The 49,243-nt window shown below is 61.4% G+C and carries 58 protein-coding genes and 2 tRNA genes; 27 read left to right on the forward strand and 33 right to left on the reverse strand.

Annotated elements, in window-relative coordinates; all coding sequences use genetic code 11:
* Window positions 1-381: 381 nt before the first annotated feature.
* Window positions 382-981, reverse strand: coding sequence for a TetR/AcrR family transcriptional regulator (locus CIT25_RS32825; RefSeq protein WP_095489275.1), 600 nt, complete (start codon window positions 979-981; stop codon window positions 382-384).
* Window positions 982-1,094: 113 nt separating this feature from the next.
* Between CIT25_RS32825 and CIT25_RS32830 the strand changes: the two genes are divergently transcribed.
* Both CIT25_RS32830 and CIT25_RS32835 read left to right on the forward strand, forming a co-directional pair.
* Entirely contained in the window at window positions 1,095-1,538 is a 444-nt protein-coding gene (locus CIT25_RS32830) for an OsmC family protein (protein WP_095489276.1), read from the forward strand.
* Window positions 1,539-1,555: 17 nt separating this feature from the next.
* Window positions 1,556-1,942, forward strand: coding sequence for a nuclear transport factor 2 family protein (locus CIT25_RS32835; RefSeq protein WP_095489277.1), 387 nt, complete (start codon window positions 1,556-1,558; stop codon window positions 1,940-1,942).
* Window positions 1,943-2,160: 218 nt separating this feature from the next.
* Here CIT25_RS32835 and CIT25_RS32840 read toward each other — a convergent pair whose 3' ends face one another.
* Entirely contained in the window at window positions 2,161-2,772 is a 612-nt protein-coding gene (locus CIT25_RS32840; RefSeq protein WP_095489278.1) for a LysE family translocator, read from the reverse strand.
* A gap of 277 nt (window positions 2,773-3,049) precedes the next feature.
* Here CIT25_RS32840 and CIT25_RS32845 point away from each other — a divergent pair, with 277 nt between their 5' ends.
* Together CIT25_RS32845 and CIT25_RS32850 are read left to right on the forward strand one after the other, a co-directional pair.
* Window positions 3,050-3,895: a class I SAM-dependent methyltransferase gene (locus CIT25_RS32845; protein WP_095489279.1), complete on the forward strand. Its 846-nt coding sequence runs from the start codon at window positions 3,050-3,052 to the stop codon at window positions 3,893-3,895.
* Between the two features lie 474 nt (window positions 3,896-4,369).
* Window positions 4,370-5,668 (forward strand): metal-dependent hydrolase family protein, encoded by a 1,299-nt coding sequence (locus CIT25_RS32850; RefSeq protein WP_095489323.1) that lies wholly within the window; start codon window positions 4,370-4,372, stop codon window positions 5,666-5,668.
* 8 nt (window positions 5,669-5,676) lie between these two features.
* On the opposite strand, the gene CIT25_RS32855 is transcribed toward CIT25_RS32850, so the two are convergent.
* The 5 genes from CIT25_RS32855 to CIT25_RS32875 all read right to left on the reverse strand — a co-directional run bounded on the left by CIT25_RS32855 (window position 5,677) and on the right by CIT25_RS32875 (window position 7,382).
* The gene (locus CIT25_RS32855; protein WP_245330109.1) at window positions 5,677-5,982 is read right to left on the reverse strand and encodes a YkgJ family cysteine cluster protein; all 306 of its coding nucleotides are present in this window, start codon (window positions 5,980-5,982) and stop codon (window positions 5,677-5,679) included.
* 47 nt (window positions 5,983-6,029) lie between these two features.
* Window positions 6,030-6,194: a hypothetical protein gene (locus CIT25_RS32860; RefSeq protein WP_095489281.1), complete on the reverse strand. Its 165-nt coding sequence runs from the start codon at window positions 6,192-6,194 to the stop codon at window positions 6,030-6,032.
* Window position 6,195: 1 nt separating this feature from the next.
* Window positions 6,196-6,603, reverse strand: coding sequence for a hypothetical protein (locus tag CIT25_RS32865; protein ID WP_095489282.1), 408 nt, complete (start codon window positions 6,601-6,603; stop codon window positions 6,196-6,198).
* The gene (locus tag CIT25_RS32870; protein ID WP_095489283.1) at window positions 6,603-6,830 is read right to left on the reverse strand and encodes a hypothetical protein; all 228 of its coding nucleotides are present in this window, start codon (window positions 6,828-6,830) and stop codon (window positions 6,603-6,605) included. The genes CIT25_RS32865 and CIT25_RS32870 overlap by 1 nt, the downstream gene beginning before the upstream one ends.
* A gap of 342 nt (window positions 6,831-7,172) precedes the next feature.
* Window positions 7,173-7,382, reverse strand: coding sequence for a cold-shock protein (locus tag CIT25_RS32875; RefSeq protein WP_010915421.1), 210 nt, complete (start codon window positions 7,380-7,382; stop codon window positions 7,173-7,175).
* Between the two features lie 550 nt (window positions 7,383-7,932).
* On the opposite strand from CIT25_RS32875, the gene CIT25_RS32880 reads away from it, so the two are divergent.
* Entirely contained in the window at window positions 7,933-8,112 is a 180-nt protein-coding gene (locus tag CIT25_RS32880) for a CsbD family protein (protein ID WP_095489284.1), read from the forward strand.
* Between the two features lie 176 nt (window positions 8,113-8,288).
* On the opposite strand, the gene CIT25_RS32885 is transcribed toward CIT25_RS32880, so the two are convergent.
* Complete coding sequence (locus CIT25_RS32885; RefSeq protein ID WP_095489285.1) at window positions 8,289-9,419, reverse strand: metallophosphoesterase; 1,131 nt, start codon at window positions 9,417-9,419, stop codon at window positions 8,289-8,291.
* Between the two features lie 127 nt (window positions 9,420-9,546).
* Between CIT25_RS32885 and CIT25_RS32890 the strand changes: the two genes are divergently transcribed.
* Entirely contained in the window at window positions 9,547-10,134 is a 588-nt protein-coding gene (locus tag CIT25_RS32890; protein ID WP_095489286.1) for a hypothetical protein, read from the forward strand.
* A 32-nt stretch (window positions 10,135-10,166) separates the two neighbouring features.
* On the opposite strand, the gene CIT25_RS32895 is transcribed toward CIT25_RS32890, so the two are convergent.
* A complete protein-coding gene (locus CIT25_RS32895; RefSeq protein WP_167391119.1) occupies window positions 10,167-10,868 on the reverse strand; it encodes a TetR/AcrR family transcriptional regulator in 702 nt (233 codons plus the stop codon).
* Between the two features lie 82 nt (window positions 10,869-10,950).
* Between CIT25_RS32895 and CIT25_RS32900 the strand changes: the two genes are divergently transcribed.
* Complete coding sequence (locus tag CIT25_RS32900) at window positions 10,951-11,721, forward strand: NIPSNAP family protein (RefSeq protein WP_095489287.1); 771 nt, start codon at window positions 10,951-10,953, stop codon at window positions 11,719-11,721.
* 50 nt (window positions 11,722-11,771) lie between these two features.
* Here CIT25_RS32900 and CIT25_RS32905 read toward each other — a convergent pair whose 3' ends face one another.
* Window positions 11,772-12,734 carry a glycosyl transferase family 90 gene (locus CIT25_RS32905; protein WP_095489288.1) on the reverse strand — a complete coding sequence of 321 codons (963 nt, stop codon included), beginning with the start codon at window positions 12,732-12,734 and terminating at the stop codon, window positions 11,772-11,774.
* A gap of 27 nt (window positions 12,735-12,761) precedes the next feature.
* Between CIT25_RS32905 and CIT25_RS32910 the strand changes: the two genes are divergently transcribed.
* Window positions 12,762-13,904 carry a UDP-galactopyranose/dTDP-fucopyranose mutase family protein gene (locus CIT25_RS32910; RefSeq protein ID WP_095489289.1) on the forward strand — a complete coding sequence of 381 codons (1,143 nt, stop codon included), beginning with the start codon at window positions 12,762-12,764 and terminating at the stop codon, window positions 13,902-13,904.
* A 59-nt stretch (window positions 13,905-13,963) separates the two neighbouring features.
* Window positions 13,964-14,962, forward strand: coding sequence for a glycosyltransferase family 8 protein (locus CIT25_RS32915; RefSeq protein ID WP_095489290.1), 999 nt, complete (start codon window positions 13,964-13,966; stop codon window positions 14,960-14,962).
* A 56-nt stretch (window positions 14,963-15,018) separates the two neighbouring features.
* Here CIT25_RS32915 and CIT25_RS32920 read toward each other — a convergent pair whose 3' ends face one another.
* The gene (locus CIT25_RS32920; RefSeq protein ID WP_095489291.1) at window positions 15,019-15,951 is read right to left on the reverse strand and encodes a hypothetical protein; all 933 of its coding nucleotides are present in this window, start codon (window positions 15,949-15,951) and stop codon (window positions 15,019-15,021) included.
* Window positions 15,952-16,114: 163 nt separating this feature from the next.
* Window positions 16,115-17,122, reverse strand: coding sequence for an NAD-dependent epimerase/dehydratase family protein (locus tag CIT25_RS32925; protein ID WP_095489292.1), 1,008 nt, complete (start codon window positions 17,120-17,122; stop codon window positions 16,115-16,117).
* 345 nt (window positions 17,123-17,467) lie between these two features.
* Between CIT25_RS32925 and fumC the strand changes: the two genes are divergently transcribed.
* The 3 genes from fumC (at window position 17,468) to CIT25_RS32940 (ending at window position 20,028) form a co-directional block, all read left to right on the forward strand.
* Window positions 17,468-18,865, forward strand: a complete 1,398-nt coding sequence (gene fumC, locus CIT25_RS32930; protein WP_095489325.1) for a class II fumarate hydratase — start codon at window positions 17,468-17,470, stop codon at window positions 18,863-18,865.
* A 142-nt stretch (window positions 18,866-19,007) separates the two neighbouring features.
* Window positions 19,008-19,430, forward strand: coding sequence for a DoxX family protein (locus CIT25_RS32935; RefSeq protein WP_095489293.1), 423 nt, complete (start codon window positions 19,008-19,010; stop codon window positions 19,428-19,430).
* Window positions 19,431-19,605: 175 nt separating this feature from the next.
* A complete protein-coding gene (locus CIT25_RS32940; protein ID WP_095489294.1) occupies window positions 19,606-20,028 on the forward strand; it encodes a DoxX family protein in 423 nt (140 codons plus the stop codon).
* A 5-nt stretch (window positions 20,029-20,033) separates the two neighbouring features.
* Here CIT25_RS32940 and ppx read toward each other — a convergent pair whose 3' ends face one another.
* Entirely contained in the window at window positions 20,034-21,566 is a 1,533-nt protein-coding gene (ppx, locus tag CIT25_RS32945; protein ID WP_095489295.1) for an exopolyphosphatase, read from the reverse strand.
* Window positions 21,566-23,767: an RNA degradosome polyphosphate kinase gene (locus tag CIT25_RS32950; RefSeq protein ID WP_095489296.1), complete on the reverse strand. Its 2,202-nt coding sequence runs from the start codon at window positions 23,765-23,767 to the stop codon at window positions 21,566-21,568. Before CIT25_RS32950 ends, ppx begins: the two co-directional genes overlap by 1 nt.
* Window positions 23,768-24,086: 319 nt before the next feature.
* Between CIT25_RS32950 and CIT25_RS32955 the strand changes: the two genes are divergently transcribed.
* On the forward strand, window positions 24,087-24,332 hold the full coding sequence (locus CIT25_RS32955; protein WP_095489297.1) for a zinc-finger domain-containing protein: 246 nt from the start codon (window positions 24,087-24,089) through the stop codon (window positions 24,330-24,332).
* Between the two features lie 16 nt (window positions 24,333-24,348).
* Window positions 24,349-25,575 (forward strand): FAD-dependent monooxygenase, encoded by a 1,227-nt coding sequence (locus tag CIT25_RS32960; RefSeq protein ID WP_095489298.1) that lies wholly within the window; start codon window positions 24,349-24,351, stop codon window positions 25,573-25,575.
* A 9-nt stretch (window positions 25,576-25,584) separates the two neighbouring features.
* Here CIT25_RS32960 and CIT25_RS32965 read toward each other — a convergent pair whose 3' ends face one another.
* From CIT25_RS32965 to CIT25_RS36640, 6 genes are all read right to left on the reverse strand, one after another.
* Window positions 25,585-26,253: a TIGR02117 family protein gene (locus tag CIT25_RS32965; protein WP_095489326.1), complete on the reverse strand. Its 669-nt coding sequence runs from the start codon at window positions 26,251-26,253 to the stop codon at window positions 25,585-25,587.
* Window positions 26,254-26,374: 121 nt separating this feature from the next.
* Window positions 26,375-27,178, reverse strand: coding sequence for an amino acid ABC transporter ATP-binding protein (locus CIT25_RS32970; RefSeq protein WP_095489299.1), 804 nt, complete (start codon window positions 27,176-27,178; stop codon window positions 26,375-26,377).
* A gap of 21 nt (window positions 27,179-27,199) precedes the next feature.
* Entirely contained in the window at window positions 27,200-28,357 is a 1,158-nt protein-coding gene (locus CIT25_RS32975) for an amino acid ABC transporter permease (protein ID WP_095489300.1), read from the reverse strand.
* A 4-nt stretch (window positions 28,358-28,361) separates the two neighbouring features.
* A complete protein-coding gene (locus tag CIT25_RS32980) occupies window positions 28,362-29,549 on the reverse strand; it encodes an amino acid ABC transporter permease (protein ID WP_095489301.1) in 1,188 nt (395 codons plus the stop codon).
* A 63-nt stretch (window positions 29,550-29,612) separates the two neighbouring features.
* A complete protein-coding gene (locus CIT25_RS32985; protein ID WP_095489302.1) occupies window positions 29,613-30,641 on the reverse strand; it encodes an amino acid ABC transporter substrate-binding protein in 1,029 nt (342 codons plus the stop codon).
* Between the two features lie 26 nt (window positions 30,642-30,667).
* Window positions 30,668-30,988 (reverse strand): hypothetical protein, encoded by a 321-nt coding sequence (locus CIT25_RS36640; protein WP_158302708.1) that lies wholly within the window; start codon window positions 30,986-30,988, stop codon window positions 30,668-30,670.
* A 95-nt stretch (window positions 30,989-31,083) separates the two neighbouring features.
* Here CIT25_RS36640 and CIT25_RS32990 point away from each other — a divergent pair, with 95 nt between their 5' ends.
* The 5 genes from CIT25_RS32990 to CIT25_RS33010 all read left to right on the forward strand — a co-directional run bounded on the left by CIT25_RS32990 (window position 31,084) and on the right by CIT25_RS33010 (window position 35,272).
* Window positions 31,084-32,253, forward strand: coding sequence for a cystathionine beta-lyase (locus CIT25_RS32990; protein ID WP_095489303.1), 1,170 nt, complete (start codon window positions 31,084-31,086; stop codon window positions 32,251-32,253).
* Between the two features lie 188 nt (window positions 32,254-32,441).
* Window positions 32,442-33,530 (forward strand): HPP family protein, encoded by a 1,089-nt coding sequence (locus CIT25_RS32995; protein WP_095489304.1) that lies wholly within the window; start codon window positions 32,442-32,444, stop codon window positions 33,528-33,530.
* 121 nt (window positions 33,531-33,651) lie between these two features.
* The gene (locus CIT25_RS33000) at window positions 33,652-34,323 is read left to right on the forward strand and encodes an RNA polymerase sigma factor (protein WP_095489327.1); all 672 of its coding nucleotides are present in this window, start codon (window positions 33,652-33,654) and stop codon (window positions 34,321-34,323) included.
* 98 nt (window positions 34,324-34,421) lie between these two features.
* On the forward strand, window positions 34,422-34,946 hold the full coding sequence (locus CIT25_RS33005) for a DUF4142 domain-containing protein (protein ID WP_095489305.1): 525 nt from the start codon (window positions 34,422-34,424) through the stop codon (window positions 34,944-34,946).
* A complete protein-coding gene (locus CIT25_RS33010; RefSeq protein ID WP_095489306.1) occupies window positions 34,943-35,272 on the forward strand; it encodes a cupredoxin domain-containing protein in 330 nt (109 codons plus the stop codon). The genes CIT25_RS33005 and CIT25_RS33010 overlap by 4 nt, the downstream gene beginning before the upstream one ends.
* A 45-nt stretch (window positions 35,273-35,317) precedes the next feature.
* Here the strand turns inward: CIT25_RS33010 and CIT25_RS33015 are convergent, their stop codons facing one another.
* Entirely contained in the window at window positions 35,318-36,118 is an 801-nt protein-coding gene (locus tag CIT25_RS33015) for an SDR family NAD(P)-dependent oxidoreductase (protein WP_095489307.1), read from the reverse strand.
* A gap of 169 nt (window positions 36,119-36,287) precedes the next feature.
* On the opposite strand from CIT25_RS33015, the gene CIT25_RS33020 reads away from it, so the two are divergent.
* Both CIT25_RS33020 and CIT25_RS33025 read left to right on the forward strand, forming a co-directional pair.
* A complete protein-coding gene (locus CIT25_RS33020) occupies window positions 36,288-36,785 on the forward strand; it encodes a MarR family winged helix-turn-helix transcriptional regulator (protein WP_245330108.1) in 498 nt (165 codons plus the stop codon).
* Window positions 36,786-36,891: 106 nt separating this feature from the next.
* Entirely contained in the window at window positions 36,892-37,281 is a 390-nt protein-coding gene (locus CIT25_RS33025) for a YkvA family protein (protein WP_095489309.1), read from the forward strand.
* A gap of 76 nt (window positions 37,282-37,357) precedes the next feature.
* Here CIT25_RS33025 and CIT25_RS33030 read toward each other — a convergent pair whose 3' ends face one another.
* Window positions 37,358-38,173 (reverse strand): crotonase/enoyl-CoA hydratase family protein, encoded by an 816-nt coding sequence (locus CIT25_RS33030; protein ID WP_095489310.1) that lies wholly within the window; start codon window positions 38,171-38,173, stop codon window positions 37,358-37,360.
* 90 nt (window positions 38,174-38,263) lie between these two features.
* Here CIT25_RS33030 and CIT25_RS33035 point away from each other — a divergent pair, with 90 nt between their 5' ends.
* Window positions 38,264-38,848 carry a TetR/AcrR family transcriptional regulator gene (locus CIT25_RS33035; protein WP_095489311.1) on the forward strand — a complete coding sequence of 195 codons (585 nt, stop codon included), beginning with the start codon at window positions 38,264-38,266 and terminating at the stop codon, window positions 38,846-38,848.
* A gap of 32 nt (window positions 38,849-38,880) precedes the next feature.
* On the opposite strand, the gene CIT25_RS33040 is transcribed toward CIT25_RS33035, so the two are convergent.
* From CIT25_RS33040 to CIT25_RS33055, 3 genes are all read right to left on the reverse strand, one after another.
* Complete coding sequence (locus CIT25_RS33040; RefSeq protein WP_095489312.1) at window positions 38,881-40,107, reverse strand: anion transporter; 1,227 nt, start codon at window positions 40,105-40,107, stop codon at window positions 38,881-38,883.
* 433 nt (window positions 40,108-40,540) lie between these two features.
* Window positions 40,541-40,831, reverse strand: a complete 291-nt coding sequence (locus CIT25_RS33050) for a hypothetical protein (protein WP_095489313.1) — start codon at window positions 40,829-40,831, stop codon at window positions 40,541-40,543.
* Between the two features lie 156 nt (window positions 40,832-40,987).
* Window positions 40,988-41,293 (reverse strand): hypothetical protein, encoded by a 306-nt coding sequence (locus tag CIT25_RS33055; protein WP_095489314.1) that lies wholly within the window; start codon window positions 41,291-41,293, stop codon window positions 40,988-40,990.
* A 266-nt stretch (window positions 41,294-41,559) separates the two neighbouring features.
* Here CIT25_RS33055 and CIT25_RS36645 point away from each other — a divergent pair, with 266 nt between their 5' ends.
* Complete coding sequence (locus tag CIT25_RS36645; RefSeq protein ID WP_126107085.1) at window positions 41,560-41,796, forward strand: hypothetical protein; 237 nt, start codon at window positions 41,560-41,562, stop codon at window positions 41,794-41,796.
* 293 nt (window positions 41,797-42,089) lie between these two features.
* Here CIT25_RS36645 and CIT25_RS33060 read toward each other — a convergent pair whose 3' ends face one another.
* Window positions 42,090-42,299, reverse strand: a complete 210-nt coding sequence (locus CIT25_RS33060) for a hypothetical protein (protein WP_095489315.1) — start codon at window positions 42,297-42,299, stop codon at window positions 42,090-42,092.
* A gap of 431 nt (window positions 42,300-42,730) precedes the next feature.
* Here CIT25_RS33060 and CIT25_RS36650 point away from each other — a divergent pair, with 431 nt between their 5' ends.
* Complete coding sequence (locus CIT25_RS36650) at window positions 42,731-42,895, forward strand: hypothetical protein (protein WP_158302709.1); 165 nt, start codon at window positions 42,731-42,733, stop codon at window positions 42,893-42,895.
* Between the two features lie 58 nt (window positions 42,896-42,953).
* Here CIT25_RS36650 and CIT25_RS33070 read toward each other — a convergent pair whose 3' ends face one another.
* From CIT25_RS33070 to CIT25_RS33100, 7 genes are all read right to left on the reverse strand, one after another.
* Complete coding sequence (locus tag CIT25_RS33070) at window positions 42,954-43,154, reverse strand: hypothetical protein (RefSeq protein ID WP_095489328.1); 201 nt, start codon at window positions 43,152-43,154, stop codon at window positions 42,954-42,956.
* Between the two features lie 75 nt (window positions 43,155-43,229).
* The gene (locus tag CIT25_RS33075) at window positions 43,230-43,529 is read right to left on the reverse strand and encodes a DUF1236 domain-containing protein (RefSeq protein ID WP_095489317.1); all 300 of its coding nucleotides are present in this window, start codon (window positions 43,527-43,529) and stop codon (window positions 43,230-43,232) included.
* A 486-nt stretch (window positions 43,530-44,015) separates the two neighbouring features.
* Window positions 44,016-44,225, reverse strand: coding sequence for a hypothetical protein (locus tag CIT25_RS33080; protein WP_095489318.1), 210 nt, complete (start codon window positions 44,223-44,225; stop codon window positions 44,016-44,018).
* A gap of 130 nt (window positions 44,226-44,355) precedes the next feature.
* On the reverse strand, window positions 44,356-44,640 hold the full coding sequence (locus tag CIT25_RS33085) for a DUF982 domain-containing protein (protein ID WP_095489319.1): 285 nt from the start codon (window positions 44,638-44,640) through the stop codon (window positions 44,356-44,358).
* Window positions 44,641-45,011: 371 nt separating this feature from the next.
* On the reverse strand, window positions 45,012-45,551 hold the full coding sequence (locus tag CIT25_RS33090) for a YybH family protein (RefSeq protein WP_095489320.1): 540 nt from the start codon (window positions 45,549-45,551) through the stop codon (window positions 45,012-45,014).
* A gap of 371 nt (window positions 45,552-45,922) precedes the next feature.
* Window positions 45,923-45,999, reverse strand: a tRNA-Arg gene (locus tag CIT25_RS33095).
* A gap of 49 nt (window positions 46,000-46,048) precedes the next feature.
* A complete protein-coding gene (locus CIT25_RS33100) occupies window positions 46,049-46,354 on the reverse strand; it encodes an ETC complex I subunit (RefSeq protein WP_015318428.1) in 306 nt (101 codons plus the stop codon).
* 300 nt (window positions 46,355-46,654) lie between these two features.
* On the opposite strand from CIT25_RS33100, the gene CIT25_RS33105 reads away from it, so the two are divergent.
* The 3 genes from CIT25_RS33105 (at window position 46,655) to CIT25_RS33115 (ending at window position 49,211) form a co-directional block, all read left to right on the forward strand.
* Window positions 46,655-47,788: a multicopper oxidase domain-containing protein gene (locus tag CIT25_RS33105; RefSeq protein WP_095489321.1), complete on the forward strand. Its 1,134-nt coding sequence runs from the start codon at window positions 46,655-46,657 to the stop codon at window positions 47,786-47,788.
* Window positions 47,785-48,972 (forward strand): ZIP family metal transporter, encoded by a 1,188-nt coding sequence (locus CIT25_RS33110; protein ID WP_095489322.1) that lies wholly within the window; start codon window positions 47,785-47,787, stop codon window positions 48,970-48,972. Before CIT25_RS33105 ends, CIT25_RS33110 begins: the two co-directional genes overlap by 4 nt.
* 162 nt (window positions 48,973-49,134) lie before the next feature.
* Window positions 49,135-49,211: transfer RNA gene (locus CIT25_RS33115), tRNA-Pro, on the forward strand.
* The last annotated feature ends 32 nt before the right edge of the window (window positions 49,212-49,243 follow it).

The raw sequence follows: 49,243 nt of genomic DNA on the forward strand, positions 1-49,243 counted from the left end.
CGTGCGCACGGCTCTCCAGGATGCGGCCTCGGTCGCCGGCCTGCTGGTCACCACCGAAGCCATGATCGCGGAGGCTCCGAAGAAGGAGTCGGCTGGCGGCGGCATGCCAGGCGGCATGGGCGGCGGCGGCATGGGCGGCATGGGCGGCATGGATTTCTAATCCAACCCATCAGCCTTCAGATACGGAAAGGGCGCCGAAAGGCGCCCTTTTTCGTTGCTATCGGACGATCATGCTCTGAGGTGACCCGAGAGACGTGTCGGATTGAGGAGCTTGATCACAAGCAAGGGGCGCGCATTCTACACGGGCGCGGCGGCGCAGAATCGCCGAGCGGTATCGGCAGGGCTCCACGCCGGCTTCGATGCGATGAAGGCCATAAAATATCAGCGTGCGGCTACAGCGACCTCTTTGGCCGGCAAGGCACCTTCTATCAGCGCGGCGACTTCATCGGCCACCGCCAGCACCGGGGCGCGGTCGCGGGTGGCGCGCGCGATCACCATCAGCCCTTCCAGCGATGATTCGACAAGCAACGCCAGAGCGTGAGCGCGGCGCTCGGGCACCCCTGCCCTGACGAAGGCCGCCTGCAGCAAGCCTACCCATTGCTGGAAAGCCGACCGGCATAATTCGGCCAGCTCCGGCATGTCGGCCGGCGAGTCCAGCACTACAGGCGCGACCGGACAGCCAAGCGTGAACTGGTTGTCCTCCAGCATGCGTGCGACCGCCTGGTAGATGTGGTGGACGGCCACCGCCGGGTCCTGCTCGGCGGCGAGCGCCTCACCCATCCATTGCGTGACCTTTTCGACGCTGTCGCGCGTCACCTCGATGACCAGTTGGTCCTTGCCGCCCGGAAAATGAAAATAGAGCGATCCTCTTGGCGCACCGGAGGCGCTCAAAATGTCGTTGAGCGAGGTGCCGTGATAGCCGCGCTGCCTCAGCAGCAGCGCCGTCGCCTCGATCATGCGGGTGCGGGTATCGTTCGCCATGTCAACCTCTGTCAGGAGTGAGCACTATAGGCCTTGCGCCGAATATGACAATCGGTCTATATATTATGTAGATCGGTCTATATATTGGATTTCATCGAAGAGGAGAAAAGCGAATGACCATCCGTGAAGCAGAAGCCCAATGGCAAGGGTCGTTGAAAGAAGGTTCGGGCCGGCTTCGGCTCGGCAGCGGCGTCTTCGAAGGTGCATATTCCTTCCCGTCGCGCTTCGAGAACGGTCCCGGCACGAACCCCGAGGAACTGATCGCGGCGGCGCAAGCCGGCTGCTTTTCGATGGCGCTGAGCGCCATAGCCGGCAGCGGCGGCCATGTCCCCGCACGGATCCACACCGTCGCCAAGGTGCACCTCGGCACGAGCAAGGCGGGACCGACGATCATCCGCATCGATCTTGAAACGGAAGCCGAAATCCCGGGCCTGGCGCCCGAGGAATTCCAGCGCCTTGCCCAGTCTGCGAAAGCGACATGCCTGGTCTCACGCGCTTTGGCTGGTGTGGCTGACATCACGCTCAAGGCCGACTTGGTCACGGCCGCGGAGAAATGAAATCAGGAGATACTGAGATGAAACAGGATAGCATCATGGTTGTCCATCCAGACGACCAATCCAGACAGACGGCCGAGATCATGCGGCGCTACAACGACATGTTCCAGCTTCATGATCCATCGACACTCCCGGGCCTGGTCGCAGAGGACTGCGTCATCGAAAATACCGTGCCGGCGCCGGACGGCGCCCGCCATGCCGGCCGGGAGGCGTGCGTGCGCCTGTGGTCGGCGATAGCCAGCGAACCCGGCACCCGCTTCGACATCGAGGAGACCTTCGTCGCCGGTGAGCGGGCGACAATCCGCTGGCGTTACTGGCGTGCCGACGGCAACTCCATCCGTGGCGTCAATCTGATGCGCGTAGCGGACGGGCTGATCGTCGAGGCGATGGGTTATGTGAAGGGATAGGTTTGGCGCTGCCCCCTCATTGCCCTGCCGGGCATTTCTCCCCGTATAGTGACGGGGGAAAAAGCTGCCTTCGCGAAAGATTTCGCCAATCTCAAGCGTTAAAGGAAGGATGCCAGGTTGCGGCCAGCCCCCTTCTCCCCGTCCTAGACGGGGAGAAGATGCCGGCAGGCAGATGAGGGGCGGCGCCAGCTTCGACGACTGCCCGCGATCCTTACTGTCTACCGGTCCGTCAGCGCCAGTTTTGCGCCGAGCGCGACGAAGGCGCCGGCGAAGGTGCGGCGCATCCAGGTCAGCACCATCGGCCGCGATACGACATGGCTGCGGATCGAGGCGGCGAAGATGCCGTAGCCGACGAAGACGACGAAGGTCAGAAGCATGAAGACGGTGCTGAGCTCCAGCATCTTCGACAGCGCATGCGGTTCGGTGGTGCTGACGAACTGCGGCAGGAAGGCGAAGAAGAAGATCGACAGCTTCGGGTTGAGGATGTTGATGAGGATGCCCGAGGTGATCACCTTGCCTACCGAGCGCGGCGCGACATCCTGCCCGACGTTCAAGCCGCCGCTCTCCTTCAACGTGTTCCACGCCATGTAGAGCAGGTAGGCGACGCCCAGATATTTGATCGTCTCGAAGGCGAGTGCGCTGGTGTGCAGCAACGCCGCCAGCCCGGTGATGGCGGCCGCCATATGCGGAATGATGCCGAGCGTGCAACCAAAAGCAGCGACAATGCTGGCGCGCGCGCCACGCGAAAGCCCGGCGCTCAGCGTATAAAGAACGCCGGTGCCGGGCGAAGCCACGACAATCAGCGACGTCAACAAGAATTCGATGCTCACGGCTGGTCTCCCGGCGTTGTCCTGCCACCGGCAACGTAGCCAGCGAAACGCGCGGGCACAAGCCAGCCCGAGGGCCGTTAGGCCTCATTTCGAATTTCGGCTCACGACCCTTCTTTGCCCTTTGTTCGGAGGACTTCTAAGGCAAGCATTGACCCCTGAAGCGACATTCGCATTGAGGTCAACAGCGAGTCTGATTGACTGGCTGCCGCATCGGCGCATAGTCGTCGACTAACGCGATGTCCCCTTTGGGGAACAGTCGTATGAGGGGAGGCAAGCCATGGAAGTCGCAGGTGGCGCTCGTGCCGACGTCCACGTCCCGTATATTCTCGTCCATTCCGATCGCGAGATCAGGCGTCTCAGCCATCAGGCGGGCATCATTAACCCGATCACGCGAAGAATCTTGCTGTCTGCGGGCATAAGTCCCGGGATGCGCGTGCTCGACGTCGGCTGTGGCGCGGGCGACGTTACATTCCTGGTTTCCGAGATGGTAGGCAGCGAAGGTCAGGTCATCGGCGCTGATCGGGCTCCAGCGGCCCTTGCGGCGGCGGAGGGGCGCGCGGCGACGCATCCGATCCAGAATGTCAGCTTCCGTGAAGGCGATCCCGCGGCACTCTCGTTCGACCGACCGTTCGACGCCGTGATCGGCCGCTATGTTCTGATGTTTCAAGCCGATCCTGTGGCCATCCTGCGAGGCGTCGCTCGCCATCTCCGGCCTGGAGGGATCATCGTCTTCCATGAGCCGGATTGGGACGGCTGTCGATCCAGCCCGCCGGCGCCGACCTACGACGACTGCTGTCGATGGATCGTCGAGACGTTCCGGCGCAGCGGTATCGAGACCAACATGGGTATCAAGCTCGATGCGGCATTCCGCGCGGCTGGATTGACCGCGCCCTCAATGCACTTGGAGGCGGTCGTTGGAGGAACCAAGAGCGGTTTCGGATGGTCACACCAGACCGCTGAACTCATTGTCACGATGCTGCCGGAAATCCAGAGCCGGGGAGTTGCGACGGCCGCTGAGGTCGATATTGAAACCTTGGGACAGCGCATGCAGCGCGAAATCGAGGCGGGTAGCGTGATCGTGAGCCGCTCGGAAGTGGGCGCCTGGTCGCGTGCCCCGACCTAGCCATGACAAAACTGGAGCGACAGGGTAGCCCGTAACAATCCTTCTCCTGGGTTCTGGGCTGCTGCCTTGCAGGAAGACCAAGGCGAATGTCCCGCTCCTGGCAACGTGCTTGTTCTCGCAGATGAACCGAACAGCGACTTCCCACCCATCCCGGGCGCTCCCTCGTCTGATCGCTTCCTCAGGCGAACCATGCACTGCTTGCCCTGGTATCACCATGATCGGCCTGACCTTCGAACGACCCCTCGCTGCGAAAGAAACCAGTCTGGAACGCTTCTTGACGACGATGCCGTATAAGCTAGAACTTGTCCTTGCGCCGTGACCACCTCCTCCTGAAGCAGGATAACCGTCATGTGTCACAAATCCTTTGGATCGCAGGAGCTGACAAAAGGCGAGGTCGTGGCGCATGCCGTGTCCTTCGCCGCAGCCGTTTTCTCTGCCCGCACGGCTTTCATGATCCTTCGCTCAGGCAGAGAAATGCTTGCGGCAGCCCTCGTGCTCGGACTTTGCGCAACTGCGGCCGCTGACGACGTGCTTTTCGAAAACGTCCGCATCTTCGACGGAAAAGGCGCTGCACTTTCGGCCCCATCCAATGTGCTGGTCGAGGGCAATGTGATCGCGCGGATCTCGACAAGTCCCATCGCGGCCGAAGACGCGCGGCGCATTGCCGGCAACGGGCGAACGCTAATGCCGGGGCTGATCGATGCGCATTGGCACGCAATGCTGATTGCGTCCACGCCGGCAGAGGCGATGGGCGACGTCGGCTTCGCCAATCTTGCGGCCGGCGACGAGGCAACGGATACGCTGATGCGCGGCTTCACCACCGTTCGCGACGTGGGCGGGCCGGCGTTCGGCCTCAAGCGCGCGATAGATCAAGGCATCATAGCGGGACCACGCATCTATCCGTCCGGAGCCATGATCACCGTGACCAGCGGGCATGGGGATTTCCGCCAGCTCAGCGATTTGCCTCGGACGATCGGCGGCTTGTTCACTCCCATGGAGAGGAACGGCGGCAGCATAGTTGTGGACAGCCCCGACGAGGTGCGTTTGCGTGCCCGCGAGCAGTTCATGCAGGGGGCCGCGCTGCTGAAGTTGACAGCGGGCGGCGGAGTGTCGTCGCCCCACAGCCCGCTCGACGTCACCACCTTCACCGAGCCCGAACTGCGGGCCGCCGTTGAAATTGCCGAAAATTGGGGCACCTACGTCGCCGCGCACGCCTTCACCTCGGATGCGATCCGGAAGGCTATCGCGGCTGGCGTTAAGTGCATCGAACACGGCTTCCTCATGGACGAGACAACCGCCAAGCTGATCGCCGAAAAGGACATTTGGCTGAGCTTGCAGCCGCTTCCAGAATTGATGAGGACAGGCCTCCGGGAGGGTTCGGTCGAGCGAGCCAAGGCCGATGAAGTGTGGCCGGGCATTGGCAGGACCTACGAACTCGCCAAGAAATACAAGATCAAGACGGCATGGGGCACCGATGTCCTGTTCTCCCGCGCGTTGGCGAAGCAGCAGGGGGCAATCCTGGCGTCGCTCGTCCGTTGGTACACGCCTGCCGAAGCGCTCGTCATGGCGACCGGGACAAATGCCGAGCTGCTCGCGCTGTCGGGCCGTCGCAACCCCTATCCGGGGAAACTCGGCGTGATCGAAGAAGGCGCGCTCGCGGACCTCCTGCTCGTCGAAGGCAATCCGCTGGAGAACCTCGACGTGGTGGCCGATCCAGCCAACAACTTCAAAATCATCATGAAAGATGGCCTGATCTACAAAAACGCTATCTAGGCCCGTTACTACAGCGTCGACAGCCCATGCGCCTTGCGCGCCATCAGGCAATCGTCGCCACCGGGCATGCAGGCGCGGCAGACGTCCGGTCGGACCTCGTAGATGCCACAGGCGGTCGACTTGCCGACCTCGCCGGAAAGCGCCGAGCAGCGCACGCCGTCGCAGCGCATGCCGGCTTCGTCGGCAGCCACATAGTCTTGCGGGATCCGGTCGAGCTGAGCGTCATCCTCAGTCGAAAAGCGGGGCCATTCGGCCGAATAGGAACAGCAGGCGCCGCAGCTCTGGCAATCGAAGAGAGGGGCGGCGCTCGCCAGGGCAAGCGGCCCTGACGCAACGGGATCGGCGTTTCGCGGCAAGGGCGCTATTTCTTCTTCCTGGTCTTGCGCGATGCGACATCCGCCGGCGACTTGAACAGATCGGTCGCGGCCTCGGCGGTGACGTCGGCTTTCGGCGCGGCGGCCGGCTTGGCCGGCTTGGCGGCAGCGGTTGCTGCCGGCTGATCCTTGGCGGAAAATTTTATGGCCATATCAATCCTCGTCAGAGAAACGCGATGATGGCGCATTCGGGTTGCGAAGGCGGCCGATCAGCGCCGAGACCGCCGTGATGTTCATTTCCTCGGGCGACCAGTTCCTGGCCTCCTCGATGTGCCGGGGCGCCAGCTCGCGATGCGTGCTGCCGCTATAGGCGGCATCCTGATGGGTGACCCGCTCATGGGTCTTGGCATTTTCGCGGACATACTCGATCAGATAGTTCGGGCATTCGGAGCGGCCACGCACGCCGAGCCTGACCTGGGCATCGCCATGGGCGCGCCTGCAGCGCTCGAGCTTTTCGAGCACGCGGCGGACATATTCGACCGGCTTGTCGAGTTCTCCCACGACATCGGCGATGGTCGAATCGGCGGCGATCGCCTTTTGCGGGACGCGCTTGGTGGCCATCAGCGTTTGCCCACGCGCTTCGGCGAGGCGGGGAGCGCGGCGGCCGCAGCCATCTCGTCGGCTTCCTTTTCCAGGCGCAATTCGCGCAGCCGCGCGGTCTTGGCTTCCCGGGCCTGGCTGACAGCATCCTGTTCGGAAATGATGCGGTTGAGCGACATGGACTGGGTCTGGGTCTTGCTGAAGATGGATTCGGCCTGGTCGCGGGATTTCTTTGAAGTGGCGGTCAAGGTCTTTCTCCCGGTTCGGAGCGTAATGCCGAAAATGGCGAGACCGGTCTTTCGACCAGGACCACGCACAAAGCAATACGGCAGTCGGATTCAAATTGCTGGAGCACCCTTAACACGTTCAAGCGAACGCGCGGTGCTCTTTTCGAACTTTTGAAGCGCCCCAAACGCAAAAGGCCAGGCATTGCCTGACCTTCCGCTGGAGCGCCGCGCGTCCTTTTGGACGCGCTGACACTTTTTCATCTGCGCATGATCCTTCGGAAACGAAGTCTCCGGGGTCACGCTGGAATCCGCCATTCACCGGTGCCGGTACATCCGTGGTCACCGGCGAGGCTGAATTCCGTTTTAGGCCGCCTTCAACTGATCGGCGGACATCTTGCCCGACTTGTTGTCGCGGACCATCTCATAGCCGAGCTTCTGGCCCTCGACGATGTCGCGCATTCCGGCGCGCTCTACGGCCGAGATGTGGACAAAAACGTCGGCGGAGCCGTCGTCAGGTTGAATAAAACCAAAACCCTTGGTGGCGTTGAACCATTTAACTGTGCCTGTGCTCATAACGAACCCTTTCCGTGGCAAATATTCATTCGCCGTCATGCGAATGCACAACAACGTTTGTCTCGATTTTGATGGGGGAAGTTCGTCAAAGGCGCGCCTGAGCACGCGGATAACAAAAGTCAGTCAAACAAATATCGACGAATTTCTTATAGACTTCTTTTGACGCCGTGTCAATTTTTGCTTTCGCCGCCCGGCGGACCGATCGCCGCCAGCTTGGATTAAGCAAGGATTCGATGGCGGATTTGGCGCCGAAACCGGTCGAGCGTCAGCTGTCGAAAAAAATCGCACCATGCCGGGAACCATTTTGGCATCCATGCATTTTGGGTATCGTCAGCAGTTCACGAGAGCAATCTCAGGAAAGGCTGACACAAAGGACGCCTCCCGTGCAATAAAACGCGCGAGGGGCGTTCTTTTATGGCGAGCGGCAATCGCCGCTTAGCGCCGGCGAGCCGGACGGCTCCGGCCATCGCGGACCCGTGGCCTCGGAACCGAAAAACCAGCCGCCCGTTTGCCCAGGACAAAGGCAAATTAAACCCCAGGAGATGCGGCCATGGTGAACAAGGATCAGGTTGCGGGCCTAGCCAAGCAGATCAAAGGCTCCGTGAAGAAAGCCGCCGGCAAGGCCACCGGCAACAGGCGCGTCCAGGCTGAAGGCTCGGCCGACAAAATCGCCGGCAAATTGCAGAAGGCCTATGGCGACGTGAAGGACAGGGTCAGAAAGGCGCTCTGATCGCTGCGCTGCCGCTTTCAACAGCGATGAGGAAGCGGCTTAAGAGCGGTTCAGCTTTTGATAGAAGCGCCGAACCGCTCTAAGTGTTTGCTTTTACGCAATTCCGGACGGAAAACCGCTACGCACTTTTCCTGGAATTGCTTTAGGCGGTTTGCTGTCTGCTTCAGTTGCCGCCGTTAGAAGTTCAGGCTCTTCGAGAAAGCGTTGGTGAAGGCGACCTCGCCATGATCGCCGATGGCTTCACCAAGCACCACGTCCATGCTGTCGCTGGTCACCCGCGCCAGCGCGAAGCCGCCCATATAGGCGGCCTTCGGCTTGAACAGATCGACCCCGTCGCGGCGGTAGATCATCGGCACCTCGTGCTGGTGACCGTGCAAGATAGCGACGACATTGTAGCCCTTCAGCGCCGCCAGCAGCGCCTGCCGGTCCGCTTCGCTCCACCAATGCGGCGGGCCAGGACCGTCATCGTCGAAGGTTCCTTTGGCGGCATCCCATCGTTCGATCGAAAAAACATCCCAGCCATAGTGTTGGAAGAGGATGACGGGGCGGCCATCCGCCGCATAGGTCGCCAGATCCTGCTTCAGCCATGGCAGGCTGGAGAGCGCGCCATGGCCGGTGTCGCCGGCAAAACGGTGCGTCTGGATGAGATGCAGGCCACCCCAGTCCCAGGAATAGCAGTCGGTATCGACATCGTAGTCGGTCGCCGGCACCGGCGGCTTGAAGAACACGCCCGGGCGGTGGTTGACCTCGACATAGTCTCGCAATTCGCGCCTATACCAGTCGACATGAGGTGGCGGGCCATTCTGGTCGAGATCATGGTTGCCGAGCCCGACATAGACCGGCATGTGCACGCGATCCGGGCCGACGCCTTGCTGATAGCGCTGGCTGAACTGGAGAAGCTGCGTGCCCTCGCTGGGCTGGGTGATCTGGCCGCCGCCATCGTCGGTCATGTCGCCGCCGACGACGAGGCCGAGCGGCGTGGCGATGCGGCTGCCGGCCGAACGGAAGCCGGTGGCGACGCCGTTGATTTCGGCCGGCCATTCCTTGTCGTCGATGGCGTTCAAGGCGGCGATACTGCGCAGCAAGGCAGCGTCGGTCTTGCCTTCCTGCTGGCAATTGGGGCTCAGCCCGCTGGCCATGCGGCAGGCATGGACATCGGCGATAAACAGGAAGGTGGCGTCGACGGGCGGACTGCGCTGCCCGGTCTGACCGAGCGCCGGTCGCGCAACGGCGCCGGCCGCAGCAAACCCTACCGCCTGCGCCAGGAAGCTGCGCCGGGAGAGTGATCCTGCCGAGATGCGATTCATGGCGCGAAATTCAGCACAGCCGGCGCCTCTTCGTCTAGTTGCCTCGAACAGTATGTCGACACGGTGCCGCAGGTCTGGCATTCCTTCCCGGTGCTGCACTCAACTTACACGGGCAGAGGAGGACGCCATGAAGACTATATCCATCGGCACGACACTCACAATCCTGGCGAGCGCCGCTCATGGTGCCGAGTGCATCGACGCCAAAGCCGCCAAGGCCGGCTTCGTTCTCGAAAGGCCCGGCATCCATAGCGAGTTTCGACCGGCGGCGGGTGGAATGGTGTCGGTTGCCAACGAATACCAATCCCAATCGCCGCAGACGCAGTTTCTGTTCGGCGGCCTGATCGAGGTGTTTCGCGACAGCGAGACCGGTCAGCTTGCCATGATCCCGCTTTCCGATCTCAGAAAGCTGTTTCCGCTCAAGGCCGGGGCGAAAAGCAAGACCGTATTCGTTCGCCTCGCACCCGACAAACAGCCGAAGGGCACTGAGACGCTCGAGATCAACGTCAAGGGCAAAGAGACGTTCGGCCTGGGCGACTGCAAATACAACGTGCTCGCCGTCAGGCAGACGATCAAGAACGAGGCCGGCAAGACACAGGATGAATTCACCGCGCTCTACGCGCCCGACCTGCAAGCCGTTCTGGCCAGGCGCTATGACGAGGGCACCAACGCCGAAAGCGTGGTCGGCTACGAGATCATCAAACCGCTACCGAATTAGGCTCCGGCAGGGCAGAGGGCTGACGCCCGGCATCAAACGACCCTGTGCTGCCGCAGCAGCACCCTGCGACGTCGCTTCGCAATTGCTCCGCCCTTGGAGGACGAAGCTGGGGAAGCTCCCTGCTCCAGCGCGTTCAGGCAATCGCGCAGCACACCGGAATCCTGCGCCGTCTTGGCCATCGACATGGCGCCGGAATAGGTGGCGGCCGCGAGCGCGGCGAAGCGCTGCGGATCGGTGTCCTGCTCCCTGCCCGCTTGCTGGTCGGCCCTGATCTTGTCAGCGATCGCCTCGCGCCATGCCGAAAAAATGGCGGCAAGAGCAGCGCGAAAATCCGGATCGGCGAGCGACAGTTCATGCGCCAGATTGTTGAGCGGGCAGCCGCGCACGAAACCCTGCTGCTCCAGTTCCGTTGCCACGGCCTCGAACACGCTGCGCACGCCCTCGCGCGCCGAGCCAGCCGCCTGCAGCGGGGCGATCCATGTTTCTTCTACGGCTGCCGCCACTCGCTCCTCGATCACCGCCAGCGCAAGCGCCTTCTTGGTCGGGAAATGATGATGCAGCGCGCCGCCAGTGACACCCGCCGCTGCCATCAGGTCACCGAGGCTGGAAGCGTGGTAGCCGCGCGCCTGAAAGGAGGCTTCGGCGACATCGAGCACGCGTTTGCGCAGGCCTTCCGGGTCGTTGGTGCGTTTCCCGGGCCGCACCTTTGGGCGAGCGGTAATCTCTGCTGACATCTCCACACGATAGCAGATTGACAAAACAGGACAACCGGTCTGTTTTAGAACAGGATGATCACCCTGTTTTGGAGATTACGCGATGAGCCTGCCCCTGAATGCCCCGTCGAAATCCGGCCTCAACGCCTCGCCGGTCGTCGAGCTCAGGCAATACACGCTGAAACCTGGCCGGCGCGAGGCGCTGATCAGCATCTTCGACGGGCACCTGATCGAGGGTCAGGAAACGGCAGGGATGACCATCATCGGCCAGTTCCGCGATCTCGACCGGCCTGACATGTTCGTCTGGCTGCGCGGCTTCGACGGCATGGAAGCGCGCAAAAAAGCGCTGACCGCGTTCTACGAGGGACCGGTGTGGGCCGCTTGGCGCGATGCCGCCAACGCCACGATGATTGACTCCGACGACGTGCTGTTGCTGAAACCGGCATGGCCGGGCGCGGGCTTCGACCTGACGGACTCGCAACGGACAGCCTTGCCGGCTTACGAAAAGCCAAGCAGAGACAACCGCTTGTCGGATATTGTTGTCATTAAGATTCATCATCTGCGGCCCGGCGCCGAAGTCGATTTCGCCAGCCGCTTCGAAACTGATGCCGAGTCCGTGCTGGCGGCACCTGGCGCGCGGCCACTCGCTGCGTTTGTCACCGAGCATGCCGAAAACAGCTTTCCCCGCCTGCCGGTTCGATCAGGCGAAAACGTTTTTATCAGCGTCACGGGTTTCGACAGCGCCGACGCCCATGCCCGTCATGAAGCAGCGCTTGCCGCCGCGCCGGCCTGGCAGGCATTGCAGTCGGACCAGGTCAGACCGACGGAAACGCTGCGTCTTTCGCCCACCTCACAATCGCTGCTCGGACGGTGACCTGTCGTGAGGACGTCTCACGACCCGTATGAAACGTTGCCTTCGTTGGACTACCGTTTCGAACGCGTCAGTTTCCGAAGATTGGACTTCAAATTGCCGCCGGCAGCCACGTGGCCTTCAAGCAAGCGGGCCCATGTGGCCACCGCGGCCGAGCGCGTCAGGTTGGTTTGCGCGAATTGCTGCGCCTCCGCGGCTATTTCGGCCTCCATTTTCGGATTGGCACGCAACCATTCGATACGCTCGACCAGGTCGGACATGTTCCGTGCCACAGGGACGTAGTGACGAAACGGCTCGATGTTCCCGAAGAACCACTCATGCCATGGTCGTTCCTGCATCAGCACGACGCGCTTGGTGTGGAACAGCAATTTCAAGCGCCCGCTATAGCCCGCACCTTCGACGTCAATCATGTATCTGTATGTCGCTACCTGCTCCTCCATGGTCTTGAAAGCGCCAGAATATTGCACGGACGCGGAGTCGTAGTCAGGCGCGGTGTCATAAGCCTCCAGGAGATCGGGCCGGACCGTCGCAGCCTGGACCGTTGCCTTGCGCGCATCGTTCATGCAGCGCCCTGCCCAAAACGCACTGTTCTTGCGCGGCTGCCCTTCCGACGCGACTGCCATCGCCGACGTTTTTTGATCGTAGTCGTCGAATTTCGCCTCCGGCCAGCCATTGAAGATGAAATCAGGCGCGGCAATCTCGGCATAACCGTCTGCCGAAGAAAAGCCGAACCGCGTCCGGAAATACCTGGGTCTTTTTGCAAACGGCACATCGGCCAAGTTGACATAGAAAGATGGGATGCTACGAACGCCTAGCAATGCCAGCGCCTCGGCTATAAGGGTCAGCACTTGTATGTGCCTTTGAAGCCAGACGGCGCGGAAACTTGCCTGCAGCCTTCCCTTGCTGAACCGGCAGTACATTTCACCTCGATTAAGCCTATGCACCAAACCCCGCCCCTGTTCGGCGATGCGAACAGGAATGGGTAGGTTCGGGATCACTGCGTCGAGGCCTGCCATTTCAATGATGCTCTTCTGCGAGGTTATGTGCGGATTTTGATCGTAGGTGCCGGTGTGTCAGGCGCGACTTTGGCCAGATCGCTTGCTGACGCCGGCAATCCGGTTCGGGTTGTCGAGGCAAAGCCGCATCCCGGTGGGCACTGCCACACCGAGCGAGACGCGCGGACCGGCATCATGAAGCATGCGTTCGGACCGCATATCTTCCATTCCGACGATATGGATGTCTGGTCGTTCGTTTCACGATTTGCAGAATTCAGGCCTTTTGCGTTGGAGGTGAAGGCCAATGTGGCCGGGCGGCTGTTCTCGCTTCCAATCAATCTAAACACGTTGAACCAATTTTTCGGAAGGCAGTTCACCGCAGAGGACGCGCAGGCGCATATTCGGAATCTTTCGGTACCACTGGACCATGACCCTCGAAATTTCGAAGAGCAAGCAATCTCAAGTATAGGTGAGGCACTTTATAACGCGTTTTTCAAGGGCTATACGCAAAAGCAGTGGGGGCGTCCACCCGACCAGTTGCCAGCCGATATTTTCAAGCGGTTGCCATTACGCTTTACCAAGGACAACAATTACTTCCACCATTCTCGGATCGGAATTCCGCAGGAAGGCTATACCGCCTTGGTGGAAAAGATGCTTCGACATCCGCTCATCACGGTCGAGTATGATACCAAGTTCCGCCGTGACGGCGGCGATCATGAATTTGATCAGGTCTTTTACACGGGCGGACTGGACGCCTTCTTCAATTTCGAATTCGGACGACTTCCCTACAGGTCGCTGCGATTCGAGGATTTTATCGTGACGGGAGATTTTCAGGAAAGCGCAATCGTGACCTATCCCGATCCCGAGGTCCCATACACTCGGATTTCCGAACACAAAAAATTCGCGCCGTGGGAAACACACGAGAAGAGCCTGTGTTCCCGTGAATTCAGCTTCGAATGCGGCGAAAACGACGTTCCATTCTATCCCGTGAATCTGGCAGCCGGATCGGCGTTGCTGGATCGCTACCGGTATGAGGCCACGCAACTCCGCAACGTGAGTTTCGTAGGCCGCCTTGCGACGTTCAAATATCTCGATATGGACGTTGCCATTGGACAGGCGAGGCATGCTGCGGCAGTCACAATCGGCTGTCTTACCACCGATCTGCCGGTGCCGGCCTTCTTTCAGCCATAAGAAACCAAGAGAGCTACGCGTCAAAGCTTTCCGCCCTGCGGCAGCAAGACAAGTATTTGATGAGCATGCGCTCTGAGGTGAGTCTAGATATGTCGCAAAATCCGTGCTTCTTTTTCGCTGCCGATCAAAATTACTTCCCATACGCTTGCTTGGCCGCGCGCCGTGTGTTGGACGTATCCGGCCCAATCAAGGGCTTTCTTCTTCAGACTGGTGCCGGCGCAAAAGACCTGGAGGTCGGTGAGCGCTTGCTAGGGTCCGCGGTCAGCATCCTCGACGTGTCGAAGTTCATGGAGGCGACGAATTTTGATCCGGGCCATCTGACCTTGGCGACCTATATCAGGCTGTTCGCAGATCAATTGCCTGAGTTCGAGCCTTACGATCGTATCGTCTATGCCGACAGCGACGTGCTCTTCAATCGATCGATAGCCGACCTTACCCACACGCAACTGCACGCGCCGTTGCTGGCCGCTCACGACGAGCAGAGCTATTTCGACGCGAAGTACCGGAAGCACCTGCCGATGAAGCCGGGCGCACCAAAATTCAATGCGGGCGTGCTGGTGTTCAACATGCCGCTGGTGCGGCGAGAGGGGTTGTTGCAGAGAACTCGAGAACTCTCCTCGCAGCATACCTACGGGCTGGATCAAGGCGCGCTCAACGTTGCCTTTGAAGGCAGATGGCAGACTATGCACCCCAACTGGAACGTCATGACGAATTTCAGCAGTCAGATATCGTTCGGCAAGTCGTTCGCGCGTCATTTCACGCGGGGTAAACCCTGGTCGCAGCGTTCAATCGGCGTCGAGCCCGAAGCCTTGGCCATCTATCGCCAACTCGCAAAGGATACGCCTTGGGCCGGTCATTTCGCCCGGCAGCCGCGGTTCGCCCTCAAAAGCTTCACCCGAAAGCTCGATGCCATCACCGGCTTCCTCATCAATGACGAGAAGCGCAAACGAAGGTCCCGGTTTGACGCCGAACAGGTCAGCAGGATTTTTGCCGATCATGCGGACCGGTTCATGATGGCCGCGCAATATCCCGAGCGCGTTGCCGGGATCGCAAGGTAAGACCAAAAGCAGCCAGTCGGCCGGCTAGGCGCGTGTATCGCTCAGTTAGCCGAACATCAGTCGGCAATGCTTGGGGGAAGCGAAATCGTGTATTTCGGTGCCCGGCTCCTTTTGAGCTTGCGCCACGGCCTTAGCCGGTCTTTCAACGGGATCACAGGTGTTTTGTAAGACTGCGGGACAAGGCCGGCGAGCCTATAGTAGCTGTCAAGAATATTGGTTTGAAGCAGACGGCGTTCCTGGGTGAAGAAGCTGAAATGCGCTACGACCAGATCGCCGAGCACTTTGCCCGGGCGATCGAGCATCGCCGGCAGCGTTGCTGATAGCCACTCTTCCTCGCCGCCACTACCGCTCTTCGGCGGAATAAAAAGATCACCCAGTTCCACTATGTCGGATCCAAAGAAGCCGATCGCGTTGATCGAAAAGCGCGACAGCCGGATCTCCCGGTCCGGCACGCGGAAATCGCCGAGTCTGTTGGCTTTGACGGCTTCGATGAAGACCGGGTGAAGCGCCATCGGAAAACTAGCGTGGGCCCACGAGAATTCGCATGCCGCCTGACACGTAAGTGGCCCGTCGACCAAGACCCTGGAAAGATACTTGATCAGCGTGTTGCAGATTGCGTTGTTGATGATCAACGGCGCATACCACAGAGCCGACCCCCTTTCGCTTGCTACCCTCTCCATGAATCTAGGGAAGAAGCCATCTTCCAGAAAAACCACATCGTCGTCGAGGCGCAAATAGAAAGCGTCCGGATCGTCGCAGAAGCGAAAGAAGTCGCCGATCGCGTTGTTGCTGCCATCAGCATCAGGAAGCGTTTTTATCCTGCAACGCGTGTCTGTCGCAGCCAGCTGTTGGAGATAGGCACGATCGACCTCGTTGCGGCAATTGTCCCACAAATGCCATTCGTATACTTCAGGGCTCTTCAGTACATAATGGCTGAGCAGGCGGAGATATTTCTCGCGACCGGCCGGTGTCACAACAATCAATTTCACGAATAGGATGTCCTGTCATAGCCGCGCATCGGCTCGGCTGTTGCCTTGCCGTTTCTACTCCCGGCGAGATGATCGATATCGCCGCTTTGCTCAAACCACAGCGGTGGTCACAGTGCCAAGAGAATCGCCGGCATAAATGTCTCCCTGATCGTCGCGCAGGATTTCACGCACCGCTCACAGGGCGCATCGCAGGCACAGCCGAAGATTCCATGTTGGCCGAGCGCCATTCAGAAACCTGTTCTCGAAACCATTCAAGGGTCAGCCTAACGCCTTCTTGATAGCTGACCTTCGCTCCCCAGTCTGGAAGAACACGCCTGGCCAGAGTCAGGTCCGGGCATCGATTTGTGGGATCCTGGGGAGCTGGCGGATGATGCTCGACCCGGGAACCTGGAACGAGCGAACAGACGAAGTTTGCGATCTCCAGCACAGACACCTCGCAATCGTTTCCGATATTCAAAGTGCCCCGGTACGATATGTTGTCGCGCCAGAAAAAACGCTCCAAACCGTCGACGATATCCTCGACATAACCCCAACTGCGGGATTGAAGACCGTCGCCATAGACCGTCAGGATTCCGGTGGTCAGGGCTTGGCTGATAAAATTCGATATAGCGCGACCATCGTCGATACGAGTTCGCGGTCCATATGTGTTGAACAATCTCGCGACACGGACATCGAGTCCGCTGATGCGCTGAGATTCAAACAACAGCGCTTCGGTGCAGCGCTTGCTCTCGTCGTATGACGATCGGGGTCCTATGCAATCCACCGAGCCCCTGTAGCTCTCCGGCTGCGGAGAGACCAAGGGGTCGCCATAGACTTCCGACGTCGAAGTGAAGCAGAAGCGACCACCCGGTTTGAGTAGCGTCAGAAGATTCAGCGCGCCCCCGATGTTGGCCTTGATCGTGCGTACCGGCTCGCGCATGTACCATGATGGAGAAGCAGGCGACGCCAAGTGCATGATTTCATCGAAGCGCTGGTGCGATGCGAAGCTCTCGGCGTCTTGTACTTCCAGGCTCAGTCGCGGATCATTGATATGCTCAATGTTCTGCTGCACTCCGGTCCACAGATTGTCGACGACAACCAACTTTCCCAGGTCGGCGCGCAGCAACAGGCGATCGACCAAATGCGATCCGATGAAGCCGCAGCCTCCAGACACCAACACGCTCCGCGACATGGAGTTTCTCCTCGACATTCGGCCATTCAACAAACAGCCGAACTGTTTTCTCGGAGGACGCCATACACGCATTCAGTCCAAAGCCATAAGTTTTTCCTGCCAGTGCACTTTATCCGCGCCGCGCTAGTTCGGATGAGGGTGTTCGAGTGGATCGCCCGCGTTGGAGTTTCTTCCACATACCTCAACCGTCTCGGCGCCAACGCGCCGATCCACCTTCTCGATAGCGAGAGAAGAAAGAAGATTCTCCTTCAACCGATTTGCATCCTTGCCGCCCGCAATCTCCGCTTGAAGCCATTTGTGCAACGCGATACGCCGGTCCCGAATTCGACAGACCGGAGAGACCAAGTGAGCGCGCCAGAGACCAGAACCGAAACCGACACGTTCGGTCCCATCGAGGTCGCCGCCGACCGCTACTGGGGCGCACAGGCGCAGCGTTCGCTGGGAAATTTCAAAATCGGCTGGGAAAAACAGCCAGCGTCGATCGTTCGCGCGCTCGGCATCGTCAAGCGGGCGGCGGCCGAAACCAATATGGAGCTGAAGCGGCTCGATCCGGCTATCGGCAAAGCGATCATCGAAGCCTCTCAGGAAGTCATCGACGGCAAGCTCAACGATCATTTCCCGCTGGTCGTCTGGCAGACCGGCTCGGGCACGCAATCCAACATGAACGCCAACGAGGTGATCTCCAATCGGGCGATCGAACTGCTGGGCGGTGTCATGGGATCCAAGAAACCGGTGCACCCCAACGACCACGTCAATATGAGCCAGTCGTCGAACGATACCTATCCGACGGCCATGCACATCGCCTGCGCCGAGCGCATCGTGCACGACCTGTTGCCGGCGCTCAGGCATTTGCACGCCGCGCTGGAGGCCAAGACCAAAGCTTTTGCCCACATCATCAAGATCGGCCGCACGCATACGCAGGACGCGACGCCCCTCACCCTTGGCCAGGAATTCTCAGGCTATGCCGCGCAGGTCGCCTCATCGATCAAACGCATCGAGATGACGCTGCCCGGCCTGCAGGAACTGGCGCAAGGCGGCACCGCCGTCGGCACCGGTCTCAACGCGCCGGTCGGTTTTGCCGAGAAGGTGGCGGCGCGCATTGCTGACATCACCGGCATCGCCTTCGTCACGGCGCCGAACAAGTTCGAGGCGCTAGCGGCCCATGATTCCATGGTGTTCTCGCATGGCGCCATCAACGCCTGCGCTGGCGCCCTGTTCAAGATTGCCAACGACATTCGTCTGCTCGGCTCCGGCCCGCGCTCCGGCCTTGGTGAACTGTCGCTGCCGGAAAACGAGCCGGGTTCATCGATCATGCCGGGCAAGGTCAACCCCACCCAGTGCGAGGCGTTGACGCAGGTCTGCATCCAGGTGTTCGGCAACAATGCGGCTGTGACCTTCGCCGGCAGTCAGGGCCATTTCGAGCTCAACGTCTACAACCCGCTGATGGCCTATAATTTCCTGCAGTCGGTGCAGCTGCTCGCCGACGCCTCCATCTCCTTCACCGACAATTGCGTTGTGGGCATTGAGGCGCGGGAAGACAACATCAAGGCCGCCCTGGACCGTTCGCTGATGCTGGTGACAGCACTGGCGCCGACCATCGGCTACGACAATGCCGCCAAGATCGCCAAGACCGCGCACAAGAACGGTACAACCTTGCGCGAGGAAGCGCTGGCCACCGGGCTGGTCACCGAAGCCGACTACGACCGCCTGGTGCGGCCGGAGGACATGACGCATCCCGGGTGACGTGACGTCATCCCCGATGATTTTTGCGCTGATCGCAGAAACGTTACTGCTGTGAACGATCTGTAACCAAATCCGCATCTTTGGTGAACAGTCGACCTGCTCTATCTGGATGGCACTACAACCCCTTCCGGAGAGAGTCACCATGTCCACCAACACGTCCGTTGCCGGTTCCGGCACCGTTTCCAACGCCTCGGCCACTATCCTGCTTGGCCGCGTCCTGCTTTCAGTCATCTTCGTGCTTTCCGGTTTCGGCAAGCTTACCGCGATCGCCGGCACCGCAGGCTACTTCGGCAGCATGGGCCTGCCGATGCCGACCGTAACGGCTGTTGTCGTCGGCCTGATCGAGCTGCTCGGCGGTCTCGCCATCCTCATCGGTTTCCAGACCCGGATCACCGCCTGGGTGCTGGCAGTCTTCACTGTCGCCACGGCGCTGGTCGCCCACACCGGCTGGGCCGATCAGATGCAGATGATCAGCTTCATGAAGAACCTGGCGATTTCCGGCGGTTTCCTCGTGCTGGCTTCCTCGGGCGCCGGCGCCTATTCGGTCGACGCCAAGCGCGGCTGACGCAAGCTAGTAGCTGTTGCAGCAAGGGGCGCGGAATTTTCCGCGTCCCTTTTTCGTTGTCGATCTACCAGACTGTCGATTGGCCGGGCCGAGTGGCCTGGCCCGAATTTCCGCTAAGATCGAGGGCGTCGGGGAGGAACAGACCAACCGGCGTGGCCGACATCGGAGGTGACCAATGCCCCGCAATGCGCTGCTTCTGCTTTCCCGTCTTCTGCTTGCCGCCCTGTTCGTTCCGTCCGGCTTCCACGCGCTTACCGACATTACCGGCACATCAGGCTATTTTGCCGGCCTCGGCCTGCCGCTGCCGACGCTCGTGGCCTGGGTGACGGGGCTGTTCGAGCTGGTCGCCGGACTGCTCATCCTCGTCGGCCTCAAGACGCCGATCGTGGCACTCCTGCTTGCCGCCTTCTGCATCGCGGCAGGCTTCATCGGCCATTATGGCCAAGGTGGCGACGATCCGACGCTGGCCTTCATGCATTCACAGATGCTGATGAAGGACATCGCGCTATCCGGCGGTTTTCTGGCGCTGGCGATGGCTGGCGCAGGCGCCTATTCGATCGACGGGCGGGCTTTTAGGATCGGCCCTGAAACGACTTGACCAGACTACTTGGCTGGCATATTGGGGCCGCCCTCGACCGCCAGCACCAGTCGGCGATTGGTGACCCTCGCCAGTTGCGCCAGGCGGCCGGCAGGCCGCTCGCCGTAAAGATCGGCCAGCGACGCCGGCAGCACAAGCGCAAGCACGCCATTGCCGCGATTCTCCCATTTCAGCCGCGGCATGACGCCCGGCATCGCCGCCGTCAGCACGTAGACGACGCGCATCACCGCGGCCAGTGCGCGGGCGCGCTCGAGATAGCGCGGCGTCGCCAGCCCCCGGATTTCCGGAGCGGCATCGTTGAACAAGCCCTCGTGGCGAAACAGGTTGACAAGCGCCAGGAAGGCGCGCCCGGGATGGTCGACGCCGATGAAGGAGGCATGAGCGATGATGTTGAGCGACTGCTTGCCGCGATATTCGGGATGCGCGCGCCAACCGATGTCGGCAAGCAGACAGGCGGCCTGGCGATAGCGCCTCTCGTCGTCGGTCTCGTCGATGCCGAAGGCGGCAAAGGTCTTGCCCGTCCACTCGACAAGCTCATGCGCGTGGGTGACCGAGCGCGAGCGCAGCCGGGCGAGTTCCTCCGAAGCCGAGATCAGCGGATCTGCCTTCTGCTCGGCCTCGCCGAGCAGCGAATAGAGAAAGCCCTCGCGCACGCCCAGCGCCGAGACGATGATCTTGGACGGCTGCATCGCCGCCATGATCTCCTGGAGCACGATGGCGCCATAAGGCAGCAGCGAGCGGCGGTTCTTCGAGACGCCTTCGATACCCTTCACCTTCTCGATCTCACCCTTGGCCACCTGCTTGAGGAAGTTCGCGGCGCTTTCGATGCCGATCTCGTAATGGTGCATGACGCTCAGCGGATAGTTGGTCATTTCCATGTGCAGCCGGGCGAGGTTTCGCCAGGTGCCGCCGACCGCATAGAATGGCCTGCCCCGCCCGCCTTTCAGGAGCTTTGCCTTCGCGAGCTCGTCGCGCGCTATCTTTCCGGCCTGGGCCAGTGAGTTCTTCGCCATGTCCTGCAAGCGCAGGCCGCCCAGCGGCAGCGTGATGCCGTCGCCGATCGTCTCGCCGTCGACGTCCACCAGCTCAAGGCTGCCGCCACCGAGGTCGCCGGCGATGCCGTCAGCCGGATGGAAGCCGGAAATGACGCCAAGCGCGGAATAATGGGCTTCCTGGCGTCCGCTCAGCACCTGGACCTCGGTCTTGAGCACATCTTCGGCGCGGTGGATGAAATCGGGACCGTTGACCGCCTCGCGGGCAGCCGCGGTCGCCAGCACATACATGTGCTCGGCGCCGGCCTGCTCGGACAGCGCACGGAAACGGCGAAACTCCTCCATCGAGCGCGTCACCGCCTCGGGGTCCAGCTTTCCGGTCGACACGATGCCGCGACCGAGGCCAGCCAGCATCTTTTCGTTGAACAGCGTGGTCGGCGAGCGCGCCAGCCCCTCATAGACGACAAGACGGATCGAGTTCGACCCGATGTCGATGATGGACAGCGGTCGGCGGTCCTGAAGCCGGCCCTGGGACGTTGAAATCATCAGCCGGTCGCTGCGCCGTTTTTCTTGCGGCGCTTGAACTGCGCGATGCGCTTGGGCGCATGCGATTTCAGCGCATCACCCCGTCCGGAAAGGCTCGGATTGGTCATGAAATATTCCTGCGCGTTGAACGGTTCCTCGCCCTCCTCAAGCACGGCGCGCCGGGAGGTTCCGTCAGCCAATACGTCGAAACTTTGCTGGTTGTCCATGATGTTGCCCAGCATGATCTGGCCGAGGACTTGTTCATGCACCGTTGGATTGGTGATCGGCACCATGGTTTCAACACGACGGTCAAGATTGCGCGGCATCAAATCGGCCGATGAGATGTAGACGACCGCCCCGTCCGACGGCAGTCCATGGCCGTTGCCGAAACAATAGATGCGGCTGTGTTCGAGGAAGCGGCCGACGATCGACTTGACCCTTATGTTTTCCGACAGGCCCGGCACCTGAGGCCTCAGGCAGCAGATGCCGCGCACGACTAGATCGATCTCGACGCCAGCGCGGCTGGCGTCATAGAGCGCGTCGATGACGATCGGGTCGACCAGCGAATTCATCTTCATCCAGATGCGGGCCGGCCTGCCCTCCAGCGCATGGGCAATCTCGGCCGAAATGTGCTTGAGGATGCGCTTGCGCAGCGTGAAGGGCGAGATGGCCAGCCGCATCTCCTCGGTCGGCTCGGCGTAGCCGGTGATGAAGTTGAACAGCTGGGCGACATCGCGGGCGATCGTCGGATCGGTGGTGAAGAAGGACAAGTCGGTGTAGATGCGCGCGGTGACCGGGTGGTAGTTGCCGGTGCCGAGATGCACGTAGTTGCGCAGCTTGCCGTCCTCGCGCCGCACCACCAGCGACATTTTTGCGTGGGTCTTCAGCTCGAGGAAGCCGAACACGACCTGAACGCCGGCGCGCTCGAGATCGCGGGCCCAGCGGATGTTGGCTTCCTCGTCGAAACGCGCCTTGAGCTCGACCAGCGCCGTCACCGACTTGCCGGCCTCGGCCGCGTCGACCAAGGCGCGCACGATCGGGCTGTCGTTCGAGGTGCGATAGAGCGTCTGCTTGATCGCCACCACTTCCGGATCGGCCATCGCCTGGCGCAGGAACTGCACCACCACATCGAAGGATTCGTAGGGGTGGTGAACGATGATGTCCTTCTCGCGTATAGCAGCGAAACAGTCACCGCCATGCTCGCGGATGCGCTCGGGAAAGCGCGGATTATAGGGCGTGAACTTGAGATCGTCGCGGGCGATGGCGACGATCTCGGAAATCTGGCTGAGCGCCAGCGGACCGGTGAGCACGCTGATGCGGCTCGACGAGACGCCAAGCTCGCCGGCGACGAACTCGCGCAGCTCGGCCGGCATCAGCTTGTCGAATTCGATGCGGATGACCGAGCCGCGGCGGCGGCGCTTCAGCGCCGTCTCGAACAGGCGCACGAGATCCTCGGACTCCTCCTCGACCTCGATGTCACTGTCGCGGATGATGCGGAACGTGCCGGAGCCCTTGACTTCGTAGCCGGGGAACAGCTTGCCGATATAGAGGCCGACCGCCTCTTCCAGTGGAATGAAGCGGACATGACGCTTGCGGTCAGGCAAGCGGATGAAGCGCTTCAGCGCCACCGGCAGACGCAACAGCGCACTCATCTCCTCGCCATTCCTGCGATGGCGCAGTTGCAGGGCCATCGAGAAGCCGAGATTGGGAATGAACGGGAACGGATGCGCCGGATCGATCGAAAGCGGTGTGAGCACCGGGAAGACCTGCTCCTGGAAATGATCCTCGAGCCAGGTCTTCTCGTCCTTGGTCAGCGCATCGCGGCTGATGCTCTCGATGCCTTCCTTGTCGAGCAGCAGCATCAGCGCGGAAAGGCTATTCTGCTGATCCTCCTGCAGACGCTCGACCTCGCGCAGCAGTTGTTCCAGCTGTTGTTCGGGGGTGCGGCCGTCCGGGCTCTTCAGCGTGATGCCTTCGCGAACCTGGCCGGCGAGACCGGCGACGCGGACCATGAAGAACTCGTCGAGATTGGCGGCCGATATCGACAGGAAGCGGACACGCTCGAGCAGCGGATGATTGGCGTTCAGCGACTCCTCAAGGACGCGGCGGTTGAATTGCAGCCAGGAAAACTCGCGGTTGACAAAGCGGTCCGGGTTGCCGCCCTCTGGGCTCGCCACCTCGACAGTGGTGAATTCGCTCTGCACCGGCTTTAGTTCGTTCATGGTTCCTGCTCGTTTCGCACCCGCTGCCCAGAGCGTCACGCGTCGTTCCGGATGCGCAAAGGACGCTCTACCACTTTTAAGCTACGCATGATCCCCAGCGAAACCGAATTCGATTTTCGCGGCCATGCCTTAACCGGCTTAGCTTATCCTGTGACAGGCTTTTACGACAGTTTGATTTCATCGATCTTGCAAAGAGACAGCTTATGATCCAGATGCAATCCAGGTACAGCGCAGCGCGTCCTTTGGACGCGCAAAGGACGCGGTAGAATTTTGATTTTGCGCATGATCCGAGGTCATGCGGCAAATTTAGGAGACGACGATGGCAGCCGGTTCCATTCCCCATTTCCAGAACGATGCGGGCTATGCGGCGATCGACATCGGCGTCAAGGAATTCATGTGCACCGGCGCCAACCCGCCTTTCGACCATCCGCATGTGTTTCTCGACATGGGCGACGACAATGAAAAGGTCTGCCCCTATTGCTCGACGCTTTATCGCTATTCGCCAAAGCTGAAGGCGACGGAAACGCAGCCTGCGGGATGCCTGTATATCGACCAGGCCGCCTGACGCGCACGTCATCCCTATGGACGACACGCGGTCCGGGCAGGTCGTCATCGTCGGAGCCGGCGTCGCCGGACTGACTGCGGCGCTGGCATTTTCCGAGCGCGGCTATCTGGTGCGGCTGTTTGAGCAGGCGCCGCGCCTCGAAGCGGCCGGCGCCGGCATCCAGCTCTCACCCAACGCGACGCGCATCCTTCGCCAGCTCGGCGTGCTCGACCGGCTGTTGCCGGCGGCGGTGCGGCCGGAGGCGGTCGTGCTCAAGGACGCCGCCACGCTGCGCGAGCTGGCGCGGGTGCCGCTTGGCGAAGCAGCCGAAAGGCGCTGGCAGGCGCCCTATCTCGTCGCTCATCGGGCTGATCTGCAAGAGGCGCTGATGGCGCGCCTTGCCGAACAGCCGGACATCAGTCTCGTCACCGGAGCGCGCGTCGGCGGCGTCGCGGCAGGACCACACCATACCACGGCAACAGTCGAGATTGCCGGCAAGACCATCGAAGCCGACGGCTTTCTGCTGATCGGTGCCGACGGCGTCTGGTCGGCGATCCGTGCTTTTGGCGGATTTGCCGCCCAAAGCCGGTTTTCGGGCGAGCTTGCCTGGCGCGCGACGGTCAGCGCAGACAGTGTCGCGGGAGAAGCCGTTGCGACGGTTGGCGCCGCCAATTGCGTGACCGCCTTCCTGCATCCCGGCTTCCACCTCGTCGCCTATCCGGTCAGCAATGGCGCGGCGTTCAATCTGGCCGCCTTCACCAGGGGCGAGATCATCGCCGAGGGCTGGTCGGGCCACGCCGACCCCGAAATCCTCGTCGGCGCCATGCGTGGCACGGCGGCAGCACTGGCCCGGCTTGCCGAGGATGCCGGCCTGTGGACGGCATGGCCGATCCATACTGTCGACCAGGCACAGCCATGGACGACGCCCGCCGGCATCGCGCTGATCGGTGATGCGGCGCATGCGATGACGCCGTTTGCGGCGCAGGGCGCGGCGATGGCGATCGAGGATGCCGCGACCCTTGCCGGCTTTGTCGCCGCCTCGCCCGCCGATCCATGGGGCGCGCTTGCTGCCTGGGAAAAAATGCGGCGGCCGCGCATTGCCAAAGTCGCCCGCCGCGGCGCCGTCAACCGCTTTGCCTGGCACGCTTCCGGGCCGGTGGCGGTCGCGCGCAACCTGTTCCTGAAGCTGCGCTCGCCCGAAAAGCTCGCGGCGGATTTGGACTGGCTCTATGGCTGGCAGGCGCCGGACTCTGGCGGCCAATAGCGCCAGGCATCAATTATAAATCCGCATCGATAGGTCCAGCGTGGCCGGCAGCGGATTCCACCAGCCTGTCCGCAGGCCGGCGATACGCAGAGCAGCCGCGGTCCAGGTGTTGCAGCCGACCAGCGCGTTGAAATGGCCGTTGGCTTCGTAGAAGCGGTCGAACCTGGAATAGGCGGCGTTCTCGATCGGGATCGGGCCGTTCGGCCCTTGCTGGAAACTCGCGGCGATGAAGTCGAGCAACGCCGCAAAACGCTCCTCGCCGACGTCGAAGCCGGCAACGTCGGGGTGCGGCTCGGCAATGTTGCCGGCGACATCGATATGCATCACCGAAGCGTCACGGGTCAGCGCCTTCATCACCGGCATGGCCTTCAGCTCCGACCAGGTCGGCGTCTCCAGATAGAAGGCGCGCCCGCCCCAGCCGAAGACGATGTAGCGGACCTCGGCCATGTCGGCGGGAATGCCGCCATCGACCAGGAAATGGAAGCGCTTGCGCACGTCGTCATCGACCGGAATGGCGATATCGGTGTGGATCGGGTTTTTCAGCACCAGGATGTGCCTGCTGGCGATAGGATCGGCGGCCGCCGCCGGCAAGAGCGGCCGTGGAATGAATGTGCCCAGCACCACGGCGAGCACGATTGCCACCACCAGAATGGCGAGAAAACGCCCGAGCTTTTTCATGAAGGACAGCTTTTTCATGAGCGACGGCCTTGCAATCGGGGCGCGATCGCCGGCTGACAGCTCAGACGCAAAAGAGCCCGGCCGGGTTTCGGCCGGGCTCTTTTGATTTGCGCGAGAGCGATCAGTGCAGGATCTGCGACAGGAACAGTTTTGTGCGCTCGTGGCGTGGATGGTCGAAGAACTCGGCTGGCGTGTTCTGCTCGACGATCTGGCCCTGATCCATGAAGATCACCCGGTTGGCGACCTTGCGGGCAAAGCCCATCTCGTGGGTGACGCAGAGCATGGTCATGCCCTCTTCGGCGAGGCCGACCATCGTCTCCAGCACTTCCTTGATCATTTCCGGATCGAGCGCCGAGGTCGGCTCGTCGAACAGCATGATGCGCGGGTTCATGCACAGCGAGCGGGCGATGGCCACGCGCTGCTGCTGGCCGCCGGAAAGCTGGCCGGGATATTTGTTGGCCTGTTCCGGGATCTTGACGCGCGTGAGGAAGTGCATGGCGATTTCCTCGGCCTGCTTCTTCGGCGTCTTGCGCACCCAGATCGGCGCCAGCGTGCAGTTTTCCAGGATGGTCAAATGCGGGAACAGATTGAAGTGCTGGAACACCATGCCGACCTCGCGGCGCACCTCGTCGATTTTTTTCAGATCGTTGGTCAATTCCTTGCCGTCGACGAAGATTTTGCCCTTCTGGTGCTCTTCCAGCCGGTTGATGCAGCGGATCATCGTCGATTTGCCGGAGCCCGAAGGGCCGCAAATGACGATCCGCTCGCCGCGCATCACCTTCAGGTTGATGTCCTTCAGGACATGGAATTCGCCGTACCATTTGTGCATGGCGATGATGTCGATGGCGACATCGGTGGTGGAAACCTGCATCTTGGCGGCATTGACCTTGATCTCTTCCGCGCTGACTGCATTTTCTGTGGCCATGGAAGGTTCCCTTTTTTGTTCTTAGCGTTTGTAGCTGGTGTCGAGCCGGCGTTCCGTGAACATCGAATAGCGCGACATGCCGAAACAGAACAGCCAAAAGACGAAGGCAGCGAACACCAGGCCGGACCTGGCCGTCTGCGGCGTTGCCCAGTTGGCGTCGGAAAAATTCTGTTTGACGACGCCGAGCAGGTCGAACATCGAGATAATTGAAACCAGGCTGGTATCCTTGAACATGCCGATGAAGGTGTTGACGATGCCCGGAATGACCAACTTCAGCGCCTGCGGCAGCACGATCAGGCCCATCTTCTGCCAGTAGCCGAGGCCGAGCGAATCCGCCCCCTCATACTGGCCCTTGGGGATCGCCTGCAGGCCGCCGCGCACCACTTCGGCCATATAGGCAGCGGCAAACAGCGACACGCCGATCAGTGCCCTGAGAAACTTGTCGAAGCTGACGCCGGCCGGCAGGAACAGCGGCAGCATGACGCTTGCCATGAACAGGACGGTGATCAGCGGGATGCCGCGCACCGTCTCGATGAAGATGACGCACAGCATCTTGACGATCGGCATCTTCGATCGCCGGCCCAGCGCAAGCACGATGCCGAGCGGCAGCGACACGGCAATGCCGACGAAGGACAGGCTGAGCGTAACCAGAAGCCCGCCCCACAGCGAGGTTTCGACATGCGGCAGGCCGAACACGCCGCCAACCAGCAGGATGAAGGCAAAGATCGGCAGCGCGCCGAAGAACAAGATGGCGTTCAGCCCCTTGCGCGGCACCTTCGGGATGAGCAGCGGCACCAGAAATGCCACGAACAGGATGGCGACCAGGATCGGCCGCCAGCGCTCATCGATCGGATAACGGCCGAACATGAACTGGCCGAACTTGGCGTTGACGAAGGCCCAACAGGCTCCGGACCAGCCGTCCGGCTGGATGCCGCCCTGCGCCACCGTGGCGCAAAAGGTGCGGTCCGTGCCGGTCCATTGGGCGTTGATGAAGGCCCAGCTGATCAATTGCGGCAGGATCATCGCGACCAGCACGATGCCGATGATGGTCAAGATCGTGTCGCCGGCCGAAGCAATCAGGTTCTTACGTATCCAGGCGCCCAGGCCGCGCTCGCTTGGCGGCGCCGACTGTGCCAGCGCCATTTCGACGCGGACGAAGGAAAGGTCGTGCTCCTGCATGTCCCTACCTCTCCACCAGCGCCATTCTGGCGTTGACCACGTTCATGATCGCCGACGTCAACAGGCTGAGCGCGAGATAGACCACCATCATGATCAGCACGCACTCGATCGCCTGGCCGGTCTGGTTCAGCACCGTGCCGGTCGTCGCCGTCAGGTCGGGGTAGCCGATGGCGATGGCGAGCGAAGAGTTCTTGGTCAGGTTCAGATACTGGCTGGTCAGCGGCGGAATGACGATGCGCATGGCTTGCGGGATGACGACAAGCCGCAGGATCGATCCCGGGCGAAGCCCGAGCGCGCCGGCCGCCTCGGTCTGACCCTTGCTGACGCCCATGATGCCGGCCCGAACGATTTCGGCGATGAAGGCCGCCGTATAGAAGGACAGCGCCAAATAGAGCGACAGGAACTCCGGCTTGACCTGAAAGCCGCCAGTCAGGTTGAAGGTCGATTGCTTTGGGTAATCGAAGCTCAGCGGGAAGCCGCTCAGCGCGTAGGCCAGCAACGGCAAGCCGGTGATCAAAGCCGCCGATGTCCAGAACACCGGGAATTGCTGGCCGGTCGCCATCTGCCGCTGACGCGCCTTGCGGGCGACGAACCACGCCATGGCAATGCCGAGAAGCAGAGCGACCAGGATCAGCCAGGAGCCTTCGCCCCAGATCGGACGCAAAAAGTAGAAGCCGCGCTGGTTGAGAAAAGAGCCGAATGGCAAATTGATGCTTTCGCGCGGCGGCGGCAGCACCGAAAGCACGCCGGAATACCAGAAGAAGATGACCAGCAGCGGCGGGATGTTGCGGAAGACCTCGACATAGACCATGCAGATCTTGCGGATCAGCCAGTTGTGCGAAAGCCGGCCGATGCCGAGGATGAAGCCAATGATGGTGGCGGTGATTATGCCGGCGCCGGCAACGATGAGCGTGTTGATGAAGCCGACCACAATGGCGCGGCCATAGGTCGAATCCGACGAATAGGCGATGGCGCTGTCACTGATGTCGAAGCCGGCGCGGCCCCTGAGGAAGCCGAAGCCTGATGCAATGCGCAGGCGCGTCAGATTGTCGATGGTGTTTTGGACGATCCACCAGACCAACGCCACCAGCACGATGACGACCACCGCCTGGAAGAATATGCCGCGGACCTTCGGATCATTGATAAAGGAGCCGCGGCTTGGCTCCTCGCGAAGAATTTCCTGCGATGCCATTCGACCATCCCCTGGAAAGAGAAACCGGAAGGCAGGAAAGCTGCCTTCCGGATCACATTTCGATCAGCGGATCGGCGGAGCGTATTGCAGGCCGCCCTTGGTCCACAACGCGTTGATGCCGCGCGCGATCTTCAGCGGGCTGCCCGAACCGACATTGCGTTCGAACATTTCGCCGTAATTGCCAACTGCCTTGACGATGTTGACGACCCAGTCGTTGGAGACGCCGAGATCGGTGCCGATCTTGGTGTCTGCTTCCTGGCCGAGCACGCGCTTGATCTCGGGATTGTCCGAGGCCTTCATCTCCTCGACATTGGCCTTGGTGATGCCGAGTTCCTCTGCCTGCAATAGCGCGAAATAGGTCCATTTGACGATGTGGTACCACTGGTCGTCGCCCTGGCGCACGGCCGGTCCGAGCGGTTCCTTGGAGATGATCTCGGGCAGCACGACGTGGTCGGCGGGTGCGCCGAGCGTCAGGCGGATGCCGTAGAGGCCGGACTGGTCGGTGGTGTAGACGTCGCAACGGCCGGCGTCATAGGCGGCGTTGACCTCTTCCAGCTTTTCGAAGACGACGGGGTTGTACTCCATCTTGTTCGACTTGAAATAGTCGGCAAGGTTGAGCTCGGTCGTGGTGCCGCTCTGCACGCAGACCGCCGCGCCCGAAAGCTGCAGCGCGGAATTCACGCCCGGCAGCTTCTTGGCGTTGATCATGAAGCCCTGGCCGTCATAGTAGGTGACACCGACGAAGTTCAGCCCAAGCGCCGTATCGCGGTTGATGGTCCAGGTGGTGTTGCGCGACAGGATGTCGATCTCGCCTGACTGTAGTGCGGTGAAGCGTTCCTTGGCGCTGAGCGGCGTGAACTTGACCTTGGTGCCATCGCCAAAAACGGCGGCCGCGACAGCGCGGCAGAAATCCGCATCGATGCCTTGCCAGTCGCCCTTGTCATCCGGCGCCGAGAAGCCGGCCAGACCGGTCGAGACGCCACATTGGATGAAGCCCTTGGCCTTGACGTCGTCGAGCGTGGCCGCCGACGCGGCCGAAGCCACCAACCCAAGCGCGGCGGCGCCCAGAATGCCAATTGCAATGTGTTTCATAACCCACAGACCCTTTTCTGTTTTTTTCAGGCGAACCTGACTTTTTTTCGGTGTGAATGCAGCTTCCCGTTCCGGCCCATTCCCGGAACCCCGCATCGCAACCGACGCGCTGCCTCCCATTCACGAACTGCATCGAAGGCGATTATTCCTGTGAGGTCAAGGAAAATGACCGAAACCGAAAGAGTTTGAAAACCATTTGCCGCAAATGCCCGAATTGCAGACAAACGCGCCTGGATATAAGTCAGCAGTGCGAACAAAGCCGGCAAAATCCGGTCAACGCAAATCGGGCTGGGCCTTTTGAAATCCGCCTTCGGAAGGCTGCGCTTTACAGGGTTGTCATGGATCAATTGGCACATCCAAAGACCGCCGCCTGGCGAGCGTCGGGCGGTTGCGCGGCCAATGCCGCCGCACTATGGCTAGCGCTTGATCAGAGGCGAAGCGAATGACAAAAGACGGCAACGAAATGGGCATCAACACGCGGCTTGCCCACTCGGGCAACAATCCGCACGACTATTTCGGCTTCGTCAATCCGCCGGTGGTGCATGCCTCGACCGTGCTCTATCCCAATGCGGCGACGATGGCGGCACGCAGCCAGAAATACACCTACGGCACGCGCGGCACGCCGACCACCGACGCGCTTGCCAGCGCCATCGACGGGCTGGAAGGCTCGGCCGGCACAATTGTGGTGCCGTCTGGCCTGGCGGCAGTGACGGTGCCGCTGCTAGCCTTCCTGTCGGCGGGCGACCATGTCCTGATCGTCGATTCCGTCTATCACCCGACCCGCAATTTCGCCGACACGATGCTGAAGCGCCTGGGCGTTGACGTCGAGTATTACGATCCGCATGCCGGTGCCGGCATAGCGGCGCTGATCAAGTCCAACACCAGGGTCGTGTTCACCGAATCGCCGGCCTCTAACACTTTCGAGGTGCAGGACATACCGGCCATCGCCAGCGCGGCACACGCCGCCGGCGCGATCGTCATGATGGACAATACCTGGGCGACGCCGCTCTACTTCCGCCCGCTCGACCACGGCGTCGACATCTCGATCCATGCGGCGACGAAATATCCGGCCGGCCATTCCGACGTGCTGCTCGGCACCGCGTCGGCCAACAAGGCCTGCTGGAAACAGCTTTGCGAGACCTTCTACACGATGGGCTGCTGCGCCGGGCCGGACGACGTCTATCAGGTGCTGCGCGGCCTGCGCACCATGGGCGTGCGCCTCGACCATCATCAGCGCAGCGCACTTGATATCGCCGGCTGGCTGGAGGGCCAGCCGGGCGTGGGGCGCGTGCTGCATCCAGCGCTTCCCAGCCATCCCGACCATGATCTCTGGAAGCGCGACTTCTGCGGCTCAAGCGGCATTTTTTCGATCGTCCTTGCGGGCGGCGGCCAGAAACAGCAGCATGCCTTCCTCGACGCGCTCAGGATATTCGGCCTCGGCTATTCCTGGGGCGGCTATGAGAGCCTTGCGGTGCCGGTCTTCCTCGGCGACCGCGTCGTCGCCAAGGGCCCTTATGACGGCCCGCTGGTGCGCCTGCAGATTGGGCTCGAGGACGTCGATGACCTCAAGGCCGATCTTGCGCGCGGTCTCGCCGCGGCGAAGGCGGCATAAGCGGGGAACTGCCGCCGCAGCGGCCCTGCATGCGCCGGGTCTCGGCCGCATCAGCAAGATTATTTCCCGAAGCTGTGATTTTCCGGATCGGTTTGGCTTTCAAATCCAACATTCTGGCCTCATTGCGAGGCCATCAGCCGCAAGCGGCACGTCCCAAACCCAGTTTCGCCACCAGAGTTGTCAGTACCATGGCCTTTCGCCTCTTTGTCCCAATACTTGCCGGCGCTACGCTGCGCGAGCGGATCATCGCCTGTATCGGTGCGACGATCGGCATTGCGTTGACCGGCGCGATCAGCGGTCTGGTGCTCGGTAGCGGCCCGCATGTGCCGCTGCTCGTGGCGCCGATGGGTGCCTCGGCCGTGCTTTTGTTCGCGGTGCCGGCGAGCCCGTTGGCGCAACCCTGGTCGATCATTGGCGGCAACACCATATCGGCGCTCGTCGGCGTGCTCGTGGCGTATTTCGTGCATGAGCCCATCCTTGCGATGGGCATTGCGGTGTCATTGGCCATAGCCGCCATGTCGTTCACCCGCTGCCTGCATCCACCAGGTGGGGCTGCCGCCCTGACGGCTGTGATCGGCGGACCGGCCGTCATCGGTGCCGGCTTCCTGTTTCCTTTCGTGCCGGTGGCCTTGAACTCGATCGTGCTCGTCGCGCTCGGATACGGCTTTCACAAGTTGTCGCGACGGACCTATCCACATGTGACGGTGGCCGCGCCAAAAAACAGCCACGGCACCATCGATCCACCCGCTCAGGAGCGTATCGGCTTCCGGCCCGAGGACATCGATGCTGCGCTTGGTACCTTGGAGGAGACATTCGACATCGACCGCAACGATCTCGAACGGCTGCTGCGGCAGGTGGAGTTGCAAGCGATGGTGCGTACGCACCGGACCTTGCTGTGCAGGGACATCATGTCGTGCCATGTAATTTCGGTCGATGAACACGCTCGCGCCGACCAGGCACGTCATTTGCTGCTCGCCCACAACATCCGGACGCTGCCGGTCGTCGATTCGGAGGCCAGGCTTGTTGGCGCCGTCGGACTGCGAGAACTGGCGTGGGCCTCGGATACGGTGAAAAGCGTGACAAAGGCCGTGGCAACCGTCTCGGCGAGCGCGCCTGCCATGGGCCTCCTACCCGTGCTCACCGACGGCCGCAGCCACGCCGTCGTCATCATAGACGACAACAGGCGCATCCTCGGCCTGATCACGCAGACCGATCTGCTGGCCGCAACGGCCCGCACGCAAACTGCAGACAGGCTGCTGGCGGAAGCGGTAGCGTAGTCGCTGCCGGCCGCCGGCTGCCGGAAAATGTCGGGAACCTTTTCCCGGCTAGGCCGTCCAATGTTTCGATCGGAGGATTTGCTTCCGGTCAGGAGATTGGCTTGCGATGAGGAAACCGGTCATGTCGGCTGTCTTGACCGTCATGCCTGCCGCAGCTGGCGAGATGCAGCTTGTCGGCCGCGCGCTGGCGCGGGAGGGCGGAGCCTTCCGCACGATTATCAAGATGCACAACCAGCGACTCTATCGTATCGCCCGCAGCGTCGTTCGCAACGACAGCGAGGCTGAAGACATCGTGCAGGAGGCTTATGTCAAGGCCTTTGCCCATCTCGGGGATTTTCGCGGGGAATCCTCGCTCGCCACATGGCTGTCGCGCATCGTCATCAATGAGGCGCTTGGGCGCTTGCGCAAAAGACGGCGAACGGTAGCCATGCCGCAAACTCCACACGCCGAAATCATCAAATTTCCCCTCGATCCCAGCGACGATCCGGAGCGGACGATGGCGCAACGGCAAATCCTCGAACTTGTCCAACGGGCGACCGATCGGCTTCCCGATGTGTACCGGACAGTGTTCGTGGCGCGGGTGATCGAGGGTCTCAGCATCGAGGAGACCGCCGAACTGCTTGATGTGCGGCCCGAAACCGTCAAGAGCCGCCTGCACCGCGCCCGCGCCCTCGTGCGCAAGGCGCTGGACGATCAGATCGGCCCGGTGCTGCTCAATGCCTTTCCCTTCGCCGGCCGCCGGTGTGAACGGCTGACCGCCGCGTTGATGCAGCGGCTTGGCTTTACAGACTGATTTTTCCCGAATTCCCGGGAACGTTTGCCCCCGCCCGGCATCCAATCATCGTCAACTGAAATGCCCGGAGCCAACCGCATCCGGCGAAGGAGAACGTCATGTTTATTCGATCGACCACCGCACTGGCAGCGCTTTTCCTGCTCAGCGCAGCGCCGTTGGCGCAAGCCGCCGACAAGCCGACCGACCCGCAGATCGCCCACATCGCCTACACAGCCGGCGTGCTTGACGTCGAGGCGGCCAAACAAGCGCTGGAGAAATCGAAGAACAAAGAGGTTGTAGATTTCGCCAAAGATATGGTGCGAGACCATGAAGCCGTAAACAAACAAGCGCTTGACCTGGTCAAGAAGCTCAAACTGACGCCGGAGGACAACGCCACCAGCAAGGCGCTGACCGAGGCGGCGGCCGAGGAACGAGCCCAGCTCGCCAAACTCGACGGCGCCGCCTTCGACAAGGCCTATGTCGCCAACGAGGTCGCCTACCATAAGCAGGTCAACGCCGCGCTCAAAACCCTGCTGATCCCCTCGGCCGAGAATGCCGAACTGAAGAGCCTGCTGGAGACCGGCCTGAAGCTATTCCAGGGCCATGAACAGCATGCCGAACATGTCGCCGGCAAGCTGAAATGAGAACAGCACCGACGGCGTCGAAACGGCATCTGTGGGTTGCTTTGGCGCTAACCATTGGTGCCGCACCAGCCAAGGCCGGCACGATTGAGGTGACGATCGAGAAGCTTGTATTTTCGCCCGCAAGCATCGAGGCGAAGGTCGGCGACACGATCGAGTGGGTCAACAAGGACGTGTTCGCCCACACGGCGACCGTCAAGGGCGGCTGGGAGGCTATGATCCCGCCGAAGAAGGCGGCGAGCCTGACGCTGAAGACGGCGGGTTCGGTCGACTATTTCTGCCGCTTCCATCCCAACATGAAAGGCCATCTGACGGTGGCGTCGCCCTAGCCATGCCAGCGGAGCGCCCTGCGCGCGCAGGGCGGTCCGGCGGCGTCAAGCCGCCTTGTAGCGAGGCGCCGGTTCGCCGGTTTGTGTCGCGGCGAACAGGGTGGCGCGGGCGGCGTCGTAGATTTCCCACAGCGCACGGTCGTGGACTGACGGCAGCGTGATGGCTTCACCCTGATCGAACCCTGCCAGGGCCGCGTCGACCATGTCTTCCGCGGTCATCACCACTGCCGGGTCGAACGCTAAAAGCGGCATGCCGGCGAATTCGTAGAATTCGGTGGCGGTCGCAGCTGGAAGAACGAGCTGCAGCCTGACGCCGGTCCCGGCAAGCTCCTCCTGCAGGCCACGGCTGAAGTTCACCACATAGCCTTTGGTGCCGCTATAGAGGGAGGTGATCGGCAGCGAGTGCAGCGCCATGACCGAGGCTATATTGATTATCGCCCCGGCGTTGCGCGACAGGAATGCCGGCAGCGCCGCTCGGGTCAGGCGCGTCAGCGCCGTGATGTTGAGCGCGATCGTCGACGCGGCATTCTCGTCGGACGTGTTTATCGTCGATCCAAGCGTTCCGTTGCCGGCGTTGTTCACAAGCAGCGTGATGGCGGGGTTGGTGGCGAGCACCTTCTCGACGCGCGCCAAGCCGTCCTCTTTGGTCAGGTCGGCGCCGATCACCTCGACCTTGGCGCCATAGGCCCGCGACAACTCCGCTGAGAGGGTTTTCAGGCGTTCGGCGCGTCGCGCCACGAGCACAAGATCATAGCCACGGGCAGCGAGGCGGTCGGCATAGACGGCGCCGATGCCGGCGGAGGCGCCGGTAACGACGGCGATCGGCTTGGAAGCTGAGTTCGACATGGTTATCTCCTAAAGTTTAGCACTCAAATGTTGAGTGCTCAACCAACTAACCAAGTCTCTGCCCCATTGCAATGGTTCAGCACTCAACTATTTTGTGAAGATGGGAAAAACGGTCGAATCGTTTGCATCGCTCGAAAGTCGGGACGAGCCCGACGCGGAAGCGCCCGGCATGCCGAACGATTTCGTCTGCATCAATTCGTCGCTGCGTCGTGCGGCGCGGCGGCTTGGCCAGTTGTATGACGTGGCGCTCGTCCCAACCGGGCTGACGTCAACGCAAACCCTTCTGCTCGGCCAGATCGACGAGCTCGGGGCCGTTTATGGCGAGGACGGGCCGACGCTGCAGGTCCTCGCCGCCCGCCTGGCGATCCAGATTTCAGCGCTGACGCACGCGTTGCGGCCGCTTGTGCGCGACGGTCTGGTCGAGGTCCGCCAGGATGCCCACGACCGGCGAACGAAGCATGCCGTGCTGACGCCGCTCGGAAAAGCGCGATACCAGCAGGCATATGTTGTGTGGGTCGAGGCCAACAGACGCGTCGAGGCGATTTTGGGGGCGGCCGCGGCCGAAAAGCTGAGGAGCCTCGCCGACGATGTCGCCTCGCAGGACTTTCTCGACGCCTATGTTTCGGGCGAGAAGCCGGCGAGCGGCACCGAACCGTCGGAACATTAGAGCGCCGCGCGTCGTTTGGGATGCGCCACGGGCCTTAGTCTAGGTCTTTCTTCGACCAGCAACCGCCGCTCGGACGTCGGCGGACAATCTGTGCTAAAGTAACCCTATGAAAGCATGGCTGGAAACGGCAAAGCGCCGGGCGCGCGACATCAAGCTTGATGTCGTCGCCCTGTGGTTCGCAGCGCGCGATCCTCGGGTGCCCTGGTCCGCGAAACTCGTGGCGGGGATGGTGGCCGCCTATGCGCTTTCCCCAATCGACCTGATCCCGGATTTCATCCCGGTGCTCGGCTATCTCGACGACCTGATCATCGTGCCGCTCGGCGTAATCCTGGCGATAAGGCTTATCCCGCCGCCGCTAATGGACGAGTTTCGGGCGCGGGCTGCCGCGCTCGAAAAACACCCGCAAAGCAGGACGGGAATGTTCTTTGTCGTGGCGCTCTGGCTGGCTTTAGCGGCTTTGCTGATCTGGGCGTTCTGGCCCACCCGCGCCAAATAGTCCGATCAGGGCTTCTCCGCAATCGAACGCCTCGAATATCTCCGGAACCGGCTCCAGCGATATGTCCCCTTGTGCCTCACTCACCCGCAGCAGTGCGCGTCCACGAACCGGAATAGCTTGGCTCGCGGCGCGCGATCCAGGCATCGAGCCCTTCGCGCAGATCGGCGGTCGGCGCCATGCGGGCGAACTGTTCGGCCTCAACCATCAACCCTTCCGCGATGGACTGGTTGATGCCGCGCGTAACTGCGGTGAGGATGCTGGCGACCGCCAGCTGTGAATGCCGCAGAATTCGCTGAGCCAGGTCAAGTGCTGCCGGCATCAGGTCGTCGTGTGGAACCACCTGGTTGACGAGGCCGAGTTCGAGTGCGCGCTGCGGCGAAAACGCCTCCCCTGTCAGCAGCAACTCGAGGGCCCGCTTGCGTCCGGCCAGCCTCGGCAGGCGCTGCGTTCCGCCGAACGTCGGCGGCATTGCGAGAACGATTTCGGGTTTGGCGAACGAGGCACGTTCGCTGGCGATGGCGAGCGGCACGGCCTCGGTGATTTCGCAACCTCCGCCGAAGGCAAGACCGTTGACCGCGGCGATGACGGGTTTGCGGAACGCTTCCAGTCTGGCCGTCAATCGCTGCCCACGCATGACGAAGTCGCGCAAGGCGGCATCGGCGCCAAGCGCCACGCTTGCCGAGAATTCGTGGATGTCGCCGCCCGCCGAGAACGCCCGCTCGCCAGCGCCGGTGAGGATGACTGCCCGGATGGAGCCATCGACCTCGATAGCGTCGAGGATGGCCAGCAGGCGGTCGATCAGGGCGTAGTTCAGCGCGTTGAGTTTTTCAGGGCGATTGAGGGTCAGGACGGCAACCCCGTCGCGAACCTCGCTCAGGACAAGTCCGGTCATTTGGCTTCCTTTCCAGCATGCGGTGGCAGGAACAGGAAAGGATCAGGCTCTCGATTGCTTGTATATTCACTAGTCGGTATATATTGCCCCATGCCCCAAGAGCTCAGCCCTACCCGCAAACGTATTGTCGATGCCGCGACGAAGCTGTTCTATGCTGAAGGGATTGGCCGCGTCAGCGTCGATGCCGTCGCCGAAAAGGCAGGCCTCACCAAGCGCACGCTTTACTATCATTTCAAGAGCAAGGACGACCTGATCGCCGCTTATCTCGATGGCCGCGACCAGCCGAATCTGAAGCAGATGGCCGGCTGGTTCGACGCCGCCGAAGGCGGTCCCGATCGCAAGGTCGAGGCGATCTTCACCAATCTGGCACGCGTGGCACGCCATCCCAAATGGAAAGGATGTGGTTTCCTGCGAACGGCCGCGGAGCTCGCCGCCATGCCCGGACACCCGGCGATGAAGGTCGGGTCGCGACACAAGGCGAATTTCGAAAAATGGCTGGCCGGCGAAATGTCAGGCCGCAGCATTTTGGAGCCACAAACCCTGGCGCGCGAAATCGTCCTTCTGATGGATGGCGCGTTCTCGATCATGCTGATCCACCGCAACCCCGACTATATCGAGGCAGCCGGACACGCCGCTGCCATGCTCGTTCGGGCGAGATCCCAAGACAGCGCCTGACGAAGGATTGCTGCCGCGACGATCCGTGCCGGCTAAAACCCAAGCGCCAGCCACGCCGTTCCGGCAAGCAGCGTGACCAGCGTCAGCGGCAGGCCGACCTTGAAGAAGGCGGCGAACGACAGAGTTGTGCCGGAGACCCGCGCGTGCTCCGCGACAATCAGATTGGCGACCGAGCCGAGCAGCGTGAAATTGCCGGCCAGCGTCGAGCTCATCGCGACGATCAGCCAGGCGCGCTCCGGGTTTTCCAGGCCGGGTATGAATGGCCGCAGCGCCAGCACGGCCGGAACGTTGCTCATGATGTTGGACAGCACCGCGGTGAAGCCGGATAGCCGCCAGACATCGTCCAGGCCGAGGTTTTTGGCCGAGGCGATGATGTCAGGGCTGAGCAGCGTCTTCTCGGCGCCGGCGACGACGATGAACAGGCCGGCGAACATGAACAGCAGCGGCCCGTCGATCTCGCGATAGATGCGCGCCGGCTTGATGGCGCGGGTCACCAGAAGAATGGCGCCGCCGATGAGCGCCGCCTTGGCGACCGGCACGTCGGCAAAGAAAGCGATCGCCAGCCCGATGCAGACGACCACCGCCTTCAGCACCTGTCCCGGCAGCATGCGGCCGCGATAGACTTCGGGGCTGACCTCGGCCTTGCGCGCGAATTCGGCCCGGTAGACGATGCGCACGATGACGATGACGGCGACGAGGCCAAACAGGGCGACGGGCGCCAGGGCCGCCGAGAAGGCCGGATAGGAAATCCCCGACAGCGCGCCTATGACCATGTTCTGGGGATTGCCGGTGATGGTGGCGACGCTGCCGCAATTCGACGCCGTGGCGGTGGCGATCAGATAGGGAATCGGGTTGCGGTTGATGACACGGGTGACGTGGACGACGATCGGCGCCATGACCAGGCAGATCGCGTCGTTGACCAGGAACGCCGACAGAACGCCGGTCAGCAGCGTCACCATCACCAGCAGCATGAATGGCGCGTGCGCATGCTCGATGGCGACGGCGCCGAGTGCGCGGAAAGCGCCCGACACTTTCAGATGCGCCACGACGATCATCATGCCGAGCAGCAGCGTGATGGTGTCGAAATTGATCGCGCGGTAGGCGTCCTCCAGGCTGAGCGCGCCGATGGCAATCATCGCCGCGCCGCCGAGCAACGCGATGCCTGCCCGGTCGAGGCGCAGCCCAGGTACCCTGCCGATGGCGACGCCGGCATAGGTCAGGATCAGGATCAGCAACGCCGCCGCGCCCATCAGTGTCATTCGTGGAAAAGCCCCGTTCAGATCCGCCCTGCCCCGCCATTGGCGAACACGGGCCGCCAACGCCCCCTCCTCACTGCGGACATAGAATGAACGCAGGCACAGGAGGTGCCCGCGACGTCGGCGAATCTTATCTGCGAGGCGTCCGGACGATCGGTGATACCTGAAAAAAGACACGGGTTCACGCGCCATGTCTCAGGTGCGACCTGTTACCTACGTCATGGCGCAGAACCGGCTTGACCCATTGCGTGATTGGCCGCTTCACGCCCTTCGGTGGCGGCCCGGCGCGCACTTGGATCGCGTTTCAGAGCCGCTCGCGGATCGCGGCTGGAATTAATGAAGGCCGAGCCGACATATTTGCGCGTGCCGATCTCGCCCATCTGAGCTGGCGACGATGATGCGCGCCGGCCGGCCGGCCTTCCGAAAGGCGCTGTTTTCAATAACGATAAATGTAAGCCGGCCTCCTGAAGCCGCGTTTGCACTTCACCTCTTCCTTGTATTCATCGCCTTCCCACTTGCGCTCAATCTTGCAATTCCCGCGCCGGAATTCCTCGTTGTAGCTGTAGCGTTCGCGCTCCCTATATCGACGCGTCTGGTGATCATCGTCGTTGTAGCGACCCACCCAGCGCCCATGCCCGCTCTCGTCCTTCCAGGGATCGGCTGCCGCTACGCTGACGCAGCCAGTCATTGCAATGCCGGCGGCCAGGAGGGTTACGAGCATCTTCATACGCAATCTTCCTCTGCAGGTCCCCGCCAAAGGATTGAAACTCCGTTGAACGGCTTTCTTTTCCCTGCGCTGCTCGCAGAGCGGCTCGCCTCCATGCAAGACGTTTTCATCAAGCCCGGAAGAGCATCCCGCCGGGCCCGATATCCGATATCACAATCAGCCGCCATTAGCAGGCGCTGCCGGAGCGGGCGCGGCTGGGGCAGGTGCGGCTGGGGCAGGTGCGGCCGGCTCTGCCGGAGCGGGCGAGGCTGGCGCTTCGACCTTGGGCGCTTCGACCGTAGGCGCTTCAACCCTTGGCGCTTCAACCTTTACGTCGACGTCCTTCCCGGTGCCCCCGCCATTGATATTGATAACGCCAGTGAACAACAGCAGGACCACGATTGCGATGATTGCGAGAACGACGGCGACAGCAGTGCCGGCGCCATTTCCGCCTGAGTTAACAACGGTTGGACCGTTAGCCATGACTACCTCTCCTATCTCTGAATGATCACTGTCGGCAAACGGGACCGGCGGGCACTTCGTTCCTCCGCTGGGCTTTGGTCCGAGATGCGGCAAGACTGAAGTCTTTGGGTCAAAGACAGAGGGCTGAGGGCCGGCAACCAGGACCTTACCACTGCATTGGTATTGGGCCGCCGAGCAAAGTCCCTTCATCGGTGGTTCACCGGGTGCCCGCTGTATGTGCACCATCGGCGGGCACCCGATATGGCGCTCTAACAGCGGAAAGTACTGTGACCCTTATCCAGAGCAGACAGAATGTCGATGAGGTCGCAAGCCGACCCGCAAATGACAATCAAACTCCTAACCCAACAGATTTCTCGGTGGTTGATCTCATTTCGTCGAGCGACGACGAGGTCGCTGCCATTGTCAGGCGAACAGAGCGCCTGGCCCTTGCCGTGATTATAGTAATGGCGATCTTCCTGATCTTTGCACCGGTGGTCTTCATTGCCCTGAGGTATGGGATCTGAGATGTCCCGCTTTAGCCCTTGCCCCAAAAATCCTCGTGATTGACGCTGATGATGGCACTGCCGACGTATTTGCGGGTCCCCGGCCCGGCCATCAGCGCGAATGCCAGTATTTCCATATGGAAACAAAAAAACCCGCCACACAGGAGAGCGACGGGGCGATCAAGCGGTCACCGAGCGCGGGGTGGGTCGGGACTTGCCCGGTGCGCGGATCGTGAAAAATCGTAGGCTGCCGGCTCCGTCGCGTCTACCAACCGGCGGTTGGAAGGATCTGTTTGATTCGGCGGCGCAGCCGCTTACCGTCCCAGCGGCTGTATGGAAGCTGAAAGAAGTTCTTCCTCGTCCACCACTCCGGCCATGTAGTTGGCAATAATTCGGGACGCGAGAACTTCACGTTGTTGTTCCGATTGGCCGTCAACCTTCAAGCGATCGAACACGCGACCAAGCAGCGCCACCTCGGATGAATTGAAAATCCCGACAGCCTCGGCCGTTCGTCGAACGGGCATAAGCAAGCTTCCCCCAAAGCGGCGTATGCAACACAAACAATCAGAAAAAGCGAAATACGGAAGAAAAATCGGGCATCTTTCCCAACAACATTCGGGGCGAGATCAGAACCGCGCCCGGAACATAAGCGGTTGCTTAACAGTTGGATGGGGAGCAGTGGGCCTATCCCCCCATCTAGTCCCCCCGCTGTAGATCGGGAGCTGCAAACCGGTCGGCCCGCGCTCTGAGGAGGAGTGCGGGCTATGACCGGCTGGGATTCCTATCTCGAGGGATTTCCGCGATCGCCACAAGGTGTCAGCGGACGATGATTATGCATCACGCCGGAGCAGGTGTCGAAGGTGATCCACAAGCGCGGCAGCCATCAGGCAACCCTGACCGCGGCCGCCCGCGGGGCAGCCCGCATCTACCGCGCTCCTGGCGGGGGAGCGGCCAAGTGCGCGTGCTTCTGGAAGATACCAATCTTGTCGGGATAGGTAATCCGGATCTCGCGTCCGCATCCCTCACACTTGTAATGGGAAACGACCTGAAACCAGCTGCCGTTCTTGATGACGGTGAAGTTGCACTGCGGGCATTGGAAAGTCAGGCCAACAGAGAATAGGCTGGGAGAGAGGGACATTGCAGCGCCTCGCATTCTGGGTATCTTAAAGGCGGCTTGGTTAGTCCAGCGTCTCGACGACGAAGGATGCGGCAATCAAATCGTCGGCATCGATTCTACCCTTGCCGTCCTCCATGACGGCTGCGACCTTTCGAAAGGTCTTCAGTTCCTTCTCGGTAATCCGTGCGCCGCGCATCCTCTTGTTGAGGTCGGTCACGCGCATTCGGAGTGCCTTGGATGCTCCAATCTCACGGTTCGACACGATGATCACATTCCTCCGTTGCTGGCTGCCCGCCGCACCTTTCGGCACGGCGGGCTGTCCTCCCAGTCGCTTAGGTTATTCGATGACTTTGATGACCTTGCGTGTGCCTGGATCAACGACAACGGTCCGGTCGTCGACCACCACGTAACTGTATTTGGTCTCGGGAACTTCATGAAGCTCGACCGTATCGGGCAGTGTTGAGCCGATATTGAGCTCTACCCCAGGGATTTTCACCGATGCGAGCGGCTGCTTCTTCACATATTCCTTGATGACGGTCTCCTGCTCAGGCTCGATGATCACGTCCTGAGCGGCAGCAGCGCCGATGCCTGCCAGCAGCAGAAGCCCCGCGACTGCCGTGGAAAGACGCATTCTCATAGCTTTCTCCTTCGTGTGAGATCTCTTGCGCTGGGCGGTATCCTCTTCGCGCCCGGTCCACCCAAACCTGAGGTGGCCGCAAACGTTCCTTGGTTGGGCTTCGGTCTGATCCGAGACAGGACCTAAGTCTCTCCTGCTTCGTGCAATAGGCCGGACATCGCGTCATCGGGAAAGCGATGACCAAGCCACGCCGCGCCCTACGGAGGGGAAGGACGCGGGCTGATCGGGAGGGGACACCGATCTCGCAGCTTGGTTCACAGGAGAAGATGCTGCAGAAGCCGAACGTCTCCCCGAGCCGGTGTTCCATACGGAAGTCAAAAAGCCCGCCGCACCTTTCGGCACGGCGGGCGATCAGTTGTTCACCAGGCACAGGGTGGGCGGGGGTGGGTGTGCCCGGATCGTAGGAAATCCTACGCGCGCCGGCTGCGTCGCGTCTACCAACCGGCGGTTGGAAGAGTTAACTCGGTTAGCTTGCTTTACCCGGGCCTACCGCCCCAGCGCTTGTTTCGAAGCCGACAAAAGTTCTTCCTCGTCCACCACTCCGGCCATGTAATTGGCAATAATTCGGGACGCGAGCGATTCGCGCTGTTGTTCCGATTGGCCGTCAATCTTCAAACGATTGAACACGCGGCCAAGTAGCGCCAGCTCGGACGGGTTGAAAACACCCGAATCCTCTGCTCTTCCATGAAGCGGCATGACAAACCCCCTTCGCCCAGAGATTTTGTTCGTGCAACATTATTATACACTAAAAAACCGCGCCCCGTTGCAGAATCGCAGACGCGAGAGATGAGCCCTCGCGGAAGATCTGTGACCGGTGAGGGCGACATCACATCAGATCTTCAGCAACCCCGTCGAATTTCTTGAGGCCTTCGCTTGGCGGCTTCTGCTTGTGAAGTCCCTGTTCAGTTGCAGCCGCCTCGAAGGCGGCGAACGCAGCTTGGTGACTGCAATGTCCGGCCAGGCATTCCTCGATCATTCGGATTGCTTCAAGTCGGGACGGCTTGTCCATGGATGGCCATGGTTGCCGAAGCGCTTTCGCAGCGTCGGCTATCGACGCGACCACCATCGGCCTGCGATTCAGGTAGATTGTAATCGGAATGAACGCCGTCATTTTTGTCGCTCACCAGGATTGAAGGCGGTTAAACGCGAAGAGATGGCAGTGGTTGCATCATCGTGAATTCAGAGCGCCGATGCCCGATGCCATCGAGGCTGAACACGCCTTGCTCGGTGCCAACACGCAGGGGCTGGTCGTCCGAAGAGCCTTGGTCGTTTCGGTTCCATGAACGAAGAAGCCCGCGCCCCACGGAGGGGAAGGACGCGGGCTGATCGGAGGGGACAATCCGATCTCGCAGCATTTCTATGCGCACAGGAAATATTGCTGCAGGAGGCGAACGTCTTGCCCGTGCCAGTGTTCCATACGGAGACAAAAAAGCCCGCCGCGCCTTTCGCCAAGGCGGTCGATGAAGGCCTGGATATCAATCCCTATTGGGCCGCACCTAAATTCCAGATGTCCCGATGCAGGCGCCATGTCCCGTCGTCGCCCTTTTTCCAGACGACGATGTACTTGCCCGCTACGGTGGAGAGGGCGCCGTCTTTGCTCGGCACATCGAGCGTAAATGCGCCAACTTCGTAGGCGAGGTTCGCGCTCTCTTCCACTTCCAGCGCCTTCAGGGTGAGATTCTTCATCCCGCCTTTGATCGCGCCCTGCCAGAATTCTTCCACGCCCTTGCGGCCATCGACGCGCTTGCCGTCGGGCGGCAGCACGGCAGCATCCTCGGTATACATTTGACCCACCGCCGCCGCGTTTCCGCTGTTGAAGGCGTCCGTGAATTTCGTCAGCGCCGCTTCGATGTCCTCGCGAGCCGACTGGGCGGCCACAGACAGTGCTGACGAAAGAAGCAGCACAGCAGCAAATGCAAATGACTTAACCAGTCTCATCTCGTCCTCCCTTTGCGTGATATCCACCGGATGAATAGTGCCCATCCCGAGCGCGCCGCCGCGCCCGCGCAATGGCCAGATCATGACTTACATTAGACTTGTCTGATATGATGGCGCAAGCGCCAGACGCTCTCGACAACAGGCCAGCAAGCGACTGCCGTGGAACCTTTCAAAGCCAAATGCCTTGGATCACGTCGCGCGTGCCGTAGACAGCGCCGACCTCTTGCCGGATTTTAATCGATACGACCGGCCGAGATTGGCGATCTCCTGATCGCGTGCACGGTTGCGCTCGCTCCTGCGCGTGACTGTGCCGCGCGCAGATCAGCAATAGCAGCGTGGGTTCGATGCCGTCATTTTCCGCATGGAGGCGGAACCCATGAGGAAGAAAATCTGTAAACGGATCGGAATGCCATTCTCCCGAAGTCGGGAATATGGTACTATGTCTTTGAAAATACTGGCGATCCCGACAGGATTCGAACCTGTGACCATCGGCTTAGAAGGCCGGTGCTCTATCCAGCTGAGCTACGGGACCGCTGGGCCGACGCCAAGGCCGGCTGAATTATGCGATGGGCATTTGCCGGTCAATGCGTCCAGGGCGTCCTGCGGTCATAGCGGAAATTCTCCGCATAGGAAATCTGGCGGCGCTTGGTTTCCTTCGGCTCCTCGACACGGAAGGCCAGCCCCTCTTTCTCGGCATAGGCCACCGCCTCTTCCCTGGTGTCGAAGGTGAGCCTGATCTGGCTGCGCATGTCGCCCGACGTGGTGTAGCCCATCAGCGGATCGATTTTCTTGCGCATCTCGGGATCGAATTCCAGCACCCAGTGGCCGGTCTTGGCCTTGCCGGACTGCATCGCGGTTTTGGCTGGGCTGAAAATGCGCGCGGACATGGTCACCTCGTTGCTACGTGCAAGCGGCACCTGCCGCTGTATTCCCGTCATTACTTCGCAATGCAGCCGGCGGCAAGGCCGATGGTTTTTGCGCTCCTGTCGCGGACCTGAACCAAGCAGAATGAGGACTACGCAATCTGCTGTGACGGCGTCGGCTGCAAGGCAGCTTGCCAAGCCCGTTGCACCGTCTTGGCGCGTTCAGCCGCACGGGGGCATGCCGCGACCGAACTAAGCCATTGCTATATTTGACAGCTGACACTATTATCGGTCAAACGAATGAATTCGAGGGAAAAAGTTGGCATGGTCGATGTCGGTGTGTGGTTGCGCGATCGGATAAGCCGACGTTCCGTCCTTACAGGAAGTCTTGCTGCCGTGGGCGGCACGGCGATTGCTGCCCGCAGCGCGCTCGGTCAGTCCGCCCAGCATAGCGGTCATGACATAGCGGCGGTGGCCGCCACCGATCCGGCACCTCATCATATGAATGCTCATGGCGCGATGGTCACCGTCGGGGAGGTGGACAACGCCGCCAACGGTTTTGATCCGATCCCGATGCTGACGGACTGGGAGCGAGGGACGGTCTCGGTTCTGCCCGATGGGCGCACGCTTAGGACGTTCGAGGTGACGGCCGTGGACAAGACGATCGAGATCGCACCGGGCGTGTTCTTCCCGGCATGGACGTATAACGGCCGCGTGCCCGGTCCGGCGCTGCGCGCCAAGGAAGGCGAGCGCATTCGCATCGTCTTCAAGAACAACGGCTCGCATCCGCACTCGATGCATTTCCACGGCATCCATGCCGCCCGCATGGATGGAATTCCCGGCGCCGGGCTGGTCGATCCGGGTGGCGAGTTCGTCTACGAATTCGACGCCAAGCCCTTTGGCTGCCATCTGTATCATTGCCACGCCTTGCCGCTGAAGAGGCACATCCACAAGGGCATGTATGGGGCCTTTGTCATCGACCCGGACCCGGATCGCCATCCCGACCATGCCGAGATCGCCCGGTCGCGGCTTCTCGACACGCCCGAGAATGCCGGCTGGCAAGAGCTGGTGATGGTCATGAACGGATTCGACACCAATTTCGACGAGGAGAACGAATTCTACGCCGCCAACACCATCGCCCACGCCTATGCGAAGACGCCGATCCGCATCGTGCGAGGCAAGCCGGTGCGCATCTATCTGGTCAATGTGGTGGAATTCGATCCCATCAACTCGTTTCATCTGCATGGAAATTTCTTCGACTATTTCGATCAGGGCACGACGCTGACGCCGACCTTGAAAACGGTCGACCTCATCATCCAGTGCCAGGCCCAGCGCGGCATCCTGGAATTCACCTTCGCCGAGCACGAACCGGGCCTCTACATGTTCCACGCGCATCAAAGCGAGTTCACTGAGCTCGGCTGGATGGGCATGTTCGACGTCGTCGAGGCGCTGGCATGAACAAGGTCGTCACCATCGATTCACCGGCAAGGCCGCGCAGCCGTTGGTTGTGGATCGGCCTGCCCCTTGCCGCGCTCGCCATTGCGGTGGCGTGGATCATCGCCGTCAATCCGCTGCAAGGATTGTCAAACGGCGCGCCCGCCGTCGAGAAACTGACTTTCGAGCGTGTCGTCCTCGATACATCAGGCCTTCATCTTCTGGTCAGGGCCGGCGGCTCCGAGCCGATGACCATCGCCCAGGTCCAGGTCGACGGCGCCTACTGGCAATTCACCCAGGACCCGCCGGGCACCATCGCGCGTGCTTCCACGGCGTGGATCAATCTGCCTTTCCCGTGGGTTCTGGGTGAAACGCACACGGTCAATCTGGTAACCAACTCAGGCGTCACCTTCGAACATTTGATCGAAGTTGCCGTGCCGACGCCTACCGCCACAGCGGGACAGCTCAAGCTGCAGGGACTGGTCGGCATCATCGTCGGCGTGCTGCCTGTCGCCATTGGCCTCATGTTCTATCCGGCGCTGCGCGGTGTCGGACAGAGCGGCATGAACTTCCTGTTGGCGCTGACCATCGGGTTGCTCGCCTTTCTGCTGGTCGACACGATCGAAGAATCCTTCGAGCTTGTCGGAACCGCAGCCGCTGTGTTCCAGGGGCCGGTCATGGTGGTGCTGGCGGGTCTGGCTAGCTTTCTTGTCCTGATGGCGATCGGGCGGCGGCGCGGCACGCCGACAGGGCTGGCGTTGGCCACCTATATCGCGCTCGGCATCGGCCTTCACAATCTCGGCGAAGGCCTTGCCATCGGCGCTGCCTTCGTGGCCGGCTCGGCAAGCCTCGGAACCTTCCTGGTGCTCGGCTTCGCCCTGCATAATATTACCGAAGGCATCGGCATCGCCGCTCCGATGCTGAAGGAGCGGCCGCCGCTGTGGACGTTCGCCGGCCTGACCTTGCTCGCCGGTGGGCCTGCGGTTATCGGCATGTGGCTCGGCAGCCTGGCCTATGCGCCGCAATGGTCGGCGCTGGCGCTTGCCATCGGCGCCGGCGCGATCCTGCAGGTCATCGTCGAGGTCGGCGCCTATCTGATGCGCCGCAACCAGAAGGGCATTGATGCCTTCTTCACGCCACCGGTCATGGGCGGCCTGGCGGCCGGCGTCGCCTTCATGTACGCGACGGCCGCTTTCATAAAGGTCTGACCGGCAGGGGCCTGGTCCTGAGGCAGCTGCTGTAAAACCGTTGCGCGCGACTTGGCTGGCTGCAATTCCGGCCCCGCTCTCCGCCCGGGCCTGCCGTTTGTTCCGTTTTCGTCTTTTAGGGGTTGCGCAGCCAAGCCCGGAACCCTATAGCCCGCAAGGACTCGGAGTGTAGCGCAGCCTGGTAGCGCATCTGGTTTGGGACCAGAGGGTCGGGAGTTCGAATCTCTCCACTCCGACCACCTTGCGCACAGGAACGCGCACAACAACCCCC

The sequence above is a fragment of the Mesorhizobium mediterraneum genome, from assembly GCF_002284565.1.
Taxonomy (GTDB): Bacteria; Pseudomonadota; Alphaproteobacteria; order Rhizobiales; family Rhizobiaceae; genus Mesorhizobium; species Mesorhizobium mediterraneum.

Excerpts from the sequence above, each read along its gene's own strand:
- CIT25_RS32825 (WP_095489275.1), bottom strand. The coding sequence starts at position 981 with ATGGCGAACGATACCCGCACCCGCATGATCGAGGCGACGGCGCTGCTG.
- CIT25_RS32830 (WP_095489276.1), top strand. The coding sequence starts at position 1,095 with ATGACCATCCGTGAAGCAGAAGCCCAATGGCAAGGGTCGTTGAAAGAA.
- CIT25_RS32835 (WP_095489277.1), top strand. The coding sequence starts at position 1,556 with ATGAAACAGGATAGCATCATGGTTGTCCATCCAGACGACCAATCCAGA.
- CIT25_RS32845 (WP_095489279.1), top strand. The coding sequence starts at position 3,050 with ATGGAAGTCGCAGGTGGCGCTCGTGCCGACGTCCACGTCCCGTATATT.
- CIT25_RS32850 (WP_095489323.1), top strand. The coding sequence starts at position 4,370 with ATGCTTGCGGCAGCCCTCGTGCTCGGACTTTGCGCAACTGCGGCCGCT.
- CIT25_RS32860 (WP_095489281.1), bottom strand. The coding sequence starts at position 6,194 with ATGGCCATAAAATTTTCCGCCAAGGATCAGCCGGCAGCAACCGCTGCC.
- CIT25_RS32865 (WP_095489282.1), bottom strand. The coding sequence starts at position 6,603 with ATGGCCACCAAGCGCGTCCCGCAAAAGGCGATCGCCGCCGATTCGACC.
- CIT25_RS32875 (WP_010915421.1), bottom strand. The coding sequence starts at position 7,382 with ATGAGCACAGGCACAGTTAAATGGTTCAACGCCACCAAGGGTTTTGGT.
- CIT25_RS32880 (WP_095489284.1), top strand. The coding sequence starts at position 7,933 with ATGGTGAACAAGGATCAGGTTGCGGGCCTAGCCAAGCAGATCAAAGGC.
- CIT25_RS32885 (WP_095489285.1), bottom strand. The coding sequence starts at position 9,419 with ATGAATCGCATCTCGGCAGGATCACTCTCCCGGCGCAGCTTCCTGGCG.
- CIT25_RS32890 (WP_095489286.1), top strand. The coding sequence starts at position 9,547 with ATGAAGACTATATCCATCGGCACGACACTCACAATCCTGGCGAGCGCC.
- CIT25_RS32895 (WP_167391119.1), bottom strand. The coding sequence starts at position 10,868 with ATGTCAGCAGAGATTACCGCTCGCCCAAAGGTGCGGCCCGGGAAACGC.
- CIT25_RS32900 (WP_095489287.1), top strand. The coding sequence starts at position 10,951 with ATGAGCCTGCCCCTGAATGCCCCGTCGAAATCCGGCCTCAACGCCTCG.
- CIT25_RS32905 (WP_095489288.1), bottom strand. The coding sequence starts at position 12,734 with ATGGCAGGCCTCGACGCAGTGATCCCGAACCTACCCATTCCTGTTCGC.
- CIT25_RS32915 (WP_095489290.1), top strand. The coding sequence starts at position 13,964 with ATGAGCATGCGCTCTGAGGTGAGTCTAGATATGTCGCAAAATCCGTGC.
- CIT25_RS32925 (WP_095489292.1), bottom strand. The coding sequence starts at position 17,122 with ATGTCGCGGAGCGTGTTGGTGTCTGGAGGCTGCGGCTTCATCGGATCG.
- CIT25_RS32935 (WP_095489293.1), top strand. The coding sequence starts at position 19,008 with ATGTCCACCAACACGTCCGTTGCCGGTTCCGGCACCGTTTCCAACGCC.
- CIT25_RS32940 (WP_095489294.1), top strand. The coding sequence starts at position 19,606 with ATGCCCCGCAATGCGCTGCTTCTGCTTTCCCGTCTTCTGCTTGCCGCC.
- ppx (WP_095489295.1), bottom strand. The coding sequence starts at position 21,566 with ATGATTTCAACGTCCCAGGGCCGGCTTCAGGACCGCCGACCGCTGTCC.
- CIT25_RS32950 (WP_095489296.1), bottom strand. The coding sequence starts at position 23,767 with ATGAACGAACTAAAGCCGGTGCAGAGCGAATTCACCACTGTCGAGGTG.
- CIT25_RS32955 (WP_095489297.1), top strand. The coding sequence starts at position 24,087 with ATGGCAGCCGGTTCCATTCCCCATTTCCAGAACGATGCGGGCTATGCG.
- CIT25_RS32960 (WP_095489298.1), top strand. The coding sequence starts at position 24,349 with ATGGACGACACGCGGTCCGGGCAGGTCGTCATCGTCGGAGCCGGCGTC.
- CIT25_RS32965 (WP_095489326.1), bottom strand. The coding sequence starts at position 26,253 with ATGAAAAAGCTCGGGCGTTTTCTCGCCATTCTGGTGGTGGCAATCGTG.
- CIT25_RS32970 (WP_095489299.1), bottom strand. The coding sequence starts at position 27,178 with ATGGCCACAGAAAATGCAGTCAGCGCGGAAGAGATCAAGGTCAATGCC.
- CIT25_RS32975 (WP_095489300.1), bottom strand. The coding sequence starts at position 28,357 with ATGCAGGAGCACGACCTTTCCTTCGTCCGCGTCGAAATGGCGCTGGCA.
- CIT25_RS32980 (WP_095489301.1), bottom strand. The coding sequence starts at position 29,549 with ATGGCATCGCAGGAAATTCTTCGCGAGGAGCCAAGCCGCGGCTCCTTT.
- CIT25_RS32985 (WP_095489302.1), bottom strand. The coding sequence starts at position 30,641 with ATGAAACACATTGCAATTGGCATTCTGGGCGCCGCCGCGCTTGGGTTG.
- CIT25_RS32990 (WP_095489303.1), top strand. The coding sequence starts at position 31,084 with ATGACAAAAGACGGCAACGAAATGGGCATCAACACGCGGCTTGCCCAC.
- CIT25_RS32995 (WP_095489304.1), top strand. The coding sequence starts at position 32,442 with ATGGCCTTTCGCCTCTTTGTCCCAATACTTGCCGGCGCTACGCTGCGC.
- CIT25_RS33000 (WP_095489327.1), top strand. The coding sequence starts at position 33,652 with ATGTCGGCTGTCTTGACCGTCATGCCTGCCGCAGCTGGCGAGATGCAG.
- CIT25_RS33005 (WP_095489305.1), top strand. The coding sequence starts at position 34,422 with ATGTTTATTCGATCGACCACCGCACTGGCAGCGCTTTTCCTGCTCAGC.
- CIT25_RS33010 (WP_095489306.1), top strand. The coding sequence starts at position 34,943 with ATGAGAACAGCACCGACGGCGTCGAAACGGCATCTGTGGGTTGCTTTG.
- CIT25_RS33015 (WP_095489307.1), bottom strand. The coding sequence starts at position 36,118 with ATGTCGAACTCAGCTTCCAAGCCGATCGCCGTCGTTACCGGCGCCTCC.
- CIT25_RS33020 (WP_245330108.1), top strand. The coding sequence starts at position 36,288 with ATGCCGAACGATTTCGTCTGCATCAATTCGTCGCTGCGTCGTGCGGCG.
- CIT25_RS33025 (WP_095489309.1), top strand. The coding sequence starts at position 36,892 with ATGAAAGCATGGCTGGAAACGGCAAAGCGCCGGGCGCGCGACATCAAG.
- CIT25_RS33030 (WP_095489310.1), bottom strand. The coding sequence starts at position 38,173 with ATGACCGGACTTGTCCTGAGCGAGGTTCGCGACGGGGTTGCCGTCCTG.
- CIT25_RS33035 (WP_095489311.1), top strand. The coding sequence starts at position 38,264 with ATGCCCCAAGAGCTCAGCCCTACCCGCAAACGTATTGTCGATGCCGCG.
- CIT25_RS33040 (WP_095489312.1), bottom strand. The coding sequence starts at position 40,107 with ATGACACTGATGGGCGCGGCGGCGTTGCTGATCCTGATCCTGACCTAT.
- CIT25_RS33050 (WP_095489313.1), bottom strand. The coding sequence starts at position 40,831 with ATGAAGATGCTCGTAACCCTCCTGGCCGCCGGCATTGCAATGACTGGC.
- CIT25_RS33055 (WP_095489314.1), bottom strand. The coding sequence starts at position 41,293 with ATGGCTAACGGTCCAACCGTTGTTAACTCAGGCGGAAATGGCGCCGGC.
- CIT25_RS33060 (WP_095489315.1), bottom strand. The coding sequence starts at position 42,299 with ATGCCCGTTCGACGAACGGCCGAGGCTGTCGGGATTTTCAATTCATCC.
- CIT25_RS33075 (WP_095489317.1), bottom strand. The coding sequence starts at position 43,529 with ATGAGAATGCGTCTTTCCACGGCAGTCGCGGGGCTTCTGCTGCTGGCA.
- CIT25_RS33080 (WP_095489318.1), bottom strand. The coding sequence starts at position 44,225 with ATGCCGCTTCATGGAAGAGCAGAGGATTCGGGTGTTTTCAACCCGTCC.
- CIT25_RS33085 (WP_095489319.1), bottom strand. The coding sequence starts at position 44,640 with ATGACGGCGTTCATTCCGATTACAATCTACCTGAATCGCAGGCCGATG.
- CIT25_RS33090 (WP_095489320.1), bottom strand. The coding sequence starts at position 45,551 with ATGATCTGGCCATTGCGCGGGCGCGGCGGCGCGCTCGGGATGGGCACT.
- CIT25_RS33100 (WP_015318428.1), bottom strand. The coding sequence starts at position 46,354 with ATGTCCGCGCGCATTTTCAGCCCAGCCAAAACCGCGATGCAGTCCGGC.
- CIT25_RS33105 (WP_095489321.1), top strand. The coding sequence starts at position 46,655 with ATGGTCGATGTCGGTGTGTGGTTGCGCGATCGGATAAGCCGACGTTCC.
- CIT25_RS33110 (WP_095489322.1), top strand. The coding sequence starts at position 47,785 with ATGAACAAGGTCGTCACCATCGATTCACCGGCAAGGCCGCGCAGCCGT.